Source organism: Burkholderia sp. HI2714 (assembly GCF_002223085.1).
In the GTDB taxonomy this organism is placed as follows: Bacteria; Pseudomonadota; Gammaproteobacteria; order Burkholderiales; family Burkholderiaceae; genus Burkholderia; species Burkholderia lata_D.
Map to the genome: position 1 here is coordinate 1 of NZ_NKFM01000006.1, position 54202 is coordinate 54202.

General features: G+C 67.1%; 59 protein-coding genes, 1 tRNA gene, 2 pseudogenes and 2 riboswitches (1 of these 64 cut by a window edge). Of the genes and pseudogenes, 13 read left to right on the forward strand and 49 right to left on the reverse strand.

Features of this window, described 5'->3' with window-relative positions; translation table 11 throughout:
- Nucleotides 1-318: 318 nt before the first annotated feature.
- Nucleotides 319-1002, forward strand: a complete 684-nt coding sequence (locus tag CFB82_RS00740; protein WP_089483199.1) for a hypothetical protein — start codon at nt 319-321, stop codon at nt 1000-1002.
- Nucleotides 1003-1492: 490 nt separating this feature from the next.
- On the opposite strand, the gene CFB82_RS00745 is transcribed toward CFB82_RS00740, so the two are convergent.
- A complete protein-coding gene (locus CFB82_RS00745) occupies nt 1493-2377 on the reverse strand; it encodes a LysR family transcriptional regulator (RefSeq protein WP_069246801.1) in 885 nt (294 codons plus the stop codon).
- Nucleotides 2378-2531: 154 nt separating this feature from the next.
- On the opposite strand from CFB82_RS00745, the gene CFB82_RS00750 reads away from it, so the two are divergent.
- Nucleotides 2532-4145 carry an MFS transporter gene (locus CFB82_RS00750; RefSeq protein WP_069249194.1) on the forward strand — a complete coding sequence of 538 codons (1614 nt, stop codon included), beginning with the start codon at nt 2532-2534 and terminating at the stop codon, nt 4143-4145.
- Nucleotides 4146-4244: 99 nt separating this feature from the next.
- Here CFB82_RS00750 and CFB82_RS00755 read toward each other — a convergent pair whose 3' ends face one another.
- Nucleotides 4245-4721 (reverse strand): pyridoxamine 5'-phosphate oxidase family protein, encoded by a 477-nt coding sequence (locus CFB82_RS00755; protein ID WP_089444742.1) that lies wholly within the window; start codon nt 4719-4721, stop codon nt 4245-4247.
- Nucleotides 4722-4995: 274 nt separating this feature from the next.
- On the opposite strand from CFB82_RS00755, the gene exaC reads away from it, so the two are divergent.
- The 3 genes from exaC to CFB82_RS00770 all read left to right on the forward strand — a co-directional run bounded on the left by exaC (nt 4996) and on the right by CFB82_RS00770 (nt 8647).
- The gene (gene exaC / locus CFB82_RS00760) at nt 4996-6522 is read left to right on the forward strand and encodes an acetaldehyde dehydrogenase ExaC (protein WP_069246803.1); all 1527 of its coding nucleotides are present in this window, start codon (nt 4996-4998) and stop codon (nt 6520-6522) included.
- A 316-nt stretch (nt 6523-6838) separates the two neighbouring features.
- Nucleotides 6839-7393: a hypothetical protein gene (locus tag CFB82_RS00765; protein WP_069246804.1), complete on the forward strand. Its 555-nt coding sequence runs from the start codon at nt 6839-6841 to the stop codon at nt 7391-7393.
- A 219-nt stretch (nt 7394-7612) separates the two neighbouring features.
- On the forward strand, nt 7613-8647 hold the full coding sequence (locus CFB82_RS00770; protein ID WP_069249195.1) for a helix-turn-helix domain-containing protein: 1035 nt from the start codon (nt 7613-7615) through the stop codon (nt 8645-8647).
- A 157-nt stretch (nt 8648-8804) separates the two neighbouring features.
- On the opposite strand, the gene CFB82_RS00775 is transcribed toward CFB82_RS00770, so the two are convergent.
- Nucleotides 8805-9902 carry an ADP-heptose--LPS heptosyltransferase gene (locus tag CFB82_RS00775; RefSeq protein WP_069246805.1) on the reverse strand — a complete coding sequence of 366 codons (1098 nt, stop codon included), beginning with the start codon at nt 9900-9902 and terminating at the stop codon, nt 8805-8807.
- Nucleotides 9899-11602 (reverse strand): thiamine pyrophosphate-binding protein, encoded by a 1704-nt coding sequence (locus CFB82_RS00780; protein ID WP_069246806.1) that lies wholly within the window; start codon nt 11600-11602, stop codon nt 9899-9901. Before CFB82_RS00780 ends, CFB82_RS00775 begins: the two co-directional genes overlap by 4 nt.
- A gap of 283 nt (nt 11603-11885) precedes the next feature.
- Between CFB82_RS00780 and CFB82_RS00785 the strand changes: the two genes are divergently transcribed.
- The 3 genes from CFB82_RS00785 (at nt 11886) to CFB82_RS00795 (ending at nt 13051) form a co-directional block, all read left to right on the forward strand.
- Nucleotides 11886-12347 (forward strand): hypothetical protein, encoded by a 462-nt coding sequence (locus CFB82_RS00785; protein WP_069246807.1) that lies wholly within the window; start codon nt 11886-11888, stop codon nt 12345-12347.
- The gene (locus CFB82_RS00790) at nt 12344-12628 is read left to right on the forward strand and encodes a type II toxin-antitoxin system RelE/ParE family toxin (RefSeq protein WP_069246808.1); all 285 of its coding nucleotides are present in this window, start codon (nt 12344-12346) and stop codon (nt 12626-12628) included. The genes CFB82_RS00785 and CFB82_RS00790 overlap by 4 nt, the downstream gene beginning before the upstream one ends.
- A gap of 186 nt (nt 12629-12814) precedes the next feature.
- The gene (locus tag CFB82_RS00795) at nt 12815-13051 is read left to right on the forward strand and encodes an antitoxin (protein ID WP_069249196.1); all 237 of its coding nucleotides are present in this window, start codon (nt 12815-12817) and stop codon (nt 13049-13051) included.
- Nucleotides 13052-13109: 58 nt separating this feature from the next.
- Here the strand turns inward: CFB82_RS00795 and CFB82_RS00800 are convergent, their stop codons facing one another.
- The 8 genes from CFB82_RS00800 to CFB82_RS00835 form a co-directional block, all read right to left on the reverse strand.
- Entirely contained in the window at nt 13110-14498 is a 1389-nt protein-coding gene (locus tag CFB82_RS00800) for an L-serine ammonia-lyase (RefSeq protein ID WP_047851476.1), read from the reverse strand.
- Between the two features lie 30 nt (nt 14499-14528).
- Entirely contained in the window at nt 14529-15665 is a 1137-nt protein-coding gene (locus tag CFB82_RS00805) for an alginate lyase family protein (protein WP_071335544.1), read from the reverse strand.
- A gap of 150 nt (nt 15666-15815) precedes the next feature.
- On the reverse strand, nt 15816-18743 hold the full coding sequence (gene gcvP, locus CFB82_RS00810; RefSeq protein ID WP_089483200.1) for an aminomethyl-transferring glycine dehydrogenase: 2928 nt from the start codon (nt 18741-18743) through the stop codon (nt 15816-15818).
- A gap of 144 nt (nt 18744-18887) precedes the next feature.
- A complete protein-coding gene (gene gcvH, locus CFB82_RS00815; protein ID WP_069246810.1) occupies nt 18888-19268 on the reverse strand; it encodes a glycine cleavage system protein GcvH in 381 nt (126 codons plus the stop codon).
- Between the two features lie 117 nt (nt 19269-19385).
- Nucleotides 19386-20504 carry a glycine cleavage system aminomethyltransferase GcvT gene (gcvT, locus tag CFB82_RS00820; RefSeq protein ID WP_069246811.1) on the reverse strand — a complete coding sequence of 373 codons (1119 nt, stop codon included), beginning with the start codon at nt 20502-20504 and terminating at the stop codon, nt 19386-19388.
- A gap of 84 nt (nt 20505-20588) precedes the next feature.
- A riboswitch (glycine riboswitch) is annotated at nt 20589-20722 on the reverse strand.
- A 34-nt stretch (nt 20723-20756) separates the two neighbouring features.
- A riboswitch (glycine riboswitch) is annotated at nt 20757-20857 on the reverse strand.
- A gap of 112 nt (nt 20858-20969) precedes the next feature.
- Nucleotides 20970-21332 (reverse strand): hypothetical protein, encoded by a 363-nt coding sequence (locus CFB82_RS00825; protein ID WP_069249198.1) that lies wholly within the window; start codon nt 21330-21332, stop codon nt 20970-20972.
- Between the two features lie 157 nt (nt 21333-21489).
- Nucleotides 21490-22548, reverse strand: coding sequence for an oxidoreductase (locus CFB82_RS00830; RefSeq protein WP_069246812.1), 1059 nt, complete (start codon nt 22546-22548; stop codon nt 21490-21492).
- A 234-nt stretch (nt 22549-22782) separates the two neighbouring features.
- Nucleotides 22783-23490, reverse strand: coding sequence for an SGNH/GDSL hydrolase family protein (locus tag CFB82_RS00835; RefSeq protein WP_069246813.1), 708 nt, complete (start codon nt 23488-23490; stop codon nt 22783-22785).
- A gap of 286 nt (nt 23491-23776) precedes the next feature.
- On the opposite strand from CFB82_RS00835, the gene CFB82_RS00840 reads away from it, so the two are divergent.
- On the forward strand, nt 23777-25864 hold the full coding sequence (locus CFB82_RS00840; RefSeq protein WP_069246814.1) for a UvrD-helicase domain-containing protein: 2088 nt from the start codon (nt 23777-23779) through the stop codon (nt 25862-25864).
- Between the two features lie 117 nt (nt 25865-25981).
- Here CFB82_RS00840 and CFB82_RS00845 read toward each other — a convergent pair whose 3' ends face one another.
- Nucleotides 25982-26872: a c-type cytochrome gene (locus CFB82_RS00845; protein WP_069246815.1), complete on the reverse strand. Its 891-nt coding sequence runs from the start codon at nt 26870-26872 to the stop codon at nt 25982-25984.
- A 251-nt stretch (nt 26873-27123) separates the two neighbouring features.
- Here CFB82_RS00845 and CFB82_RS00850 point away from each other — a divergent pair.
- A tRNA-Arg gene (locus CFB82_RS00850) sits at nt 27124-27199 on the forward strand.
- Nucleotides 27200-27264: 65 nt separating this feature from the next.
- Here CFB82_RS00850 and CFB82_RS00855 read toward each other — a convergent pair.
- The 12 genes and pseudogenes from CFB82_RS00855 to CFB82_RS00915 form a co-directional block, all read right to left on the reverse strand.
- On the reverse strand, nt 27265-28341 hold the full coding sequence (locus CFB82_RS00855; protein ID WP_089483201.1) for a tyrosine-type recombinase/integrase: 1077 nt from the start codon (nt 28339-28341) through the stop codon (nt 27265-27267).
- A gap of 65 nt (nt 28342-28406) precedes the next feature.
- A pseudogene (locus tag CFB82_RS43860) lies at nt 28407-28661 on the reverse strand (helix-turn-helix domain-containing protein); the annotation flags it as partial.
- Nucleotides 28662-29229: 568 nt separating this feature from the next.
- Nucleotides 29230-32022, reverse strand: a complete 2793-nt coding sequence (locus tag CFB82_RS00870; RefSeq protein ID WP_089483203.1) for a toprim domain-containing protein — start codon at nt 32020-32022, stop codon at nt 29230-29232.
- Nucleotides 32023-32024: 2 nt separating this feature from the next.
- Nucleotides 32025-32273, reverse strand: a complete 249-nt coding sequence (locus CFB82_RS00875) for a hypothetical protein (protein WP_089483204.1) — start codon at nt 32271-32273, stop codon at nt 32025-32027.
- Nucleotides 32270-32632 carry a hypothetical protein gene (locus tag CFB82_RS00880; RefSeq protein ID WP_089483205.1) on the reverse strand — a complete coding sequence of 121 codons (363 nt, stop codon included), beginning with the start codon at nt 32630-32632 and terminating at the stop codon, nt 32270-32272. The genes CFB82_RS00875 and CFB82_RS00880 overlap by 4 nt, the downstream gene beginning before the upstream one ends.
- A gap of 4 nt (nt 32633-32636) precedes the next feature.
- The gene (locus CFB82_RS00885; RefSeq protein ID WP_089483206.1) at nt 32637-32831 is read right to left on the reverse strand and encodes a hypothetical protein; all 195 of its coding nucleotides are present in this window, start codon (nt 32829-32831) and stop codon (nt 32637-32639) included.
- A 43-nt stretch (nt 32832-32874) separates the two neighbouring features.
- Nucleotides 32875-33069, reverse strand: a complete 195-nt coding sequence (locus CFB82_RS00890) for a hypothetical protein (protein ID WP_089483207.1) — start codon at nt 33067-33069, stop codon at nt 32875-32877.
- 4 nt (nt 33070-33073) lie between these two features.
- Entirely contained in the window at nt 33074-33286 is a 213-nt protein-coding gene (locus tag CFB82_RS00895; RefSeq protein ID WP_089483208.1) for a hypothetical protein, read from the reverse strand.
- Between the two features lie 86 nt (nt 33287-33372).
- Nucleotides 33373-33621 carry an ogr/Delta-like zinc finger family protein gene (locus tag CFB82_RS00900; protein WP_059882251.1) on the reverse strand — a complete coding sequence of 83 codons (249 nt, stop codon included), beginning with the start codon at nt 33619-33621 and terminating at the stop codon, nt 33373-33375.
- On the reverse strand, nt 33609-33812 hold the full coding sequence (locus CFB82_RS00905) for a hypothetical protein (RefSeq protein ID WP_059882249.1): 204 nt from the start codon (nt 33810-33812) through the stop codon (nt 33609-33611). The genes CFB82_RS00900 and CFB82_RS00905 overlap by 13 nt, the downstream gene beginning before the upstream one ends.
- A 39-nt stretch (nt 33813-33851) precedes the next feature.
- Nucleotides 33852-34049: a hypothetical protein gene (locus CFB82_RS00910; RefSeq protein ID WP_059882247.1), complete on the reverse strand. Its 198-nt coding sequence runs from the start codon at nt 34047-34049 to the stop codon at nt 33852-33854.
- Between the two features lie 14 nt (nt 34050-34063).
- On the reverse strand, nt 34064-34273 hold the full coding sequence (locus tag CFB82_RS00915) for a hypothetical protein (RefSeq protein ID WP_089483209.1): 210 nt from the start codon (nt 34271-34273) through the stop codon (nt 34064-34066).
- A gap of 89 nt (nt 34274-34362) precedes the next feature.
- Here CFB82_RS00915 and CFB82_RS00920 point away from each other — a divergent pair, with 89 nt between their 5' ends.
- Together CFB82_RS00920 and CFB82_RS00925 are read left to right on the forward strand one after the other, a co-directional pair.
- Nucleotides 34363-34851 carry a helix-turn-helix domain-containing protein gene (locus CFB82_RS00920; protein WP_089483210.1) on the forward strand — a complete coding sequence of 163 codons (489 nt, stop codon included), beginning with the start codon at nt 34363-34365 and terminating at the stop codon, nt 34849-34851.
- 172 nt (nt 34852-35023) lie between these two features.
- On the forward strand, nt 35024-35317 hold the full coding sequence (locus tag CFB82_RS00925; protein ID WP_089483211.1) for a hypothetical protein: 294 nt from the start codon (nt 35024-35026) through the stop codon (nt 35315-35317).
- Between the two features lie 50 nt (nt 35318-35367).
- On the opposite strand, the gene CFB82_RS00930 is transcribed toward CFB82_RS00925, so the two are convergent.
- Genes CFB82_RS00930 through CFB82_RS00990 form a run of 13 tightly spaced genes read right to left on the reverse strand, consistent with a single transcriptional unit; the run spans nt 35368 to nt 48205 of the window.
- Nucleotides 35368-36459, reverse strand: a complete 1092-nt coding sequence (locus tag CFB82_RS00930; protein ID WP_089483212.1) for a phage late control D family protein — start codon at nt 36457-36459, stop codon at nt 35368-35370.
- On the reverse strand, nt 36456-36914 hold the full coding sequence (locus tag CFB82_RS00935) for a phage tail protein (RefSeq protein ID WP_089483213.1): 459 nt from the start codon (nt 36912-36914) through the stop codon (nt 36456-36458). Before CFB82_RS00935 ends, CFB82_RS00930 begins: the two co-directional genes overlap by 4 nt.
- Nucleotides 36915-36935: 21 nt before the next feature.
- The gene (locus CFB82_RS00940) at nt 36936-40163 is read right to left on the reverse strand and encodes a hypothetical protein (protein WP_089483214.1); all 3228 of its coding nucleotides are present in this window, start codon (nt 40161-40163) and stop codon (nt 36936-36938) included.
- Nucleotides 40164-40165: 2 nt separating this feature from the next.
- Nucleotides 40166-40279 carry a GpE family phage tail protein gene (locus CFB82_RS00945; protein WP_089483215.1) on the reverse strand — a complete coding sequence of 38 codons (114 nt, stop codon included), beginning with the start codon at nt 40277-40279 and terminating at the stop codon, nt 40166-40168.
- A gap of 8 nt (nt 40280-40287) precedes the next feature.
- A complete protein-coding gene (locus CFB82_RS00950; RefSeq protein WP_089483216.1) occupies nt 40288-40638 on the reverse strand; it encodes a phage tail assembly protein in 351 nt (116 codons plus the stop codon).
- Between the two features lie 56 nt (nt 40639-40694).
- Nucleotides 40695-41204 carry a phage major tail tube protein gene (locus tag CFB82_RS00955; RefSeq protein ID WP_016038198.1) on the reverse strand — a complete coding sequence of 170 codons (510 nt, stop codon included), beginning with the start codon at nt 41202-41204 and terminating at the stop codon, nt 40695-40697.
- Nucleotides 41205-41219: 15 nt separating this feature from the next.
- On the reverse strand, nt 41220-42392 hold the full coding sequence (locus tag CFB82_RS00960; RefSeq protein ID WP_089483217.1) for a phage tail sheath protein: 1173 nt from the start codon (nt 42390-42392) through the stop codon (nt 41220-41222).
- A gap of 50 nt (nt 42393-42442) precedes the next feature.
- Nucleotides 42443-43066 carry a tail fiber assembly protein gene (locus tag CFB82_RS00965; RefSeq protein WP_089483218.1) on the reverse strand — a complete coding sequence of 208 codons (624 nt, stop codon included), beginning with the start codon at nt 43064-43066 and terminating at the stop codon, nt 42443-42445.
- A gap of 17 nt (nt 43067-43083) precedes the next feature.
- Nucleotides 43084-45708 (reverse strand): phage tail protein, encoded by a 2625-nt coding sequence (locus CFB82_RS00970; RefSeq protein WP_089483219.1) that lies wholly within the window; start codon nt 45706-45708, stop codon nt 43084-43086.
- A gap of 2 nt (nt 45709-45710) precedes the next feature.
- Nucleotides 45711-46265 carry a phage tail protein I gene (locus CFB82_RS00975; protein ID WP_089483220.1) on the reverse strand — a complete coding sequence of 185 codons (555 nt, stop codon included), beginning with the start codon at nt 46263-46265 and terminating at the stop codon, nt 45711-45713.
- On the reverse strand, nt 46258-47163 hold the full coding sequence (locus tag CFB82_RS00980; protein WP_089483221.1) for a baseplate J/gp47 family protein: 906 nt from the start codon (nt 47161-47163) through the stop codon (nt 46258-46260). The genes CFB82_RS00975 and CFB82_RS00980 overlap by 8 nt, the downstream gene beginning before the upstream one ends.
- Nucleotides 47160-47522, reverse strand: a complete 363-nt coding sequence (locus CFB82_RS00985; RefSeq protein ID WP_089483222.1) for a GPW/gp25 family protein — start codon at nt 47520-47522, stop codon at nt 47160-47162. Before CFB82_RS00985 ends, CFB82_RS00980 begins: the two co-directional genes overlap by 4 nt.
- Nucleotides 47519-48205, reverse strand: a complete 687-nt coding sequence (locus CFB82_RS00990; protein WP_089483235.1) for a phage baseplate assembly protein V — start codon at nt 48203-48205, stop codon at nt 47519-47521. The genes CFB82_RS00985 and CFB82_RS00990 overlap by 4 nt, the downstream gene beginning before the upstream one ends.
- 174 nt (nt 48206-48379) lie before the next feature.
- Between CFB82_RS00990 and CFB82_RS01000 the strand changes: the two genes are divergently transcribed.
- The gene (locus tag CFB82_RS01000; RefSeq protein ID WP_089483223.1) at nt 48380-49156 is read left to right on the forward strand and encodes a DNA-methyltransferase; all 777 of its coding nucleotides are present in this window, start codon (nt 48380-48382) and stop codon (nt 49154-49156) included.
- Here CFB82_RS01000 and CFB82_RS01005 read toward each other — a convergent pair.
- The 11 genes and pseudogenes from CFB82_RS01005 to CFB82_RS01050 form a co-directional block, all read right to left on the reverse strand.
- Nucleotides 49136-49603 (reverse strand): phage virion morphogenesis protein, encoded by a 468-nt coding sequence (locus tag CFB82_RS01005; RefSeq protein WP_089483224.1) that lies wholly within the window; start codon nt 49601-49603, stop codon nt 49136-49138. The genes CFB82_RS01000 and CFB82_RS01005 overlap by 21 nt on opposite strands.
- A complete protein-coding gene (locus CFB82_RS01010) occupies nt 49603-50019 on the reverse strand; it encodes a phage tail protein (RefSeq protein WP_089483225.1) in 417 nt (138 codons plus the stop codon). The genes CFB82_RS01005 and CFB82_RS01010 overlap by 1 nt, the downstream gene beginning before the upstream one ends.
- Nucleotides 50012-50296 carry an Rz1-like lysis system protein LysC gene (lysC, locus tag CFB82_RS43695; protein WP_218829057.1) on the reverse strand — a complete coding sequence of 95 codons (285 nt, stop codon included), beginning with the start codon at nt 50294-50296 and terminating at the stop codon, nt 50012-50014. The genes CFB82_RS01010 and lysC overlap by 8 nt, the downstream gene beginning before the upstream one ends.
- Nucleotides 50217-50681 (reverse strand): annotated as a pseudogene (lysB, locus tag CFB82_RS01015) (Rz-like lysis system protein LysB); the annotation flags it as partial. The gene lysC and the pseudogene lysB, both read right to left, overlap by 80 nt.
- Nucleotides 50570-51379 (reverse strand): N-acetylmuramidase domain-containing protein, encoded by an 810-nt coding sequence (locus tag CFB82_RS01020; RefSeq protein ID WP_089483227.1) that lies wholly within the window; start codon nt 51377-51379, stop codon nt 50570-50572. The gene CFB82_RS01020 and the pseudogene lysB, both read right to left, overlap by 112 nt.
- Nucleotides 51376-51648 (reverse strand): phage holin family protein, encoded by a 273-nt coding sequence (locus tag CFB82_RS01025; protein ID WP_016038212.1) that lies wholly within the window; start codon nt 51646-51648, stop codon nt 51376-51378. The genes CFB82_RS01020 and CFB82_RS01025 overlap by 4 nt, the downstream gene beginning before the upstream one ends.
- 1 nt (nt 51649) lies before the next feature.
- Nucleotides 51650-51994: a putative holin gene (locus CFB82_RS01030; protein WP_089483228.1), complete on the reverse strand. Its 345-nt coding sequence runs from the start codon at nt 51992-51994 to the stop codon at nt 51650-51652.
- Between the two features lie 15 nt (nt 51995-52009).
- On the reverse strand, nt 52010-52216 hold the full coding sequence (locus CFB82_RS01035; RefSeq protein ID WP_017922402.1) for a tail protein X: 207 nt from the start codon (nt 52214-52216) through the stop codon (nt 52010-52012).
- Nucleotides 52216-52695: a head completion/stabilization protein gene (locus tag CFB82_RS01040; RefSeq protein ID WP_089483229.1), complete on the reverse strand. Its 480-nt coding sequence runs from the start codon at nt 52693-52695 to the stop codon at nt 52216-52218. Before CFB82_RS01040 ends, CFB82_RS01035 begins: the two co-directional genes overlap by 1 nt.
- 99 nt (nt 52696-52794) lie before the next feature.
- Entirely contained in the window at nt 52795-53484 is a 690-nt protein-coding gene (locus CFB82_RS01045; RefSeq protein WP_089483230.1) for a terminase endonuclease subunit, read from the reverse strand.
- Nucleotides 53481-54202: the 3' portion of a phage major capsid protein, P2 family gene (locus CFB82_RS01050; RefSeq protein WP_089483231.1), read on the reverse strand. The gene runs 292 nt beyond the window's last position; the window shows 722 of its 1014 coding nt (coding positions 293-1014); the start codon falls outside the window, past its right edge; the stop codon is at nt 53481-53483. Before CFB82_RS01050 ends, CFB82_RS01045 begins: the two co-directional genes overlap by 4 nt.

Here is a 54202-nt window from a genome sequence, read left to right on the forward strand (position 1 = left end):
GGATGGTAGGACCGGGGCGTGGTGACGATGGCGCGAAGATGCTGTTCGAGCGTGAGAAACGAATGTACGATCCGAAGCATAGGCCGGGCTGTTCTGCGTTCGTGGACTGGTGTGGAAACCGTCTCACGATAACAGAGGAGTACCGGCCTATCTCATAGGTGCCGTGTCTCGCGATGTTCGCGGCGATGTTCGTAAAATCGTGCTCGACGTACGCGAGACAAAAACCCCCTGTTCCGCCTCAAATTGATCGAGACGTAACACTCTAGCCACTATGCAGTTGACGGAACACCGAGGTATCGCCTTGTTGTCGCATGGCATTTGAATGATGACGCCCCCGGCATTGCGCCGGCGACATCGGAAGCAGCGGTTGCGCTTCTGCTCGGTTCGCGCGCGCTCATACAGGAAAAACCTGAGCTAAAGCGGCAGGCTTGGCTACTTCGTCAGGTCGTCGGGGAAGCCGATCAGGTCGACAGGTCGCTAGCGTTGCTGCTCAACGCGGCGCAGGCGCCACGCGAGCGAATCCGTCACTTCTGGCATAGCCGGCTCAAGGGACTCGCGCAGCATGCGACGCTGGGCGCGGTCAGGGATGCCGATCTGAAGATTGAAGCACATGCGCTTGATCCGGCGATTGGTCCGCAGGCTCCGGTCGCGCGCTGGGTTCTTCAGGCGCTGGCCGGCAAGATGGCGTTATATGGTCAGGGGGCGCAGCTTGTCGCACTGCCTCACGCGGAGGGCGTCGCGCTCAATCTTGTCGTCAAGGAGCTGCCGAGCGTGGACGCGCCGTGGAAGACAGACTATGAGTACAACCTGTTCCCAGCCGTCGAACTCGTCGCGTGTGTGGCGATGTGGGTATTCGGGATGCTGCTGTCCCCCGACAATGCGTGGGGCACGTTCGAAACGGTGTTCACCAGTGTCATGGTTGTCGTCGTGATCGTGTGCGGTGGCTGGCGCATCCTCGCACAGCGGCTCTATGCCGACGACGTGTGGCGCCAATACGGGTAAGCAGCGATGAACGCATTTCGGCAATTCAGCATTCCCCGGTTCGTGGCGTTGTGGTGGCTCTCGCTGCTGGCGTGTGCCGTCTGGATGACTGCGAGTTACTGGTATGTGTCGGAAGTACTGGGTACGGCAACCCCCCCTGCAATATGCGTTGATCTTTCTAAGCTTCACGGTGGGGCTGATCGCGGACGAACTGTGTGATCGATGGCGACGGCATCTCGCATGTTTCCTTCATATAGAGGATGTCGTCGACGGCGTGTGTCCTGACCGGGAACACGAGATTGCGCAGGCGGCGGTGTGGCGCTGGTATGAGCATCGAGGCAAGCCGTGGTGGATCAGTTCACATCGGGAACGGCCCCATGTGCGCACAGCGGATGCGTGGCAGCGTTTTGAGGCGTACGACCGTGCGATGAAGCGGCAGATACGCGCGGCCCGAAGCGACGAGGTATGACGTCGCATCGGCGTTCCTGGTTCACTGGCGCCGGACTGAATGCTACCTGAACAACCGCTCGCACAGAAAATCGACGAACACGCGCAGCTTCGGCGACAACTGCCGGCTCGACGGCCACACGATCGAGAACTGCCCCGGCGCGATCCGGTAGTCGTCGAGCACGGTAACGAGCGCGCCCTGTTCGAGCGCGTCGCGCGCGAGGAAGTCGGGCATGTAGCCGATGCCGAGCCCCGCGAGCACGGTGCCGCGCAGCGCCTCCATGTTGTTGCAGGTCAGCGCGGTGCGCAGCTTCAGCGGCGTGCCGTCGTCGGCCGCGAGCGCCCAGTCCTGCAGCTTGCCGGTGGTCGGGAAGCAGTAGCGCACGCAGTCGTGCGCTTCGAGATCGCGCGGCGTGCGCGGCGTGCCGGCCTGCGCGAGATACGCGGGCGTCGCGCACAGCACGAACGCGAACGGGCCGAGCCGCCGCGACATCAGGCTCGAATCCGACAGCGGGCCGCTGCGGATCACCGCGTCGAAGCCGCCTTCGACGACATCCACCATCCGGTCGTTGAAATCGAGATCGAGCTCGACGTCCGGGTAGCGCTGCCGGAATTCGGGCAGCACCGGCAGCAGGAACCGGTAGCCGATCACCGGCAGGCTCACGCGCAGCTTGCCGCGCGGGCGCTGCGCGGATGCCGTCACGGTCGCTTCCGCGTCGCGGAAATCCTCGAGGATCCGCTGGCAGCGTTCGTAGAAGTGCCGCCCTTCTTCGGTGAGCGTGACGCGCCGCGTCGTGCGGTTGAACAGGCGCACGCCGAGCGACTGTTCGAGTTTCGCGATCGTCTTGCCGACCGCCGACGCCGAGATGCCGAGCGCGCGGCCGGCCGCGACGAAGCTCAAGGCTTCGGCGGTGCGGACGAAGGCGACGATGCCGGTCAGGTTGTCCATCGAATCGAAGGCGTGCGTCGACGCACGTGGCCAAGTGAATTGCGGAATTCTAGTCCGTTATATGCGGAGCTTCGCGTGGTTTTTCGCCGATTGAATCGGATTTATCTTCTGTCGCTCTGACGGCGCATCCGCGCCGGCTTTTCGAGGAGCGATGATGGATCACCCTTTTTCAGCCGCTTCGGACCCGTCGGCACGCCGGCGCGCGTGGGTGCTGGCGGCCGTCTGCATGGCCGCCGTCGCGCTGCCGCTGTCGTTTTCGGGCGGCGCCGTCGCGACGCCCGCGATCGGCCGCGACCTGCACGGCGGGACGGTCGCGATGAACTGGATCACCAACGCGTTCATGCTCGCGTTCGGCAGTTTCCTGATGGCGGCCGGTGCGCTGGCCGACCAGTTCGGCCGCAAGCGCCTGTTCGCGATCGGCGTCGGCGGCTTCACGCTGATGTCGATCGCGCTCGCGTTCGCGCCGTCGATGCTCGCGGTCGACCTGCTGCGCGCCGCCCAAGGGCTCGCGGCGGCCGCGGCGCTGGCGGGCGGCACGGCCGCGCTTGCGCAGGAGTTCGACGGCGCGGCGCGCACGCGCGCCTTCAGCCTGCTCGGCACCACCTTCGGCATCGGGCTCGCGTTCGGGCCGGTGCTCGCCGGCGCGCTGATCGGGCATGTCGGCTGGCGCGCGATCTTCGTGGCGAGCGCGGTGGCCGGCGGGCTGTCGCTCGTATTCGGGCTGCCGCGCATGCACGAGTCGCGCGACCCGCACGCGACGGGGCTCGACTGGCCCGGCACGGCCGCGTTCACCACCGCGCTGACGCTGTTCACGTTCGGCGTGATCGAGGCGCCCGCGCGCGGCTGGTCGAGCCCGCTGGTGATCGCGCTGCTGGCCGGCGCGGCGCTCGGCGCGTGTGCGTTCGTCGCGATCGAGACGCGCGTCGCGCGGCCGATGCTCGACCTGTCGCTGTTCCGGATCGCGCGCTTCGTCGGCGTGCAGGTGCTGCCGGTGTCGACCTGCTGCTGCTACATCGTGCTGCTCGTCGTGTTGCCGCTGCGCTTCATCGGCATCGACGGCTTCAGCGAGATCGACGCCGGCTGGCTGATGCTCGCGATTTCCGCGCCGATGCTGGTCGTGCCGTTCATCGCGGCGACGCTCACGCGCTGGCTGTCGGCGGGCGTGATCTCGGGGCTCGGGCTCCTGATCGCGGCGGCCGGGCTCGTGTGGCTGGGCATCGTGCTGCGCAGCGGCGCAGGGCTCGCGGCGATCACGCCGATGGTGACGATCGGCGTCGGGGCCGGGATGCCGTGGGGGCTGATGGACGGGCTGTCGGTGAGCGTCGTGCCGAAGGAGCGCGCGGGGATGGCGACGGGGATTTTCAGCACGACGCGCGTGGCCGGCGAGGGGATCGCGCTCGCGATCGTCGGTGCGGTGCTGGCCGGGCTCGCGCGGACCGGGCTGACGCAGGCGGCGGGTGCCGCCGGCACGCCTGACGCGACGCTGCGTGCGGCGGCGCGGCTCGCGACCGGCGATCTCGCGGGCGCGGCGGCCGTGTTGCCGGGTGTCGGGCATGCGGCGCTGCTCGCGAGCTACACGCATGCGTTCGATCGATTGTTGATCGGGCTGGCGGTCGTGACGGTGCTGTGTGCAGGGGTGGTGTTCGCGTTTCTCGGCGGGCGGCGGGTGGCTGCCGAAACGGGCGACGATACCGACGGGCACGCGCATGCCGACGTGCCGGTGCACAGCCGGATCGAAGCAGCGTGTGCGGAGACGCACGGGCGTTGAGCGTCGCGTCATCGCGCACAGGGCGCGTCGGGCTGGACGGCCGGCGCGTCGTTTCCATTACGTCAGCTGCATTCGCACGCTGACGATCCGCCACGCCCATCACGCCAGCACCAGCGGCGGCAGTGCCGCATCCGCCCGTGCCTGCGCATGTTCCACTTCAACCACCACATGGCGCCGCGCATCGGGCCACAGATGCGCGCGGCTTGCCGCATCCTCGTCGATCGTAGCGCGCCCCTGCACGAGCCAGGTCGTCTGCCGCACGAAGTCGACGAACAGCAGCGCGATGACCGGATTCACGAGCAGGTTGCCGATCGTGTTGAACAGATTGTTGCCCGCGAAGTCGGGCAGCACGAGCGTACGGCGGTCGGGCAGGTCGACGAGCGGCTCGAACGAGCCGTCCGCGCGTGGCTGGCGGCCGCGATACGAGCAGTCGCTGTTGCCGGCCGCGTCGGCGGTCGCGACGATCAGGAACGCCTGCTCGCGGATGAACGCGATGGCGTCGTCGGTCAGGGGGCCGCGGTCGTTCATGGTGTCGGTCGGCGCACACGCCGTTGCGTGGGAATGCGCAGGGCGCATGCAAGCGACATGCCACGCGGCGCGGCCTGCCTCCGCGCGCAGATGCGCTCGCGCACTGTGGAAATTTCGAACACCGTCCCGGCGCGCTGCGCAACCGTGCTGTTCAGAATCGGCACACCCGCCATGCTGCGTCGGTGAACACGGCACGGTGCGCACGCGGGCCGGCCGGGGTTACCGTGTTTCCGTCCTGTTTGGCACGCATGTTGCGTAAACGAGGGCAGCGCAATGCCAACCGGCGCTGTACTCACACAAGCACGATGAACAGGAGACATGTATGAACCCGTTTGACCTGAAGCAACTGGGCCTCGACGTCGAATACCCGTACCGTCAGCAATACGACAACTACATCGGCGGCAAGTGGGTTCCGCCGGTGAAAGGTGAGTACTTCGAGAACGTGTCGCCGATCAACGGCCAGCCGTTCTGTCACATACCGCGCTCGGGCGCCGACGACATCGAGCTCGCGCTCGACGCCGCGCACGCCGCGCGCCGCAAGTGGGGCAAGACGTCGGTCGCCGAGCGCGCGAACCTGCTGCTCGCCGCCGCCGACCGGATGGAAAAGAACCTGAAGCTGCTGGCGGTGGCCGAGACGATCGACAACGGCAAGCCGCTGCGCGAGACGATGGCGGCCGACCTGCCGCTCGCGATCGACCACTTCCGCTACTTCGCGGGCTGCATCCGCGCGCAGGAAGGCGGCATCTCCGAAATCGACGACAACACCGTCGCGTATCACTTCCACGAACCGCTCGGCGTCGTCGGCCAGATCATCCCGTGGAACTTCCCGCTGCTGATGGCCGCATGGAAGCTCGCGCCGGCGCTCGCGGCCGGCTGCTGCGTGGTGATGAAGCCGGCCGAGCAGACGCCCGCGTCGGTGCTGGTGCTGATGGAGCTGATCGGCGACCTGTTCCCGGCCGGCACGATCAACATCGTGAACGGCTTCGGCAAGGAAGCGGGCGAAGCGCTCGCGACCAGCAAGCGCATCGCGAAGATCGCGTTCACGGGCTCGACGCCGGTCGGCAAGCACATCCTGCGCGCCGCGGCCGACAGCCTGATCCCGTCGACGGTCGAACTGGGCGGCAAGAGCCCGAACATCTTCTTCGCCGACGTGCTCGACCAGGACGACGCGTTCCTCGACAAGGCGCTCGAAGGGCTCGCGATGTTCGCGCTGAACCAGGGCGAAGTGTGCACGTGCCCGTCGCGGATCCTGATCCAGGAATCGATCTACGAGAAGTTCATCGAGAAGGCGGTTGCGCGGGTCGAGCGCATCAAGGCCGGCCACCCGCTCGACCTGCAGACGATGATCGGCGCGCAGGCCTCGCAGCAGCAGCTCGACAAGATCCTGTCGTACATCGACATCGGCCGCGGCGAAGGCGCGCAATGCCTGACGGGCGGCGAGCGCACGGCGCCGGCGGCGGAACTCGGCACGGGCTACTACGTGAAACCGACGATGCTGCTCGGCAACAACAAGATGCGCGTGTTCCAGGAAGAGATCTTCGGGCCGGTCGCGTCGGTGATGACGTTCAAGGACGAGCAGGACGCGATCGAACTCGCGAACGACACGTTCTACGGGCTCGGCGCGGGCGTGTGGACGCGCAACGGCACGCGTGCGTACCGGATGGGCCGCGAGGTCGAGGCCGGCCGCGTGTGGACCAACTGCTATCACCTTTATCCCGCGCATGCGGCGTTCGGTGGCTACAAGCAGTCGGGGATCGGCCGCGAGACGCACAAGATGGCGCTGTCGAACTATCAGCAGACGAAGTGCCTGCTGGTGAGCTACCAGGCCGAGGCGCTCGGGTTCTTCTGATCCCGCGTGCGCGTCCTGACCGGCTGGCGGCGCGGTATGCGTCGGCCGGTCGGGGCGCCGTCTTGAGCGGAAAAGCTTCGGACACCGGAGGGTCGTCGAGTGCGTGTCGTGTCGGGCGACGGTGGTTGCCTGGCCGACCACGGGTGCGCGGATGCGTGCCGCGCGGCCGACCGGTGATCCGGAGATTGACCGTTTCCGCCCATTCGCATTTGCAACCTGGTACCGGCGCGCATTGTCGCGGCCTTCGCCGGAAACGATACCGATGGTCGTTCGTTTTCCGCGGCAAGTCGAGCCGGCGCGCCGGCCGTAAAACCCCATGTCAGAACCGCCCCGATCCTATCCGCGCCATCCCGTGTTCCACGCAGGTGAACTCGACGCGCAACACCGTTTCGGCGTCGCCGACGAGGCCGAGCGGATGAGCGACGTCGTGACGACGCGGCTGAGCATCGGCGTGCGGCAGTTCATCGAGACCCAGCCATTCATGTTCGTCGGCACGGCGTGCGGCGGCCAGGCGGGCGTGACCTGCGACATCGTGCAGAGCCGGCGCGACGCGAACGGCGACCTGCTGCCGGTCGTGCGCGTGATCGATACGAAGACGCTGCGCTTCGTGCTGCCGGTGTACGGCGAGGGCGACGGTGGCCGGATCGATGCGGCGCGGTGTAATGGCAGCGGCGTCGGGTTGCTGTTCGTCGACTTCATGCGCGGTATCCGTTACCGGATCAACGGGCGCGCGACGCTGCGGACGGATCTGTCCGAGGCGGACGCGGCGCCGTGGCCGGCCGGCTGCGCGATCGTCGAGCTGGCGGTCGCGCAGGTGTACGGCAATTGCGGCACGCGGGTCGTGCGGCTGCGGCCCGCGAACGGTGGCTAGCCGGCCGCCGTGTATCGCGCCGGATGGGCGGCGCGCACCGGGTGCGCCGGCGTGGCGCGTGCCGCACTGGCGGAGTGCGTACGGCTGGGCGTTTGGATGTGCCTACATGGCGCGCGCAGGCCGCGCGGGCGCCGAATGACGGGCTTTGCGCAGGTCGCGCACGGTTCGGCACGGGACTTGCGTGACAGGTGCGGTTCCGGGCAGGTGAAGGAGGACACGATGGATCAATACGTGGCGTGCAGCAAAGAACCGACGGCCGAAGACACGCGGCGCAACGCGCAGGGCGACGATGCGCTGGCCGGGCAGGCGGTCGTCAGCGTCGCGCATGACGCCGACGAGCAGGCGCGCAACCTGATCGGCTGGCGGCAGACCTACGACCAGCTCGCGGCCGGCCGCTTCGTCGGCACGCTGACCGAGCTGCCGCTCGACACGATGAAGCTGTTTCGCGAATCGACGAGCCACCTGCTGCGCCAGGCGTGCGAGGTGCGCGGCGACGCGTACTGGTTCGGCATCCCGCTCGTGAGCGACGGCACCGCGCGCGTCGATGCGTGCCGCATCGGGCCGGGTGCGCTCGCGTTCCGGCCCGGCAACGTCGAGTTCGAACTGGTGACGCCCGCGCAGTTCTCGATCTACGGCGTCGTCGTGCGCGGCGACGTGCTGCGTCACTACGCGGAAGAGGTCGAGCACTGCGCGCTCGACGAGCGGCTGTTCACGCAGCGCGTGATGCAGGTCGGCGATGCGCGGCTCGCGCGCCTGTGCGCACTGCTCGGCCGACGGCTCGACGGTGCGGTGGCGATGGCCGGCCCGCTGGCCGATGCGCAGCGTGACGACCTGCAGGGCGAGGTGCTGGCCGCGCTGTTCGACGTGTGCGCGCAACCGGCCGACGACGACGCCGGCCGTGCGCCGTCGACGCGCCGCTGGATCGTCGAGCAGGCACGCGACTACGTGCTTGCGCACCGCACGCGCCCGGTCGGCGTGCCCGAGCTGTGCGAGCAGTTGCACGTGAGCCGGCGCACGCTGCAGTACTGCTTCCAGGACGTGCTCGGCATGGCGCCCGCGACCTATCTGCGCACGTTGCGGCTGAACGGCGCGCGGCGCGACCTGTGCGGCCGCGCGGCCGGTTCGGTGCAGGACGTGGCGGAGGCGTGGGGCTTCTGGCATCTCAGCCAGTTCGCGACGGATTACCGGCGGCTGTTCGGCAAGCGGCCGTCGGAGACGCTGCGCGATCGCGCGGTGATGGTGGCGGTGGGGTGAGCGCGGGGCGGTAGTCGAAGCGGTTCTTGGTTCGGCTTAGGCACCGGCACTGACATCGACTCAGGCTCAGGCTCAGGCTCAGGCTCAGGCTCAGGCGGCGCGTACACGCAGCAGCGACGCTTTCGGCCTCGCAACCGGCCGCCGCCGCCCTGTTTCCCTATTCGGCCGTAGCCGCCGCTTCGCGCGGCGCGGGCCACGCCAGCGCATCCCAGTCGATCGCGCGATAGGCGGCCTCGACCGCCGCGAGATCGGCCGGCCGCTCGCTGCGATGCATCCCGCGCAATTCGGCGGGCACGTCGAGCGCGACCGGCACGCAATGCGGATAGTCGCGCACGCGCAGCGCCGGCCCGATCGTCGTGAAGCACGCGAGCGTCGGCACGTCGAAACCGTCGGCGAGATGCAGCGCTGCCGTGTCGGGCGCGAACAGCAGGCTGGCACCCTTGACCCATGCCATGAACCGGGCCGTACCGCCGGCCGCATCGGCGCTCACGTCGACATACGCGGGATGCGCGACGGGCCAGAACCCGGCGACCGGCAACCCGTAGCGCTGCACGAGCTGCTCGACGATCGTTGCCTGCAGTGCCGGCGGCACGCTGCGCAACGCGGTGCTCGCGGTCGCGCAGAACAGCACGTACGGGCGCTGCCATTGCGCAGGCAACGCAGGCAGCGGCAACTGCGCGAGCCAGCGGTTGCGCTTGGCCGACGCCGGCACCGACGCGGGTTCCACGCCGAGCGCGTCGAGGAAGAAATCGATCATCGGCAGCCGCGCGAACGCGGGCCAGTACAGGTGATTGCCGACGTCGATGCACGGCGCGTCCGCCGGCAGCGCGCCGGCGGGGTACGGCAGTGCGCGCGACGGCGCGACGCTGTCGGCAGCGAGCGCATACAGCGCCTCGACATAACCCGGCGCGCAGGCCGGTCGATACAGCGTGAAGTGCAGGCCCGGGTGCGCGGCGCGCAGCGCGGCGAGGGCCGTGAGCCCGATCACTGAATCGCCGAGCGTGACACCCATCCCGTTGATCACGTGTACGTGCCGTGCGCTGTCGTAGTCGAGCCTGAACGGCCGGTGCGCGGCGTGCAGCAGGCCGCGTGCGGGCGCGGCCGGCACGTTGCCGCCGGCACGCGCGCCGCCGTGCTCCAGGTCATAAGGCGCGACGAGCGTGCCATCCGGCGCGAGCAGCGTGCCAGGGAACGTGAGTGCGTCGTCGTGCGACAGCGCGACGCCGGGCGGCGCGGCGTACGTGTCCACCGTCATCCGCCGCGCGCGCGGCGGCCCTGCTCGCGGATCTGTTCGAGCGTCGCGGCCGGCGTGCTGGCGTCCTGCGGGATGCGGATCTCGATCAGTGCAGGCAGCCCGCTGGTCAGCGCGCGCTCGAGCGCGGGCGCGAAATCGGCGGTGCGCTCGACGGTCTCGCCATGCGCGCCGAACGCGCGCGCATACGCGGCGAAATCGGGATTCGTGAGCCCCGTGCCATGCACGCGCCCCGGGTAGTTGCGCTCCTGATGCATGCGGATCGTGCCGAAATGCCCGTTGTTGACGACGATCACGACGATGTTCAGCCCGTACTGCATCGCGGTCGCGAGCTCGTTGCCGGCCATCATGAAGCAGCCGTCACCCGCGAGCGCGACGACGGCGCGCGACGGGTACAGCGACTTCGCGGCAAGCGCGGCCGGCACGCCGTAGCCCATCGCGCCGCTGGTCGGCGCGAGCTGCGAGCGGAAGTGCCGGTACGCGAAGTGGCGATGCAGCCAGATCGCATAGTTGCCGGCGCCGTTGGTGAGGATCGCGTCATGCGGCAGGCGCTCGCGCAGCTGCACCATCACGTCGCCGAGCTGGACGTCGCCGGGCATCGGCAGCGGCGCATGCCATTCGCGATACGCGCGATGCGCGTCGGCAGCGGTGCCGGCCCATGCGGGGTGTTCGAGCGGCTCGAGCGCGGCGAGCGGCGCGGCGATTTCGGGCATGCCCGACACGATCGGCAGGTCGGCCGCATACACGCGGCCAAGCTCGTCCGCACCCTGGTGCACGTGGATCAGCGTCTGGCGTGTCTTCGGGATGTCGAGCAGCGTGTAGCCGCCGGTCGTCGCTTCGCCGAGACGCGGCCCGATCACGAGCAGCAGGTCGGCGTCGCGGATGCGCTTCGCGAGCGCGGGGTTGATCCCGAGCCCGACGTCGCCCGCGTAGTTCGGGTGCGCGTTGTCGATCGTGTCCTGGTAGCGGAACGCGCAGGCCACCGGCAACTGCCAGCGCTCGACGAAGGTGCGCAGGTTCGCGCACGCGTCGGGTGTCCAGCCGCTGCCGCCGACGATCGCGAACGGCCGTTCCGCGCGCGCGAGCCGCTCGCGCAGTTCATCGAGCTGCGCGGCCGACGGCGCGGCCGCGACGCGTTTCGCGGCCGGCACGACCGGCTGCGGCGCGCACGCTTCGGACAGCACGTCTTCCGGCAGCGCGAGTACGACCGGGCCGGGACGGCCGGACGTCGCGACATGGAACGCGTGGCTCAGGTATTCGGGAATGCGGCGCGGGTCGTCGATCTGCGCGACCCATTTCGCCATCTGGCCGAACATCCGCCGATAGTCGATTTCCTGGAAGGCTTCGCGGTCGAGGTGCTCGCGGGCGCACTGGCCGACGAACAGGATCATCGGCGTCGAATCCTGGAACGCGGTGTGCACGCCGATCGACGCGTGGGTCGCGCCGGGCCCGCGTGTGACGAACGCGATGCCGGGCCGGCCGGTGAGCTTGCCGACGGCCTCGGCCATGTTCGCGGCGGCCGCCTCGTGGCGGCAGACGACCGTCTGGATGCGCGCGGTGTCGTCCGCCAGCGCATCGAGTACGGCGAGGAAACTCTCGCCCGGCACGCAGAACACGCGTTCGACGTGATTGGCGAGCAACGCATCGACGAGCAGTCGCGCGCCGGTGGTGGCGGGCTGCTCGAGATCCTTGGAATGCGACATGGGCTGCCGTCTCCCTGGGTAGCGGGACGTACAGCTTACGCCGGTTGGCCGGGCGTCGGTATGCCGGCCGGTGAAAAGTGTCGGAACGGTGAGCGGTTCGGCGTCGGCTGGCCGATTGGCCAGCTTGTGCACGCTTGCGTGACGGCGGAAAGTGAGCGCCAGGGACGTAGACCTGACGCTTGTCTCGATCCGGTACGCAGGCATCCCAAATAACAATAAAATGGGATGCCATTCAATAGTAAAATTTTAGAGAATGAGCGAAGAAAGGGGGGCGAGAATCGCCATGACGACCGAAACGATCGATCAAAAGACACTAACGGAGTTGGTCGAAGCCGGCGCGGTGTGCGCGGCCCGCGTGGTCGGTTGCGGCAACGGCTGGGCGCTGTCGGCCCGTTGCGGTGCGAACGAACGCTTCCTGTCGGCCAAGCGCGGCGACGTGCGGGTGTTTCGCCGTTTCGAAACGCTGGTCGGCTTTCTGCGAGACATCGGCATCAGCCGGTTCGACGTGGATGCATCGACGTTCGATCCGGATGCGGCCGGTCGGGCGGCCAGGCCCGATCGTTCAGCCGCGTTGAAGGCGGCGCACGAGGCCGCAGCCCACGACCGCTGGTTTCGCGAACAGGTTCAGCAGGCGCTGGACGATCCGCGTGCGTCGATTCTCGACGCCGAAGTCAGCGCCGACTTCGCGTCGCGCCGTGCGGCGCTGCGTGAGCGACTCGCGGGCAGGCGCGGGGATGCTTCTTGACCCTCGAGCTGCACTGGAATCCGAAGGCGTACGAGGATCGCGCCGCGATCATGGACTACATCGCCGAGAATGACCCGCTGGCCGCGCTCGAACTCGACGAACTGCTGGAACAAAGGGCGGCGGCGTTACCGGCTCACGCCGAGTTGTATCGGCAAGGGTGGGTGGCCGGCACGCGCGAGCTGGTGATCGCGCCGAACTATGTGGTCGTGTATCGCATCCGGCCGGCCGAGGGCGTCGTGGAGATCCTTCGTGTGTTGCATGCACGACGGCAGTGGCCGTGATGCGGTATCTGCACGGGCTGATTCACCAGGTGTGGGTGGGGCCACGCCCGGAACGGAGAAGACTGCCGGGGCGGCGTGTGTTTTCGAATCGATGCCGGGTGGATGACCATGCGCGCGCCTGGACGTACATCATCGACTGCATGATTTAACGGATATCTCCGGTACATCCGGATGTGGGAGAAAGACATGTACACCACAAAGGTATTTCGGAATGGCAACGCGCAGGCCGTGCAAATTCCTGCCGACCTCGCCTATGAACGCAGCGATATCGAGCTGGAAATCAAGCGCGTCGGCGACGAGATCCGTATTCGGCCGGTGCGACGGCCTTTGACCCATGTGCTCGAGAAATTCGCGAAATTCGGGCCGGATTTCATGGCCGATGGGCATCGCGACCAGAAGCAGGCCGAACGCAAGGATGGGTGATTTTGCACCCGATGGTCATGCGAGACGCGGAGTGTCCCCATGACCATCGGATCCCGCATCAGCACTCGACGATATTCACCGCGAGCCCGCCGCGCGACGTTTCCTTGTACTTCGTCTTCATGTCGGCGCCCGTTTCGCGCATCGTCTTGATCACGGAGTCGAGCGACACATAGTGCGAGCCGTCGCCGCGCAGCGCCATGCGCGCCGCGTTGACTGCCTTCACCGACGCCATCGCGTTGCGCTCGATGCAGGGGATCTGCACCATCCCGCCGACCGGGTCGCAGGTGAGGCCGAGGTTGTGTTCCATCCCGATTTCGGCCGCGTTCTCGACCTGCTGCGGCGTGCCGCCGAGCACGGCCGCCAGCGCGCCGGCCGCCATCGAGCACGCGACGCCCACTTCGCCCTGGCAACCGACTTCCGCACCCGAAATCGACGCGTTGAGCTTGTAAAGAATGCCGATCGCGGCGGCCGTCAACAGGAAGTCGATCACGCCCTGTTCGTTCGCACCGGGCGTGAAGCGCGTGTAGTAGTGCAGCACGGCCGGGATGATGCCGGCCGCGCCGTTGGTCGGCGCGGTGACGACGCGGCCGCCGGCCGCGTTTTCCTCGTTGACCGCGATCGCGTACAGGTTGATCCAGTCGATCATCGACAGCGGGTCCTGCAGCGCGCGCTCGGGGCTGCCCGTCAGCGTGCGGTACAACTGCGGCGCGCGGCGCTTGACCTGGAACGGGCCGGGCAGGTTGCCGTCGGCTTCCGGGTTGCCGATCCCGCAGCCGCGCGACACGCACGATTGCATCACGGCCCAGATCTTCAGCAGGCCGTCGCGCGTCTCTTCCTCGGTATGCCACGCGCGCTCGTTTTCCCACATCAGCTGCGCGATCGACTTGCCGGTCGACTCGGTCAGCGCGAGCAGCTCGGCGCCGGTGCGGAACGGGTGGGTCATCTGCTCGGCCGCGCTCAGCACCTTCGTGTTCGGTGCGCCGGCCGTCACGACGAAGCCGCCGCCGACCGACAGGTAGGTGCGCTCGACCAGCACGTTGCCGCTCGCGTCGGACGCGCGCAGTTTCATCCCGTTCGGGTGCTCGGGCAGCGCCTGGCGGTAGAACGCGATGTTCTCCTTCAGCACGAACGGCACCGGATGCGTGCCCAGCAGCGCGAGCTGCTTCGATTTGCGGACGTCTTCCAGCCGCGCGTCGATCGTGTCGGGATCGACGGTATCGGGCGCGTCGCCGAGCAGGCCGAGCATCACGCCGCGGTCGGTGCCGTGGCCCTTGCCGGTCGCGCCGAGCGAGCCGTACAGCTCGACCTTCACGTGGGCCGTGGCGTCGAGTTGCCCGTCACGCTCGAGTCCCTGGACGAACATCAGCGCCGCGCGCATTGGCCCGACCGTATGCGAGCTGGACGGACCGATGCCGATCTTGAAGAGGTCAAAGACGCTGACTGCCATATTGATTCCTGCCTTGCTTTAAGAATATTGCTAGCGCGCCTGCAACGGCAGGCACGCGGCGAGCCATGCGGGCGGCGTTGGGGAAAGCTGCTGCGCGACGCGGGCATAGCGCCCGTCGAGCCGCGCGGCCAGATGAAAGAGTTCGGTGGCGTTTTTCGGGTCCCACTGCCCCGTGTAGCCGGGCAAACCGGCCTCGCGGCGCTTCGCATCGAACGGCACCGGCGAATTCACGAATTCCTCGTGCGTTTTTTCGCCGAGCGCGTACGGCACGAGCCAGTCAAGCGCGGCCGCGAGCGTCGCGCCGTTCGCGCCCCGTTCGCGCAGCCAGTTGCGGTTGAAGCGGCGCGCGGCGAGCGCTGCCGTCACCAGCGGCTGCAGGTCGTAGACCGCGTAATGCAGCGCATCGCGTTCCTCGAAGTCCCAGGTCTTGCCGTCCGGGCCGATGTTGTCGGCGAGATGCTCGACGAACAGCCGCTGCGCGGCGTTCATCATCTTGCGGTCGCCGAGCGTGAACGCGGACAGCGCGATCAGCTTGATCCGGTGGCTCTGCCAGTTGTTGCGCCAGGTGCCCGTGAGCGGACGCTTCTGCGCGTCGATCTGCGCGACGTAGCCGGCGCCGAGCTTCGCGATGAACGCGGCCGTCGCGTTGCGGGTCTTCACCGGCAGCGCGCTCGCGGTCATGTCGTACGCGACGATCAGGCTTTCGAAACGCGTCTCGTCGATCGGGTTGAAGCTCGGCTGGTAGGTCGCGACCCACGCGGACAGGAAGCGGTCGACGAGCTGCAGGTAGCGCGGCGCGTTCGTCACGCGCCACGCGAGCGCGGCATCGCGCATCAGGTCGAGATCCTTCAGCGCGGCGGCACTCTGGTCGTAGATGCCTTCGTGCGGCAGCGTGCCCTCGGTGTGCACGCGCGCCATCGCCTTCGGCTGCTCGCCGATGCGCGCGTCGACGCTGCGGATCAGCGCCTGGATGCCCGGCTCGGCCTGTGTCGTCTCGCTCGCCTGCAGTGCCGGCGCCGCGCAGAAATTCATCGCCGCGCGCGCGCTGCCGGACGCGCCGAGGCCGGCGGCGGCAAACGACAGCGACGCGACGAGCATCGGCACGACACGGCGCGCGCGCGGCCGCCCTTGCATTGCACCATGGCCCGGAAACATCGGACGCACCATGCGGAACTCCTTCATTGGCTGGATCGCGTGTGATGTTAGCCGGATTGGCGGACGAACGTGAACCGGTTCGAGCGGCGAACAAAAAAACCGCACGCAACCCGGGTTGCGTGCGGTGCGGTCACCATCGGGCGGCTCCTGGCCTGGCGCGCGTTACGCGTAATCCGACATCGGCACGCACGAGCAGAACAGGTTGCGGTCGCCGTAGACGTTGTCCGCGCGGCCGACCGGCGGCCAGTACTTGTTCGTGCCCAGCGAGGCGACCGGGTACGCAGCCTGCTCGCGCGAGTACGCGTGCGGCCATTCGTTCGCGGTGACGACGGCCGCCGTGTGCGGTGCGTGACGCAGCGGGTTGTCCTCGCGGTCGGCACGGCCTTCCTCGACTGCGCGGATTTCGTCGCGGATCGCGATCATCGCGGCAATGAAGCGGTCGAGTTCTTCCTGCGATTCCGATTCGGTCGGCTCGACCATCAGCGTGCCCGGGACCGGGAAGCTCATCGTCGGCGCGTGGAACCCGTAGTCCATCAGGCGCTTCGCGACGTCGTCGACGGTGATGCCGCTCGATTCCTTGATCGGACGCAGGTCGAGAATGCATTCGTGCGCGACCAGCCCGCCCGGGCCCGAATACAGCACCGGGTAGTGCGGCGCGAGGCGCTTCGCGATGTAGTTCGCGTTGAGGATCGCGGTTTCCGTCGCGGCGGTCAGGTTCTTCGCGCCCATCATCGCGATGTACATCCACGAGATCGGCAGGATCGACGCCGAGCCGTACGGCGCGGCCGATACCGCACCGATGCCGTCTTCTTCACGCGTGTAGCCGGTCGAACGCTGGTTCGGCAGGAACTTCGCGAGGTGCGCGCCGACCGCGACCGGACCGACGCCCGGGCCGCCACCGCCGTGCGGGATGCAGAAGGTCTTGTGCAGGTTCAGGTGCGACACGTCGCCGCCGAACTGGCCCGGCGCGGTCAGGCCGACCATCGCGTTCATGTTCGCGCCGTCGACGTACACCTGGCCGCCGTGCGCATGGACGATCTCGCAGATCTCGCGGACGTTCTGCTCGAACACGCCGTGCGTCGACGGATACGTGATCATGATTGCCGCGAGGTCCTTCGCGTGCGCGTCGGCCTTCGCCTTCAGATCGGCGATGTCGACGTTGCCCTGCGCGTCGCATGCAACGACCACGACCTTCATGCCGGCCATGTGCGCCGATGCCGGGTTCGTGCCGTGGGCGGACGCCGGGATCAGGCACACGTCGCGATGGGCTTCGCCGCGCGACGCGTGGTAAGCGTGGATGATCAGCAGGCCCGCGTACTCGCCCTGCGAGCCCGCGTTCGGCTGCAGCGACACGGCCGCGTAGCCGGTGGCCGCGACGAGCATCTGCTCGAGCTGGTCGATCATCTCGCGGTAGCCGACGGTCTGGTCGGCCGGCGCGAACGGGTGGATGCCGCCGAATTCGGGCCACGTGACGGGCAGCATTTCCGACGTCGCGTTCAGCTTCATCGTGCACGAGCCGAGCGGGATCATCGAGCGGTCGAGCGCGAGATCCTTGTCCGACAGGCTGCGCAGGTAGCGCAGCATTTCGGTTTCGGAATGGTGGCGGTTGAACACGTGGTGCGTCAGGTACGCGCTCGTGCGCTCGAGGCCGGCCGGCAGCGCGGGGACGCCGGCGAGGCCCGCGTCCAGCGCGTCGACGGCCGGTGCGGTGCCGCCCGCGGCTTGCGCGAACACGGCGAGGAGATCGGCGAGGTCGTCGCGCGTCGTCGTTTCGTCGACCGACACGCCGACTTGCGTGTCGCTCACGCGGCGCAGGTTGATGCGCTTCGCCTTCGCGTATTCGTGAACCTGCGCGGTGCGCGCACCGGTGTCGATCGTCAGCGTGTCGAAGAACGTGTCGTTGACGGTCGCGAAGCCGAGCTGCTTCACGCCGGCGGCGAGCAGCGCCGCGATGCGGTTCACGCGCAGCGCGATCGTCTTCAGGCCGTGCGGGCCGTGGTAGACCGCGTACATGCTGGCCATGATCGCGAGCAGCGCCTGCGCGGTACACACGTTCGACGTGGCCTTCTCGCGGCGGATGTGCTGTTCGCGCGTCTGCAGCGCGAGGCGCAGCGCGGGCTTGCCCTGCGCGTCGACCGTCACGCCGACGAGGCGGCCCGGCATCTGGCGCTTGAATTCGTCACGCACCGCGAGATAGGCGGCGTGCGGGCCGCCGAAGCCCATCGGCACGCCGAAGCGCTGCGTGTTGCCGATCGCGACGTCCGCGCCCCAGTCGCCCGGCGGCGTGAGCACGGTCAGCGCGAGCAGGTCGGCCGCGACGACCACGTGGCCGCCGGCCGCGTGGATCGCTTCGGTGAGCGCGCGGTAGTCGCGCACGTCGCCGTTCACGCCCGGGTACTGCAGCAGCACGCCGAATGCATTCGCTTGCGCGGCGTCGGCGGCCGGGCCGGTCTTGACCTCGATGCCGACCGGCAGCGCGCGCGTGCGGATCACTTCGAGCGTTTGCGGCAGCACGTCGTCGGCGACGTAGAACACGTTCGACGTCGGCTTGCCGGTGCGCTGCAGCAGCGTCATCGCTTCGGCGGCGGCGGTGGCTTCGTCGAGCAGCGACGCGTTCGAGATCGCGAGGCCCGTCAGGTCGGCGACCATCTGCTGGAAGTTCAGGAGCGCCTCGAGGCGACCCTGGGAAATTTCGGGCTGGTACGGCGTGTAGGCCGTGTACCACGCCGGGTTTTCGAGCACGTTGCGCAGGATGACGGCCGGCGTGTGCGTGTCGTGGTAACCCTGACCGATATACGAGCGGAACACCTGGTTCTTGTCTGCGAGCGCACGCAGTGCGGCGAGGGCTTCGGCTTCGCTCTTCGGCTGCGCGAACGGGCCGAGCGGCAGCGTTTCGGCGCGGCGGATCGAGGCCGGGATCACGGCGTCGATCAGGGCGGCGCGCGACGGGAAGCCGAGCGTGTCGAGCATGGCCTGCTGGCTGGCGGCGTCGGGGCCGATGTGGCGTTCGGCGAACGCGTCGTGCGTTTCGAGCGCGGCGAGCGAGAGGGGCGTGCGGTTCATCAGGCGGTCCAGGTGTTCGAGCTTCATGGCGTTCCTTGGTCGGCCCAGGCTGGCGCTTCAGCGCCGACTCGGGCCCCATGCTTTGCGGTCGACCCGGAGCGGCGCCTTGACGCCGGCCCGGGTTCCGCGCGGGGCAGGGTGGCTGACCCGTCCCGCGCGATTCAGGGAGGGTTAGTCGATCAGCTTGCTGTAGGCGGCAGCGTCGAGCAGGTTGTCGGTCGACGCGCCGGCCGCGAGCTTGATCTTGAACAGCCATGCGTCATACGCATCGCCATTCACGTCTTCCGGGCTGTCGGCCACGTCCGTGTTGATCGCGACGACTTCGCCGGTCACGGGCGAGTAGATGTCCGACGCGGCTTTCACCGATTCGACGACGCCGATCGCGTCGCCTGCCTTCACTTGCGTGCCGACTTTCGGCAACTCGAGGAACACGATGTCACCAAGCGTGTTCTGCGCGTGATCGGTGATGCCGATCGTCAGCGTGCCGTCCGCCTCGGTGCGGATCCATTCGTGTTCGTCGGTATATTTCAGATCGGCCGGGACGTTGCTCATCGGATGCTCCTGATAAAAGGGTGTGTTCGTTTTGCTGGCGCGCCGCCGGGGCGCGCCGGGTGTGGTGTTGCGCCGGGCGCCATCTCCCGGCTTCCCGGGAGGCGGGCCTCCCGGCCGTTACGCAGCGAGGACCTTGCCGTTGCGCACGAACGGCAGTTTTACCACGCGCGCGGGAAGATTCTTGTCTCGAATTTGAACCTGGACCAGGTCGCCGATCTGGACGGCGGCCGGCACACGCGCGAACGCGATCGATTCCTGCATCGACGGCGAGAACGTGCCGCTCGTGATCTCGCCTTCGCCGTGCGGCGTGACGACTTTCTGGTGCGCGCGCAGCACGCCGCCTGCCTTGCCGTTTTCCTTCTGCAGGATCAGGCCGACGAACGCGGCGCGGGTGCCGTTGGCTTCCAGTGCGGCGCGGCCGACGAAGTCGCGCGGCGTGGAGAGATCGACCGTCCACGCGAGGCCCGCGTCGAGCGGCGAGACGGTGTCGTCCATGTCCTGGCCGTACAGGTTCATGCCGGCCTCGAGGCGCAGCGTGTCACGCGCGCCGAGCCCGCACGGGCGCACGCCGTTTTGCTGCAGCGCGTTCCACAGCGCTTCGACGTGCACGGCCGGGACGATCACTTCGAAACCGTCTTCACCGGTGTAGCCGGTGCGCGCGACGGTGAGATCGCCGAACGGCGTGCCGGCGACCTGCGCGGCGTTGAACGGCTTCAGTTCGCTGGTGGCGGCACGCGCGGCGGGCACCGTCGTCCAGGCCTTTTCGCGGGCGTTCGGGCCCTGAACGGCGATGATCGCGAAATCGCGGCGCGGCGCGATCGTGACGCCGAAGCCGCCTTGCTCGTTCAGCTGGTTGAACCACGCGATGTCTTTCTCGGCCGTGCCGGCGTTGACGACGACGCGGAAGAATTCTTCGGTGAAGTAGTAGACGATCAGGTCGTCGATGACGCCGCCCTGCGGATTGAGCAGGCACGAGTAGAGGGCCTTGCCGGGCGTCTTGAGCTTGCCGACGTTGTTCGCGATCGCATGCTCGAAGAATGCGCGCACGCGGCTGCCGGTGAAATCGACGACGCACATGTGCGACACGTCGAACATGCCGGCGTCGGTGCGCACGGCTTCATGTTCTTCGATCTGCGAGCCGTAGTTGACGGGCATGTCCCAGCCGCCGAAGTCGACCATGCGGGCATTGAGCGCGCGGTGCGCGGCGTTGAGCGGGGTGTGATTCAGTGCAGTCATCGAGGCCTCAGGCAAGGCGCTTGCGCGCGGATCAGAACGGCCATGTGCCGACCACCGCGGCCGATGGCCTGCGAGCGATCCGGTACATGCCCCTCTGTCCTCGATACCTGAGAGATTGCGCTGCCGGCCAGGCCTGGCGAACGCGCGCCCCTTCGGTGGGCAGCTTGCCCGCGCAGCGGATGCGCTGCGGGCTACTGCCGCTCTCCAGAGTGCGGGGAGAGTGTGGCCCGCGCAATGCGCGGACGGGATTCCCCGACGCGGTCGGTCCTTTTGCCTGAGAGTTTGCGGGTGTGCCCCTTCGGCGGCGCAACCGGCTGAAACAGCCCGGTTACACGCTCTCCCGACGCGTGCGGGCGACTGTACGCGAGCGGGTGGGCCTTGTCAATTTGAGCAAAAGAATGTCGCTTCGCGACAAGCGGCGGCAGCCGGTGCCGCCGCTTTTCCGCTCCGGCGGGCGCCGGTGCGTTACTCGCCGATCGCGCGCGCGGCCGTGTCGAGTTCCTGGTTCAGCACGCGCTGCTCGTCGCCGGACAGGCCGCCGCTGTGCTGCGCGGACATGTCGTTCGATTCCTGGCGGATCACGTCGAGGCGATGATGAAGCTGCGCGCCGTACGGCGGCGGGTAGTAGCCGCCGTTCACGCGTGCATCGATGCGGCGGTGCAGGTTGTCGATCCGGCCCTGGATCTGCTGCATCCGCTCGTTCGCGACGACCTGCGGATTCGGCCGCGGCGGGGGCGCCGGGCGGACCGGCTGCTGCGGCTGCACGATACAGGCCGCAAGCGAGGAAACCAGCACGCAGCACACTGCTGCGCGAATCAACCGTTGCATCAACATTCTCCTGACGGATTGGTGTCGGATCGACTTTTTCGAGAAACGCATCAGACCAGTCTGCCGCTGACTTTCGTTCCCCCGGCATTTGTAACCGAATGTTCCGGTTGATCCCCTGCACCGGCGCTGGCCGGATGCCACCGGCCGCCGCGCGGTGTCAGATCGTGCGGCGCACGAACGGCAGCCGGCGGCCGTCGTGCTCGCTCTGCGCGGCGAGCTCGATGATCGTCATCACGTCGACGGCGTCCTGCGCGGTGACGGGGAACGGCGCGCCGTCGCGGATCGATGCGGCGAGCGCGCGGTAGAACTCCGCGTACTGGCCATCGAGCGTCGGCACCGGGCGCTCGACCTCGACGTCGACTTCGCCGTCGAGCACGCGCAGCAGGCCGGGCGGGTTGCCGCCGCCGAATTCGACGTCGTCGGCGGTGAGGCCGGCCTTGAGCTGGTCTTCCTGCGTGTCGAGCCCGAACTTCTGGTAGCTGCCGCGCGTGCCGTGCAGCGTGAAGCGCGCGGGTTCGATCGCCGACAGCGCGCTCGCATGCAGCGCGACGTCCTTGTCCGGATAGCCGAGCTGCAGGTGCACGAAATCGGGCGCCGTGCCGTTGTCGCGGCGCGTCTTGACGGTCGCGCTCACCGTTTCCGGCAGGCCGAACAGCGCGAGCGCCTGATCGATCAGGTGCGGGCCGAGGTCGAGCAGCAGGCCGCCGCCGCGGGCCGGCTCCTCGCGCCAGCGCGTGCGTGGCGTCGGGCGGAAGCGGTCGAAGTGCGACTCGAAAAAGGTCAGCCGGCCGAGCTCGCCCGATTCGACGATGCGACGCACGGTGAGGAAATCGCCGTCCCAGCGGCGGTTGTGGAACGGCGCGAACAGCCGGCTGCGCGCATTCGCGAGCCGCGCGAGCGCGAGCGCCTCGTCGGCGGTGAGCGTGACGGGCTTGTCGACGACCACGTGGCGGCCGGCTTCGAGCACCTGGCGCGCGAGCGCGAAGTGCGTGTCGTTCGGCGTGGCGATCACCACGCACTCGATGTCGTCGAGGCCGAGCAGCGCGTCGAGGTCGGGGACGACGCGCGCGCCCGGATACGCAGCCTGCGCGCGATCGGGCTGACCCGTCGCAATCGCGGCGACTTCAGTGCGGCCGCTCGTGGCGATCACGGGCGCGTGGAACGTCGCGCCGGCGAAACCGAAACCCATCAAACCAATCCTGAGCAATGACGACATGGCAATTCCTGGCTGCGAAGGAAACTAAAGGATGGCGCGCCGAGACGGCGCGAAGACGACCGGCTATTTTGGCATGGCGCCGCCGCTTGCATCGGCGCGTCCGGGCGAAATGCGCGGTGCGATGCGGCGCTTGCGCAAGGAAAGCCGGCATTTTGCGCGGTTCCGTGTGCCGTGCGGGCGGGGTTGCCTGTCTGCCCGTGCGGTGAACGGCTGCCGCCGGGGCGCCGCCCGGCGTCATACGGTTGCGCGCTGCCGCATGGCGGCGGCGACCTGCTCGGCCCACACCGCGCAGGCGGTCGCGCCGGGGTGGAAGCCGTCGGTGGCCATCAGGTGGCGCTCGAGCGGCAGCGCGACGCGCAGGAACGTGCAGTGCGGCTGCGTGGCGGCCCACCCGGCGAGCGCCGTGTTGAGCCGCTTCGCGCGCAGCCCGAGATACCACGCGAGCGGCTGCGGCAGCGCCGGAAAGCGCTCCATCGGCGGCACCGCCGACAGGATCGCGTGCCCGACCCGGAAGCGCGCGGCGAGCAACCGGACGAGCTCGGCCTGCTGCGCCTGCCAGCGGGCCGGCGGCACGCCGCCCGTCACGTCGTTGACGCCGAGCGACGTGACGGCCACGTCGAACGGCTCGGCCGGCTCGGCGGCGAGCCAGTCGACGAGCTCCCGCGTGGTCAGGCCGGTGCGCGCGAGCAGTTTCCAGCTCACGCGATGGGTGGCCGCGAGCGCGCTCGCCAGTTGCCCGGACAGCGCGTCGCGCTGCGTCGCGACGCCGACGCCCGCGGCGGCCGAATCTCCGACTACCAGCACGCGCAGCGGCGGGCCGTCGCCCGCCACGCCGTCGCGCGGGCCGGCGGCCTCGGGCAGCCGCGGCGTGACGCGGCGCACGTAGCGCCCCTGCGCGAACAGCAGCGGGCCGAGGGCGGCGGTGGCGAACGGGTATCCCATGATGTCGATCCGGTGGCGATTCAGGTGACGCAAACGGGCCGGCGCGGGGCGGCGCCGGAGTGGGCATATTGTGGCCGATCGGTGCGCGAAAGGGGCCGGATTGGCCGGACGGACAGGGGGCGGCCGGCCGGTCGGCCCGCGCAGCCCCGTCCGGCGGCGCTCCCGAAAAGCGCGCCGCCGACGTGTTAACATGCGCGTCCTGCCCGCGTGTCCGCTTGCTTCGCCAGCCCGCCGCGCACGGCATCCTCCCGGCGTTCCGCCGTCAACCGCAACACCATCCGCCATCATGTCCGCAGGCCTGAATCCCGCCCAGAACGAAGCGGTGCGCTACCTCGACGGTCCCTGTCTCGTGCTCGCCGGCGCGGGCAGCGGCAAGACCCGCGTGATCACGCAGAAGATCGCGCACCTGATCGAAGCGAAAGGCTTCGAGCCGCGCCACATCGCTGCCGTCACGTTCACGAACAAGGCGGCCGCCGAAATGCGCGAGCGCGTGTCGAAGCTGCTCGAGGGCAAGACGCTCACCACGCCCGGCAAGGAAGGCCGCAAGGTGCCCGTCAACCAGCTCACCGTCTGCACGTTCCACTCGCTGGGCGTGCAGATCCTGCGCCAGGAGGCCGAGCACGTCGGCCTGAAGCCGCAGTTCTCGATCATGGATTCGGACGACTGCTTCGGGATGATCCAGGAGCAGATCGGCACGACCGACAAGGGCCTGATCCGCAAGATCCAGAGCACCATCTCGCTGTGGAAGAACGGCCTGATCATGCCCGACGAGGCGATGACGATCGCGGCCAACGAGGACGAGCACCAGGCCGCGCTGGTCTACCGCAACTACGTCGCGACGCTGCATGCGTACCAGGCGGTCGACTTCGACGATCTGATCCGCCTGCCCGCCGAGCTGTTCGCGAAGAACGAGCCCGTGCGCGACCGCTGGCAGAACAAGCTGCGCTACCTGCTGATCGACGAATACCAGGACACCAACGCGTGCCAGTACGAGCTGCTGAAGCAGCTCGCCGGCCCGCGCGCGGCGTTCACGGCGGTGGGCGACGACGATCAGGCGATCTACGGCTGGCGCGGCGCGACGCTCGAGAACCTCGCGCAGCTCGGCAAGGATTTCCCGAAGCTGCACGTGATCAAGCTCGAGCAGAACTACCGGTCGACGGTGCGCATCCTGACCGCCGCGAACAACGTGATCGCGAACAACCCGAAACTGTTCGAGAAGAAGCTGTGGTCCGAGCACGGGATGGGCGATTCGATCACCGTCACGCCGTGCAACGACGAGGAGCATGAAGCCGAATCGGTCGTGTTCCGGCTGTCCGCGCACAAGTTCGAGCGGCGCGCGCAGTTCCGCGACTACGCGATCCTGTATCGCGGCAACTTCCAGGCGCGGATCTTCGAGCAGGTGCTGCGCCGCGAGCGGATTCCGTACGTGCTGTCGGGCGGCCAGTCGTTCTTCGACAAGGCCGAGATCAAGGATCTGTGCGCGTACCTGCGGCTGATCGCGAACGCCGACGACGATCCCGCGTTCATCCGCGCGGTCACCACGCCGCGCCGCGGGATCGGCAACACGACGCTCGAAGCGCTCGGCTCGTTCGCGGGCCAGGCGAAGGTGTCGCTGTTCGAGGCCGTGTACATGGGCGGGATCGAGGCGCGGCTGTCCGCGCGCCAGGTCGAGCCGCTGCGGATGTTCTGCGACTTCATCCAGCGCCTGACCGAGCGTGCGGACAAGGATCCCGCCACCGCTGTGCTCGACGACATGATGGAGGCGATCCACTACGAGGCGTACCTGTACGACGCGTTCGACGAACGGCAGGCGCAGTCGAAGTGGCAGAACGTGCTCGAATTCCTCGAATGGCTGAAGCGCAAGGGCACCAAGCCCGAGAAGGAGGCCGTCGACGGCGAGGCGGAAGGCTTCCACAACGCGGACGGCCTGGCCGATACGGGCAAGAACCTGCTCGGCCTGATCCAGACCGTCGCGCTGATGTCGATGCTCGAGGGCAAGGATGAAGATCCGGACGCCGTGCGGCTGTCGACCGTCCACGCGTCGAAGGGGCTCGAGTATCCGCACGTGTTCCTGGTCGGCGTCGAGGAAGGCATCATGCCGCACCGCGGCAGCTCCGAGGATGACGGCCCGATCGACAACGAGCGGATCGAGGAGGAGCGCCGGCTGATGTACGTCGCGATCACGCGCGCGCAGCGCAGCCTGCACCTGAACTGGTGCAAGAAACGCAAGCGGGCGCGCGAGACGGTCGTGTGCGAACCGTCGCGCTTCATCCCGGAGATGGGGCTCGACGATGCGCCGCCGCCCACACCGGAAGAGGCGCCGATGTCGCCGAAGGACCGGCTCGCGAGCCTGAAGGCGTTGCTGCAGAAGTGACCTGGCGGTGCCGCCGCCGCGCGCACGGCGGTCCGGCGATCCGGCGGTCCGCCGACAAAACAAAACCCCCGCGATGCGTATGCGTCGCGGGGGTTTTTTACTGACGGCCGGGCGGGGTTACTTCGACGCGTTGACCATGTAGTCGACGGCGGCCTTCACGTCGGCGTCCGACGCGTTCGACCCGCCCTTCGGCGGCATCGCGCCCTTGCCGTGCAACGCGTAGTTGTAGACCGTGTCCATCGAGTCCTTCAGGCGCGGCGCCCAGTCTTCCTTGCTGCCGAACTTCGGCGCGCCGAGCACGCCCGCCGCGTGGCAGGCCTGGCAGGTCGACGTGTACAGCGCCTTGCCGGCGTCGGCGCCGGCCGGGGCGGCTGCTGCCGCGGGCGCTTCGCCGGCCTTCGGGATCGCGGCGATCGCAGCCTGGGCCGCGGCGACCTGCGCGCTGGCGGCGTCCGCCGCGCCCGACGCGGCTGCGGCGCCGCTGGCGGGTTGCGCCGCGTTGGCGGCCGGCGCGGCCGGTTCGGGGAAGTTCGCGCCGTCGTTGTTCGCCATGTAGACGATCGCACGGGCGATTTCATAGTCGCTGACGTCGTCGGGGCTCGTGCCGCCGCGCGGCGGCATCGCGCCCTTGCCGGCCAGCGCCGTCTTCAGCAGCGTGTCGAAGCCTTGCGAGATGCGCGGCGCCCAGTCGTCCTTGTTGCCGAACTTCGGCGCGCCGGCGGCGCCCGTGCCGTGGCAGGTCACGCAGACGGCCTTGTAGACTTCCTCGCCGGTCTTGTACGTGCGGGGCGCGTTAGCGTCCTTCACGTCGACCTTGGCGAGCGGGGCGACACGTGCGGCGACCTGTTCGTCGGATAGCGCGTCCGTGCCGGCGCCGGCACGGAACGCATGGTTCGCATAATTGGCGAACAGGACGATCAGGATGATCGGAATCGCGAACGACGCGATGATGACGGCAATCAGTTGCCCGGGGGTTTTGACGGGAGATTCGTGGGGTGCTTCGCTCATGCTTGCCTCGTCTCCGTGATTAGGAATTGTGAGCGCGGTGCAACGGCAAATGGCAGTCCAATGAAGCCCGGTCGATTATAGACGGAACGTTTACATCACGGCGAGCGGTGCGATGGCGCGTGTTTACCCGCACGCGGCCCGGCCCGGCGGGGATTCGTCGGGCAAGGTGGACGCGTCATGGGAAACCGGGTATCCTTGCCGTCTTGCCAATCGTGGGTGGCCTGTATATTGGGGTCGCTTCACTGTCACAGGCGCCCGTAGCTCAATGGATAGAGTACTGCCCTCCGAAGGCAGGGGTTGCTGGTTCGATCCCAGCCGGGCGCGCCAAGCCTGATAAGGCTTCCAGCGGTTTCGCTACTTCATCGTTTTCTCCCACTTCAGTGAAATTACAGTCAGCCGGCGGCGACGTGCAGCTCGGCGGCCTGCGTGTGCGACTGGACCCACTGCGTCAGGTGGTCCGCTGACAGGTGTGCGTAGCGCTGCACCATTTCCAGCGTCTCCCAGCCGCCCAGCTCCTTCAACACTTGCAGCGGCGTGCCGCGCTGCACATGCCAGCTCGCCCAGGTGTGGCGCAGGTCGTGCCAGCGGAAGTCGCGGATGCCGGCGCGCTTCAGTGCTTTGCGCCAGGCTTCGGTCACGGTCTGATAGACCGGCCGGCCGTGATACACAAACACGCTGTCGACGAACTCGGGCGCGCGCTTCTTCGCGCGCTGGCGCAGCAGCACGGCGATCGCCGTATCTGAGAGCGGCACCGTGATCGCCTTCTTCGCCTTCGCCTGGTCCGGATGAATCCAGGCGACGCGCCGCACGATGTCGACCTGCGACCACTGCAGCCCGGTCACGTTCGAGCGGCGCAAGCCAGTCTCGAGCGCGAAGCGCGCCATGTCGGCCAGATGATCCGGCAACTCGGCGAGCAACCGTTCGGCCTCGGCCGGCGTGAGCCAGCGAATCCGCTTCTGCACGATCTTCGCGCGCTTCGTGACCGGCACGCGGTCCAACCATTCCCACTCGACGGCCGCGTTCAGCACGGCCTTCAGCACGCCGATGACGCGCGTCACGGTGCCGGCGCTGACACACTGATCGGTGGTCACGATCCCGCCCTTCGTGCGGATCACCTTCGGTTCCCTCCGTTTGGCGAGCGCGATCGCGTCGATGCGGTTGCGGTCGATGTCGGCCAACTCGACGCCGGACAGGTGTTGGTCAAGCCAGCGCAGGTGCGTTTTCGACGTTTCCAGGCTCGGCAGCCCTTCGCGATCGCTGACATATCGGACAACCGCATCGTTCCAGGTGTAGCGGGGCCTGTGGCCGAGCTTCGCCTGGTTCCACAGCTCGACCTTCAGGCGGTCGTAGAACTCCCGGGCCTGCGCTTTGTTGCTGGTGCCAGTGCTGCCTTGTACGACCGGACCGCCACCAGGCGGGGTGAGCCGGTAATACCAGTTGGGACTGCTACTGCGTTTATAGAGCGACATTTTTTAACTTCCTCCTGCTGATCGCCCTGCACAACTCGCGGGATCCATTCTCCGGCGAGGTAGCGCTGCAGGGCAACCGTCGAAAACATCCAGCGCTTGCCGACCTTGCGGCCTGGCAGCTCGCCGGCCTTCGCTTTCAGGCGCACCGTCTCGGGATGCGCGCCGAGTATCACCGCCGCGCCGAGCAGGTCGACCGTGCTCGGCGAGGCCGCGCCCGTGTCTCGCGTGGGGGGAGCACACGCAGCGCAACTAGGGGATTGGGGGATAACGCCGAATCTGCTCATAACTGATTGAATTCGTTGAGTATTACCTGCCCCCATTTGCCCCGAATGAAGCGGGGCGCGCGTTTTGATTCGGGGCACAAAAAATAGGCAGCGTCCGCAACTGAGGGCAAAACGGGCATGACTCGGGGCATTGCGTCCGAGTCGATTCCTTGCCTCTCTTCGTATTCTTTCTTCTTCTTTTTCAATGAATTAGAGAGAGAAGAGAAAGGGGCGACGGCGGCCGACGCCAAAATCGGACTAGGGGCAAAACTGGCATGAGTGGGGGCAAAATCGCCATGCCTCGGGGCAGCACTCGCTTCAAGAATCAATGACTTACGAGCGGTCACCCTCGAAATCCCCGAGTTTTCTGCGCTGCCCGCCCGTTCCCTGTGGAAACAGCGGTCCCGGCGGCCCCCCTCCCTCAAGGGCGGCGTAGTTGCCCGGCCGTTTCGACTTGCGGGGGGGATGGGGGGAAGCGGACAGCACGGCGGCCGTGTGACGACGTGCGCCGATTGCTGCGCGCATCGACGCACGCACCGAAAACCCGAATACAGGGCCGCTACGCGGCCAGAAAGCATGAGGGAAGGGGTACGGCCGCACGGCGGCCGCATCGGCTGAGAGGGCGTCACGCTGTTGCCCCTTGCAGTGCGTCGGTGGCCAGGTCTTCACGGATCGATACGTGCAGGCCGAACGCCGCGAGGCGTTCGAGCGAGATCGGCGTGAGGTAGCGTACGCGGCGCGTGTAGATGCGGCGCTCGACCTCCTTGTCGCCGACGATGACGCCGGCGTGCTTGAGCTGCGCCTTGAACACGCGGTCGGATTTCACGGGCAGGCCGTTCCACTTGTCGCGCAGCGCGCTTGTGTGGGCGATGTGGTCCATCACGTGGCCGGTGTTGATGAGCAGGCAGAACTCGCCGTCGACCGTATCGAAGGTGTACGGGTGCTTGTAGTTGCTGCAGTCCATTTCCGACAGCGCGGTTTCCATGATCCAGACCCACGGTTCGCGATCGGCGCTCGTCTCGGCGATGTGCCCGTTCATTTCGGCGAGCAGGTCGCGCGGGAAGTCCCCTTCGCTCGGGTCCATGCCGGCGAACTCGCACAGGTAGCGCCAGGCGAGCGCGACGGCCGCATAGTTGCCCGCCATCCGCTTCGCGCCGTCGTCCTCGCCGCTCGCGCGGCAGTTGGCCAGCGCCTTGTCGCGCAGCGTCGCGTACTGGTCGGACACGGCGCGCTTGTCCAGGCCGGCGAGGAATTCGAGCCACTGGCGAACCGGGAAGCGCGGCAGGTCGTCCGGCATCAGCGGGCCGCGCTTGCCGGTCAGCGTCGTGCGCACGAGCTTGCCGAGCAGGCTGCGCACGGGCACGTCTTCGCCGGCCAGCATCACGGGCGCACACAACAGGTATTCCGTCATGTCCGTGCCTCGACGCGTCACGGTGTACTGGTAGTTCTCCTGCAACAGCCCGACCGCCTTGTCGATCACGTCCTGCCGGCGGGCGGACAGCTCTTCCCATCCGACCGGGTGGCTCGTGTGGCTGATGCTGGTCACCAGGCGGAACTCGGTCTGCAGCGACTGCCCGGAGAACATCGTGAACGCGAGCGAGCGTTCAAGCCGCTTGATGAGCGTCGACTTACCGGCGCCCTTGTTCGCCTGGATCGTGATGTGCGGCCAGAAGCCGAGCAACGCCTTCAGGTGGCCGCCGAGTGCCCACACGAGCGGGATCGTCGCCGCGTTCTGCTTGAACGTCGCCTGGTACGCGGTAATGACGCGGCGCGCGTCGCTGGCCGGGCCGGTCGGGAAGGTCAGGTTGTGATAGGGGCACTGCTTGTCGGCTTCGGTGAAGTAGCAGTCCGGTCCCTCGTTGACGATCAGACGGCCATCGCGCCAGGCGAGCCCGACGAAGTTCGCCGCCTGGCGTGCGCCGAGGTCGGCGCCGCGCTCCAGGATGTTGACCATGCGCTTGAACGGCGCCGGCGCCCAGATCGGGCCGAACTTGCCCCACTGGTCGACGTTGTGGAGCTGGTCGTCGAGCATCACGCGGCGCACGAGCTGCGCGCCGTGGCGCGGCGCCTGGACCGATACGGCGAAATAGACGGTGGGTGCCTGATCAGCGTCGCCCGTCATCGTCGACGTCGCGCTCGCCACGGACACGCGGCTAATGCCGGCGATGCGGAAGCCGCACAGGTCCGTCATGACGGGCGTTTCGACGCCGCTTTCCTCGTTCTTGTCCATCTTCGTGATGTAGCTGGTGAAGTCCGGCCGCACGCGGAAACGCCAGTACTGCGCGAAGTCGTGCGACGGCAAGAAGATGCGCGGCCGGCCGCGACGCGTGGCGTCGCCGGCGAGGCCGGCGATGAGCCACGGCTCGAGCTGGTCGAGTGCGCGCTGCAGATCGGCCGGGCCGCGCAGTTGCAGGTAGTCGTTCACGTCGTTGATCGGCTTGACGGCTTTCTCGCCGTCCGCGAGGTCGGCGAACCAATTCGCCTGGTCGACGAGCACGGCGCTGATGTTCAGTGCCGTCAACCGTTCGTAGAGCGCCCAGGCAGCTTCTGGCCCGGGCCGGCGGCCGGCGCGCGGGTGGCCGTCCGCGAACGGCTCGTCATTGTCCAGGCAGATCACGACCTGTTTGCCGCGCAGGAACGCGAAGTCGATGCCGTCGACGTTCGCCAGGCCGCGCAGCGCGAGCGCGGCCGCGCCAGGGGTCGCGCAGGTGTCGATCGACAGCGCATTGATCGCGCTTTCGACGATGAACACGCGCTTCGCCTTGTCGAGCCGGCGAGGGTCGGCGGTCCAGCCGTAGCCCGCTTTGTCGCCCTGGGTCTGCGTCTTGACGCCGCCGTTGAGCGCGGGATCGACGTAGCGCATGTCGACGGCGACGACGCGCGCGTCGCCCGGTGCGCGCACGATGAACGCCGCGGCCGGGCCGGCGTGGCCGACTTCGCCGGCGGCGACCTTCGAGCTGGTCCAGGTGTTGAAACCGAGCGAGCGCGCTGCGATCGCCGCGTCGATCGCAGCGGCGGAAATGCCGCGGCCGCCGAGGTATTCGCGCACCTGGTCACGCTCGGCGAAGCACCGATCGGCGATGTATTCGACCGTCGTTTTCTCGCGGCGCTCTGCGGGCGCCTGGCGATCGAGCGGGATGCCGTATGCATCGTGCAGGTAGCGCACCGCGTCGGCGACCGTGCCGCCGCGCGCGTGAATGACCAGGTCGATGCACGAGCCGCCGACGTCGGCGCTATGGTCGCGCCAGCCGGTGCCGTGTTTCGGGTGATTCACGTAGATCGACAGTGACGGGCTTTTGTCGTCGTGCTGCGGCGAGTGGTATAGCGCGCGGTCGCCGCCGCGGCCGCGCTTCAAGCCGAGGCGATCGGCGAGGTCGTGCAGGTCGATGCGTTGTTTCAGTTCGTCGATCGAGGCCATCGTTATTGCTGTTGGTGCAGGGAAAGGGCGGCAGGGTTGCCGGGTGTCGCGGGGCTGTCGACGAGCGCGCGGAGCGCGCCGGCCGACGCGGGGAAGGCAAGCGCAAGGCGATCGCCGAGGACGCTGACGAACAGGGCGAGCGCGGCGATGCGTTGCATGCCGCCGGGTTCATGGTCGAAGCGAAGCACGTCGGCGGCTGCCGCGATGGAAGCCGCGAGCGCGGCATCGTGAGGGATAGTCGTGTGCTTCATGCGGCGGCGCCTCCGAGGATGTCGTGATGGTTCTGTTGCAGGCGCTGAACGGCGTGCTGCAGCTCGTAGCGCGAGGTGATCGCCTGGTCGAGCATGGTGCGCAGGCGCTTGCGGTTGCGTTCGAGATTCGACGTCGCGTTCGCGAGGGCTGCGGTACGCGTCGCGCCGTGGCCGATGCGCATGCCCGATATCAGGTGCGTGACGACGCACTTTTCGGGGTGGCCGTCGTGCAGGTGCGACTCGGTGTGAATACCGAATGCGGCGCCGGCATCGTTCGGGATGACGACGTGATCGCCGGCGACGGTGCGCAGGCCGGCCGAAGTCAGCAGTTCGTAGCGGATGGTGGGCTCGTTCGTCATCGTGTCAGCTCCGCGGCGGCACAGACCAGGCCAGCGCTGCGACCAGGACGACCATTGCGATGACGCCGATCACGAAAGCGATCGGCCGGGCGAGCCGAACGTCGAACAGGCGCAGCACGTCGGCGGCTAGGTAGTAGACGCCGGTGAGAGAAAGGGAAAGCATCAGCAGCACGCCGATGCTGAAAACGTAGGGCTTCATGATGTGGTTCCAGGTGAGTGCGCCGGCGGCCGGCGCGGATGGTTCAGTCGAAGTCGTTCGCGGCGCGGCGCTTCCCGTCGATGGCTGGCAATTCGGACGCGGGTTCTCGATCGCGCCACACGTTCGCCGTGCATTTGAAGGCGTGGCGGGCAGCCGGGCACAAGGCGTCGAAATTCCCGACCATGCGCAGGCGGCGCCACATCGCGCGCAGGTCGAGGTCGGTGAGGGGCGCGCGCATCGGATCAGTGCAGAACGATGGGCGTCAGGACAGGCATGCCGGCGTCGGCGTCCCAATGACAGCCCAACACGTAGCCGAGCCGGCGGGCGGTGCCGACGAACACGAGCGGATCGATGTCGGCGCGCCACAGTGCGCGCAGGTATTCGCGGCGCTTGTCGAGCGACAGGCAAGTCGGATCGAACTGCATCACGACGGCGGTAGAGGCGAGGGTGGCCATGCGATCTCCTTTTTTTGGGCAAAAAAAGCCCCTCGCGCCGGTTAGGCACGATGCGAGGGGAAAACAGGGGAAAGGGGTTTAGGTCGCTAGACGGGCAGTTCGAGCTGCTCGACGAGACGCTCGCGCACGTTTGGTGAGAGCGGCAGGTGTAGCGACAGATTCGGGGTCGCGGACGGCGACAAGGTGCGCGCGAACTCCATGTTCACGATGTAGGTGTGGCCGCACTCGACGTTGTTGCACTGGAAGGTGACTTCCCGGAAGGTCTGGGACATTTCGCGGCTGCTGCGCGCGGTCGCGCGCGTGCGGCAGTGCGGGCAGCGGTTCAGGATTCGCATGTCGGCTTACTCCGGACGAGGTACAAGGCGCGGCCGCGGCCGTTCATCTGCTTGGCAGTGCGGCGAAGGCGGCGCTTGGCGAGCCACTCGACTGTCGCTTCTAGGGAGGGCAGGTCGTGCAAGGTGCGCACGCGTTCCAGCACGTCGCGGTCGGCGTCCGAGAGGGCAATTTCCGTGCTGGTTTCGGGCATCGGTGGAGCTACTCATTGTTGGCGGTTCGGTGCCTTCGCTCAGGCGCCGGCGCGGTCCAGAATCGAGGTGTTGCGTTCGGCGAGTACAGCGGTCGCTTCGCGCATCACGATGTCGCGGATTAGCACGGCGAGTTGCTCGCCCTGGTAGTTCGCGAGCGCCGTGAGAACGGCCTGCTCGTAGTCGTCGAAGCGGACGGTGTGCTTGTTGTTGCGGATGCGCTTGGGATCGGGATACATGCAGGCTCCTCAATTCACGAGCGGGCGGAACGGGAACGTGGGATGGCGCGCAGCTCGCTCGCGCCGATGCGGATCAGCTCGCGCGCCATGCTCGAAATCGAGCGATTGCGCTGCTCAGCGAGCTGTTCGAGCTCGTCGCGTTCCGTGGAAGTGAGCCGGACGTACACGGGCTTGTCCGACAGGGTGCCGCGTGGCGATCGGCGCGGGCCTTTGGCGGTAGTCATGGTCGGTATACTTTGATAGTTAGCCTTGCGTTACGGTTAGGCTAGTGTAATGAGCTCAAACGAGCACGTCAATTAAATTATAGGTTCATATGAACACGATAGGCACGCGTTTGAGGGAAGAGCGCTTGCGGCTCGGACTGAGCCAAGACGAATTTGCAGCGGTAGGGGGCGTGTTACGCCGTGCGCAATCGAATTACGAAGCGGACGAGCGGTCGCCCGACGCGAAGTACCTGAGCGCGGTCGCCGAACTCGGCGTTGACGTGGTTTATGTATTGCGCGGTAGGAGGTCCGCCTCTAGTGAACAAGGCGTCGATGTGGACCCGGGGGACGACGAGCGCTATTTCATCGATTGCTTCCGACAACTCAACGAGACAGGCAAAGCAACCCTGCAGTCGTTTATTGGCAGCGTTCTAAATCAAGCCGTCATGCTCAAGACGGGCACGCCGCAGCGAGCAAAACGCCTGCCGGAAAATCGCCGCGCAGCGCTGGACCAGCGGGCAGCGGAAAACGTGGATCGTGCGATGGCGGAAATCGAGCGTTTGCGCGCCGAGCGGGCTGCGAAGGACGGAAAGAAGTAGTCCGGGCGCGTCGTCGCGCGCGGGCCATTCTTCACACAAACACTGTATATCCATCCAGTATTGGGTTAGCATCCTGAAAGCCGGCGATGCTGGCGACGTGGACGGATTCCGAGGCAACCACGTCGTGTTGAGTGCCGCCGGTCCGTGAACGTGTTTGTGAGGGACCAGAAGAATGAGCATCGACATGAAGCACAACAACGGCTCGGTCGGCGTGTTGACGGCTGCCGATCGTCACGCGGACGCACGCGCCGGAGCAACGGGCGGGATACGATTCCGTTCGGACCTGACTGGAAGCGAGCGCGATGTTGCGCGCGCTGCGATCGACGATGCCATGCAGTCTGTCGGCCAGGTGCTCGAAGTTGCGCTTCAGGCGATGGGAAATCTTCGTGTTGCACGCGCGGCGCTTGGGCGGTGCGACGACGGGCCGCCAATCCGTGCGAATATGAATGATCGCTACAATTCGTAGCTGACCGTCTCCCATAGCAAGCAACCTGAAGCCCGCCGTGTGCGGGCTTTTTACTTTCCGCCTTTCTTGAAATGCGACCGGTGCCGCTCGGTCGTCGGATCGTCGCGCATTTCGAGGTCGAGCCCGGTCGTGAATCCGCCGTCACTGTCGATGGTGTGCGTTGCCTTCTTCACGAGCCACGCGGTTTCGTCGATTTCGGGCTTGAAGCCCGACAGCGTGACCGGCATTTCGGGGAACAGATCGGCGCGGCCGCGCGCGAGCGAATAGCGCATCGTCGCCTGGCTGCGCTGCATTCGCTTGAACTCGGCCTGCGCCGCGGCTCGCGCTTCGGCCTCCGTCGCGTAGTCCTCCGGCAGCACCTTCACATTCTTGTTGTTCTCCCCGCCAACGATGACCGACTTCCGCTTCGCCTTGCCGTTCGAATGGTAGTGCGCGCGCACGGCCGAGTAATTTTCCCGTTCGGACACGTGGTACGCATGCTGGTCGCCGCTCGCGCGCGTCAGATTCAACACCTCGAACGATTTCCCGCTGACGGTCTTGCCGGTGCCGATCGGCGTGAAGAGCAGCCGCAAATCCTTGACGTTCATCACTGCGTCGTAGCGCTTCGCCAGGCGCGTCAGAAACGACATATCGCTTTCGTGCGTCTGGTCGATATGCGCGATCACGATCTTCGCCAACGCGTCGGCGACGGCCGGCGTGAGCTTGTAGCGGGCGGCGATCGCGCGCACGATCGAGCCGATCGTTTGCTTATGCCAGCTCTTCTCACGACGCTCCTGCATACCATTCGACATCGAGGCCGAGCGCGCGCGTACGACGAGCGTATCCGGCGCGCCGTTGTGCTCGAACTCGGTCACGACGAACGTGCCCTTGTCGACGAGCTGCTCGCCGGCCCAGCCGATCGACACCTTGATTTCGTCGCCGCGCTTCGGCAGCGCCAGATCGCCGCGCGAGTCGTCGAGCACCAGGTCGACCGTATCCGCATCATCAGAGCGCGATTCCGTGAGGGTCAGCGATTCGAGCCGCGGCAGGAACCGCCGCGAGATGTCGCGGCCGCCGAGCGTGATGCGGTAGTCGGCCATCGGCTCAACACGTTCGAGCCGATACACGGCTGCGTTCGAGTGTTCGGTCGCGCGCGTCGTCATGCGTTCGGCTCCGCGTTCGCTGCGTCATCGGCATCCGCATCATCGACAAGCGCTGCATCCTGGTCGATGCGCAGCGCATCGTCGTCGACGCATTCGAGCGTCAACGTGAATTCGATCCTGCGCGCTGTGCCTTCGCGGGTGAAGTAACGACGCGTTTCGTCGAGCCCCACGATGAGGTACGCGCCATAGACGGTCCCAAGACCGTCGACCAACACGTACGCTTCGCCGACGTTCGCCATCTGGACGAGCTGGTCGATCGACGCGCTCGTGCCGATTTGATCCGGCGCAATGAGGCCGTCGAGCGTGATGACATCGTCGCCCTGGCCGGTGTACTGGCGAGCATCGCGTGCGCCGATACGCGACTTCTTCGGATGCTTCCAGTTCCGGCGCCGCTTCAGTTCGTGGAAGGGGGCGGTAGTCAGGCTGAACACGAATTGATCCAGCGACAGCAACATGGGACAGATCCTCCGTGAATGTCAGTCGGACAGGCGCGAGCCGGCGCGCGCACGTTGTGCGCGTTCGCGACGATCCAGCTCGGCGGCTACGGCGCGTGCGATCGCGCGCGGATCGTCGCCGGCCTGCGGGTAGATGTTGATGACGATCGGCGCGGGAGCGACGGCCGATGCAGACGACGCTGCAGCCGGACCCGACGCCGCGATCGGCGGCCGCCGGTCGATTGGCACGAGCGGCGCGGCCGTCGACAGCGCGGGCGTACCGAATCCGGTCACGGCGGCCGTCGCGAGCCCGAGCGCCGCGCGCGCGACGCTGCGCTGCTCGCCAGCCATGCCGAGCGCCGCCCCCTCACCGACGAACCCGCCCAGCTCGGCGAACACGCGGCTCGGGCTGTGAATGCCGAGCTTTTCCTTGAACCACGTGACGGTCGAGTTGGCGACGTTCGTGATGGCTTCCTTCACGGCGCCGAGGCCGTTCGTGATGCCGTTGACCAGGCCGGATATCAGGTTGGCCCCGAATTCGGCCATTTTCTCGGCGACCCTGGCGGCCACCACGATGATGTTCGCGAGCCATTCGCCAAAGCCCCGGCCCGCGTTGCTGGCCTTGTCGAGGCTTTCCTTACTGGCGTCGACCGGCCCCAGCAGGCGGGTAATCCAATCCCACACGCCCTTGACGGCATCCATCAGCCAATTGAACGCAGGTTTGAGCGGCTCGAACATCGCGCCGAGCACGCCGAATACGCGGGTGAAAATCGGCGCGAGCGGTTGCAGACCTTCGGTCAACCCCTGCCAGAAGCCCGAGAAAAATGCCTTGATCGGCTCCCAGTATCGAACGATCAGCAGCGCAGCCAGTGCGATACCGGTAATGATGAGGCCGACCGGATTCATGAGCGCGACGCGACCGACGAACATCAGCGTCTGCGCGAGCCCGCCGAGTGCGGCGCCGACGCCGTTGATTGCGCCGACCGCACCGCTTTTGATGAGGCCGCCTGCACCCTTGAGCGCGTCGACCGACATCCCGGCGACGCCGCGGCTGCCGGCATACTGCCTGGCGGCAGTCCAGCGCGAGGCCATTGCCGCGCGCGACGCAGCGGCCTGGGCGGCGACGGCGCGCCATACCTGCGCCGTGTATTGCCGTGCGGCGAGCAGTCCGCTTTTCATCGACGAGGTAGCCGAGCGCCCCCATTGCGCGACGGTCGACACGGCCGCGCGGCCGGCGGCCGGAATGCCTTCGCGCAGCGTCCGCGCGTAGCCGCGCAACGTTGTCCAGGCCGCGCGCGGGGACGACGCCGACCAGGCGGCGGCCAGGGCGGTGCGCATGCGGGCGGCAGTTCCGCGCGCGGCGTTTCCGACAACCGAGAATCGGGACGCGGCCCCCGACAACCGCCCGAAGCCTGCGGCGCTCGCGCTGAGCGTGCGCGCGAGGAAACCGCCCTGGATGCCGAGCGTTGCCATGCTGAAGCGCACGATCGCGAGCGGCCCGAGGATGCCCGCGAGCACGATCGTGAACGTACCCATCACCACGAGCAGCGCGGCGAACGCGGCGAGCACGGACAAAATGACCTTTGCCGCGGCCCCGTGACGCTGGATCAGGCCGATGAGGCCGCCGAGTATTTCGCGCGTCTTGTCCAACGCCGCGTTGTACAGCGGCGCGATGCGCTCGCCGATCTCGCGGCGCAGGTCGCGGGCTTTCGCGAGAAGGTCGTTTTCCTTGCCCTGGGTTTGCAGCGCGCCGAGCTTCGCCGCTTCGTCGATACCGTATGCGCCGCGGTTCAGTTTTTCGTTCTTGTGAATCTGGTCTCGTTGCATATACATGGTCGAGAACAGGTTCGCGGCCGTCCGGTTGGTGAAGATCGTCGAAATCATGTCTTTCACCTTGTCCGGATCGGTGATGCCCTTCTTCGCCATCTGCGGGAGCAACACCTTTTCCAGCCATTCGAGCGGCGACGCCTTGAACAGATCGCCGCCCAGCAGCGCGCCGGGTTTGATCCGTTTGATCATCCCGATCTTGTTGTATTCGACGTTCTTCTTGTCGACCAGGCCGAGATTCATCATCTCCTGCGCCGCGCGCACGGTCGTCTTGCCCTGGTAGACGTTGCTGTACGCGGACATGAGGCCCGTGCCGACGCCGTGGCCGCCCATTTCCTGAATCAGCGGTTCCATCTGGTAATAGAACGCGTCCTGACGCATCTGCTTCGCGGCGACGCCGCCCGTCTGGATGAAGTTGCGCCACTCGTCGCCGCCGACGCGGCCGCCCGTCGCCGACAGCACCTTCTGGACCATGTTCGCTTCGTTCTTGAACGTTGCTTCGTCTTTCGTGCCGCCGCGCAGCTCGATCACCTTCAGCATGTTCATGAATTTCTCTTCGTTCGCGTGTGCGTCTTCCGCCCCGAACAACGCTTCGTTGGCGAACTTCATCTTCGCGAGCGTTGGCATCACCATCTGCGCGTGATGCTCGTCCGCGAAGATCGACAGTGCGTCGCGCATCAGCGTCATGTTGTCGGACGTGCTGACGCCCATCATGTTCATCGCGCGCACGTACTTCTCGGCGTCCTGTGTCGCGTGGTCGCCGAGGCCGAGCGCCGTGATGCGCGCACGCTCGTTCGTCATCTTCTTCGCTTCGTCGAGCGTGCTGCCGAGACCGCCGAGCATGCGCATGCCGGTCGAGCGGGCGGCATATCCGCCGATCGCCATTCCGCCGGCGACGCCCTGCATCGCCTGCATCTTGCCGCGCGCCGCGGCGAGCTTTCTGTCTCGCTCCGTCAGCGCTTCGAGCTGGCGCGTCTGTGCCTGCATCGCGGCCGTCGTCGACGCGATGTTCGAGCGCAGGGTGCGCTCGTGCTGCGCAAGGTTGCGCGTCTCGATACCGGCCTGCGCGAGTCGACCGCGCATCTCGTCGACGGCGGCCGTCTGTTTCTTCTGCTCAGCGCGAAGCCGCGAGGCCGCCTGGCGGGCACGCGCCATGTTGTCGACCATCTGCCGAGTCGGCGGGCCGAACGCGTGCAGTGAGCCGGCGAGCGCCCTCACGTTGGATTGCGCCGCGCCGAGCTTCTTCGTTGTGTCGGCGAGCCCGGCGCGCATCTCGCGGAACGAGGCGACGGCCTTCTGCTGCTTGCCGAGTTCGGCAAGCTCGCCGCGCGTTGCCTTCAACGACTGCGCGAGCCCCTTGTTGCTGTTCAGCATGTTCCGCAGGGGCTTCGTCCAGTTGTCGACCATGTCGAACATGACGCGCAGTTTCAGGGCGTTGTCCATCGTTACTCGTGTCCGCTTCGTATCCGGGCGCGCTCGCGCCAATCCATCAGCTCAGAAAGGGAAAAGTCGTCCATGTCGTGCGGTGTCCAGCCGAACACCGTCGCGACATCGGCCATCGCGTCCTCTACGCGCTCTGGGATTCCATGCTCGCTTTCAGCGCCTTCGGCATCAAAAAACCCGCGAAGATACCCCCCAACGCAACGAGGTCGGCCGGGTCCATCAACGTGACATCCATCTCGGTCAGCGTCGGTGTGCTGATGCGCGGCAGCACTTTGCGCAGCGCGTCCACGTCGAGGTTCACGAGTGCCGCGAGCGACGTGCCGCGCAGCGCACCGGATGACGGCTTCGCGAGGGTCACGTGCGTGATGGTCTGTTCGCCGCGCACGATCGGCGTGTCGAACGTGTGCGTGTTGGCGGTGATCGCGTTGAGTACGGCGCCGCCGGTAGGGGTGTCGTTGGTGTCGAGGGTCGTCATGTTGTGTGTCCTGATGATGATCTATAGGTATGCCCGCGGCAGACGCGGGCGAAGTGTTACAGGCCGATCGCCTGGCGCAGACCTGCGAGCAAGTCGTTGCCGTTGATCTTCTCGATCATGTTGATGAAATCCATCTCGATCAGCTCCTGGCCGTTGATGGACAGCTTGTAGTAGCTGGCGGCGGTCGTGACCTTGAAATCGGTGTCTTCCTTCGGCTTGCCGGAACCCATGTCGATTTCCTTGTGTCGGCCGCGCACGACGATTTCGACCGAATCGTAGGTCTTCGAATCCTCGCGCTGGTAGCCGCCCGAGAAACGGAGCTGCACGCCGTCGTGCGTGGTGATGCCGTACATGCGAACGACATCCTCCATGAAGCCGCCGCACGTCCATTCGAGCTGGATCGCCTCCTGGCCGAAGTCGATCGGGATCGGGCCGCTCATGCCGCCGCCCTGGTAATCCTCCATCTTTCGCGACAGCTTCGGGAGCTGGATTTCCTTCGTCTCGCCGACGAAGTTGGTGCCGTTGTGAAACAGGTTGAAGCCTTTCAGCTTGCGGGGCATGCCCATGTGTGTGACTCCTGGTTAGGCCGACACGCGCGAGGCGAAATCGGCGAGATAGCGATCGGTGATGCGCTGGCGCAGCTTCAGGTTTTCGAGCGGCGGGACCGGCGTGTAGTCGTAGTCGATCCACGTGCCGCCCGACGTCAGCTCGTCGGTCGTGTTCGGTTCCGGGTCGTACCAGGCGCCGCCGCCGATCAGTTCGCCGACCGAGACTTCGCGGCGGAACCACGCGTTGATGTTCTCGATGATGTCGCGCGCGAGCGACGGATTAAGCGGCCCGTCGACGACGCCCATTTGCGCTTCGGCAATCGTGTCGGCGATCACCTGTGCCGAACGCGTGTAGTTTTCGAAGAAGAACTTGCCGTCCGCGTCGCAGGTGCGCGAGCCCCAGAATCGGAAGCCGTTCCGGTTGACGAGCGTAGTGACCTGGTTCTCGTTCAGATAGCCAGCGTCCGTCGCCGGGTCTTGCAAATCCCACGACACGTCCGCGCTGATGCCGGTCACGCCGTTGACGACGACGTTCGACAGCGTCTTGTGCCAGCCGATGTCGTTGTCGAGCTTCGCGCGCAGGCCCGCCGCGATCGCCGGCGCCGGGATGGCGACGGCCGAGTTCGTCACGTCGTCCCAGCCGAGCCAATCCGGCCAGATCACCATGATTTCGCGCTGACCGAACTGCTTGCGGTACGCGACCGCCTCTTCCTTCGTCTTGCAGCCGTGCGCGGCGACGTACACCATCGCGCGCAGCGATTGCGCAATCGTCGCGAATGCCGCGGCGACGGGCTGCGTATCGAGGCCCGGCGCGACCAGGATGCGCGGCTTCACGGCGAGCTTCCCCTGCGCGGCCAGCAGCGCCTTCATGCCGGTGTATTTGCCGTCCGGCGTGACGGTGCCGATGACGTTCGAGGTCGTCTCGGCTTCGTCCTTTCCGTCCGCGACGCGCACAACGATGGTGACGGGCTTCGTCTGCTTGCCGATCGCGTCGAGCGTGCGGCGCAGCGTGCCCTTAGTGCCGGCTTTGCCGAGTGCGGCGATGACGTTCGTCAGTAGCACCGGCGTGTCGAGCGGGAACGTCGTCGGGTCGGCGTCGGCACCAGTGCAGACGATGCCGAGCACGGCCGTGGAGACGGTGCGGATCGGCCGGCCGCCTTCATTGATTTCGATGACGCGTACGCCGTGGTGGTAATCCTGCGGCATGGTGTGCAGCTCCTATAGATACAGGTGAGGGAAAACGGGAGAGCCCGTTGTCAGGTCGATGCGACGGGGGCCGGCTCTTTCGGGTCAGCCGGCGCGGTCGGCGCAACGTATGGCGCGGGCGTCGCGGGCCACGCCACGGCGTTCGGAAACGTGTCGCCGTTGATCGCGGACACGAGCGCCATCTGGTACGCGGACCAAGCTTTGAAGTAGTAGGTGCCTTCGTCGTCGAGCAGGCCGGCGGCATACGCGTCGGCTTTGCCCGCGTTCGCACGGCGAGCGATTTCCATCAGCCGTTCGAACTCGGCCATCGCGGCGTCGCGCTTCTCGCGCTCGATCAGCTCGGGCGGGACCGTCCACGCGCCGTCGATCCATGCATGGCGCGGCGACGGTCGCGGCTCGGTCGTCAGCTCCAGATCGTCGGGCGTCTTGCCTGCGATCGCGATTTCGACGGGCTCGCCGGTGTCGGTGCGGTAGCAGACGCGCCCACGGAAGTCCGGCAGCAGGAACCACGCGCCGTCACGATAGAACGGCCAGGTCGTCGGCGTGCGCGGCGGCGGTGCGTCGAGCGTGGCGGACGATGGAATGAGCCAGCGGCCGTCGTTGCGTGGATCGGCGTCGGGCTGGCTGCTGCTCAGGTATTCGCCGGTCGACGGGCTGTAGTGGTGAATCAGCATGTTTCGAGGTCCGTAAGTTAGTAGGCGCGGATCATGGCGAGCATCGCGACGTTGCGCGGCCGCGCTTCGTTGCCGCCGTCCGCGTTGACGGTGATGCCGTGGCTGTGCCGGCCGGCGCCGCCGATCCCGACGTTGTGACCGTGCTCGCCCGTGGCGTCGATCCAGATACCGGTCCCGGAACCTTCGGTGCCGTGCATGTCCTGGCGGTCCCAGTTGTACGGCCCCCAGCCCTGGCCGTAGGAGGTTGCGACCACGCCGACGCGGCCCATGCGCACGCTGTGAGCGTGGCCGGGATCGTGAAGTGGGTGATTGTGATGTCCCTGTACATCGGTCCAGGCCGAATGCGAGTGGTCGCCGACTTCGCTGGCGCTTGCGCCGTGCGCGTGCGAGCGGTTCTGGTCGCTCTGAAACGAGCCGATTGCTCGCTTCGAGTCGATGTCATCGCGACCGTCGGCCCAGCACCGCAGGAACTCGCCGCGCATCTCGGGCAGGCGGAATGTCGTCGCACCGTCACCGGTCGAGAAACAACCCCAGCGACCGTTATTCCATTCGGCTTCGGACACGAGCGCGCCGCTCGCCTGGGCGTATGCCCACAGTGCCGGATAGTCGGCGCGATTCACGACGACGCCGTTGGCTTTCAGGAATCCAGCCCGCGCCAGCGTGCGGGGTTCGAAGACAATCTGGCCGACCGTCACTGTAGAAATGGCGGACAGAACCCATTCCGTCGTCGCGAAGCGTGTCGAGCGATCGCCCTGTGGGGGCGTTGGGCCTTGGACCGGTTTTTCGAAATTCGTTCCGTTCGGAGTAAACGTCACCTGGGGGAGCGAGTTGCACGTGATCCCGAACGAGCCATCGGCGATGTGATACAAGCCCGTGTCCGGCGCTCCGTCGTTTTGGAACGTGAGAGAAGGCGACCCGGCGCTACCTTCTGACAGAAAAATGCGCTTGCCTGGATCGAACCACACGTCCGCAGCCATCGTTCCGCCTTTCAGGCGATCGAGCGGCGTCACGTTTCCGGTGTGCCAGACCGGCTTGCCGTTGATGCGGAAGGTGTGGTCGTCAAAGAAATACTGGAACGCGTCGGCTTTGCCCCACCAACCAATCGACTGGGCGTTGCAGTAGAAGTACCCATCGGTGGGGCCGAGGCGCAACCGTGCTTCCTCGGCGGAGCGCCCGACCGAAAGCTCGCCGCGCACGGCTGTGTCTCCCCCGAGCAACGTACCCGAACCCGTGTCGTCGATCGTGACGCGACCAGTGGCGAAATTCAGTGTGAACGGGCGGAATCCGTTGAACATGCCTTCCGGATCGCCCTTCACCGTCGACAGCAGATAGAAATTTGTGCCGTCGTTGCGCAGGAACGCGCCGAAATCGCCGCAAGTTGTCCGGAAATTCGCACCACCGGCATCAAGTTCACGCGAGGTCACGCCACCCTTGACGGCGACATTTCCACCCGCCTGAATGACATTTCGACCGTCATCGGACACGTCGCCGACGAGCAGGCGCTTCGTGAGCGAAAACACAAGCGTGCTGCGATTGACGCGAAACACCGAGAACTGGGTGACGCCGTCGTCAGCGAACGCGTTCAATCCGAAATCGTTGCCCGCATTGCCGCCCGTCGCGGCACCTTCCCGCTTGAACAGCGACCACCGCACCTTGCCGCCATCGGCAAAGAACAGCGTCGAGAAGCTGCCGGCCCCGCCGTCAATCGAAACGGCCTTCGAATAGCTGGTGCCTTCGGTGACGGTGTTGCCGCCGACGAGCAGCCGCGAGCTGCCGTCGTCGTTCTTGACGTCGCCGACGAATACGCGGCCGCCGTACGTGATGCGCACGGCCCGCGCCTGGTTGGCGTCGGTCTGTGCGTCGTTGCCGGTCTTGTTGAGCCAGATATCGAGGTACTCGCGCCCCCACGCACCACCGTCGAATCCCGAACGAAGGGTCGCGATCAGACGCGTGCCGGTGTCGACGTTGTTGCCGCCGAACGTGCCGTACAGGCGAACGCGGCCCTCGCGGCCAGTCTTACCTGACGGTGGACGAACGGTGACGTGCGCGGTGTCCGGACCCGCGTCGAACTCCGCGACGACGGGGCCGGTGAATTTCGCGCCAGTCAGCGCGGCATACCGAGCCGCGGCCGTTTTCGGCGTGACGATGCGCGTATCGTCCGCGCCTGCGTCGACTTCGGCCTGCGTCGCGAGTTCGGCAACGCCCTTGCGCTCGGTCGTGGCCGGCGGGTTCAGGAACGTGGCCGGGCCGAATTGAAGCTGCGCCGCATCGATCGACGTGAACACGATGTCGCTCGCGAGCAGCAACATGGCGGCCGGCGACTTTTCGAGGATCGGCGTGTTCTGCACGTAGACGCCGAACAGCACGCCGTTGTCCAGGTACAGGCCGTACGCGTACAGCGAATACTGGTCGTTCGTATCGTCCTGGATGACGACGTGTACGGTGTCCGGCGCGACGTTTTCGCCGCCGAACGTCGTCACGCGCTTGCGCTCGCTCGGCAGGGTCTTCATGCCCTTGTCGAATGCGAACGCCGCGGTGCCGAGGCCGATTTCGACGACTCGGCGTGCGACGGTGCCGGTGTTGCCCGTTGCGACGAGTGCTGCGCGGCCGGCGTCGGTAATTTGGATCAGGTTCCCAGCCATGTTCAGGTATCCGAGAGGGACAGACGGCAATAGACCGCGACGCGCGCGCCGGCGCCGACGCGCTGCGTGCCGGTCGCGCCAAAGCCCTGCTTGAAGGTGTAGTGCGCGGTACCGCGCTTCGCGCGATCGACTTCCGCGCGGATGTCGGCGACGTATTCAGCGGTCGCGGGCACGCCGTCACGGCTGCCGACTGTCAGCACGATGTCGAACGTTCCGGGCCGGCCGCGCGGAGTCATCTCGAACCATTCGCGCATCGCAACGTTCGCGCCGAACGATGCGCAGACCTGGCGCACGGCTTCGGCCGTGCCCTTGATGCGAGCGATGCGGATCGCGGTTTTCACGCGCGCGCGCTTGACCTGCTCGGGCCAGTAGTCTTTCCAGGTCTCGACGCCGACGTGCCAGGCGAGCCACGGCAGGAACGCCAGCGGGATCGCGTCCGGGTCCATCAGCGTGCCGATGTCGACCGGGATGCCGCTGATTCGCGCGTTGGTCTCGGCCAAGCGCCGCTCGAGCGCGGTCGCGTTCGGGGGCAGCAACGAGGGCATCGGCTTATTCATCCGCGACCCCGCCGTCGATCAGCTCGATTCCTGTGCAGTAGGGCGCCTGCTCGCCCGTCACGGCGACGCCGCCGGCCGGCGAGTCGAGCAATACCTTCTGCACGCCCGCCACGCGCATTGCCGCGTGCAGGCCGTCGACCGTCACTTCCATGCCGATGCGGTGCATGTCGGCGGCAAACTTCGCCGTGCGCTTGTTCGCTTCCGCGAGCGCGACCGCGCGATCCGGGCCGGAGAAGAATCGCAGCGTCGAGCGGATCGCGTAGCGCACGATTTTTGCGCTTTGCACGATCACTTCATCGGTCTGCGGCCGCTTGCCTTCCAGATTCTTCTTCACGATCCCGATCAGCTCGGCGCTCGCGGTGCCGTCACCTTCGCGCGACAGGATCGTGACGACCATCACGCACGGTTCCGGGCTGAACGCGGCGGCGGACAGCACGCGGCCATCGGCCGAACGCGCATGGAACACGTACGCTTCTTCAGGACCGGCGACGGAGAAGCCGCGCGGCGCGAGCTGCACGCGCTCGCGCAGGCTGTCGTCGTCTTCGTAGACCGGATCTACGCCGTTTTCAGGATCGCCGGCCGAGATGACCAGACGCTCTACCTCGAAGAGAGCGGCGATGTGTTCGAGCGTCGTGCCGCGTGCATATGCGAGCAGGATGCCGCGGGCCTTGTCGTTGATGAGCTGACGCAGCAGCACTTCGCGATAGGCGTTTTCCTGCAACGATCGCGTCAACGGTTCGGATTCGAGCGCGAGCGTCGCGGCGATCTCGGCGCGTTGGTCGGCCGGGTATAAGGAAATGAGCCGCGCCTTGCGTTCAGCAAAGACCGTTTCGAAGTCGAGCGGGTCGACGATATCGGGCGCCGGCAGTTGCGACAGGTCGATCGGGGTCGTTCTCATGCGCCGACTCCGTTCGACACGGGCACGCGCAGCGATACGGGCTCGTCGCGCTCGTCGGTCCATCCTTCGATGTCGACGAGCTGCTGGCCGGCGACCGCCTCGTCGGTATCCGCCACGAGCTGCACGCGGGTGACGGTCAGACGCGGCTCCCAGCGCATCAGCGCAGTCGCGGCGGCCGCATACAGACGAATGCGTGTCGCGCCATTGGTCGGCGCGTCGATCAGGTCGGGCAATTCCGAGCCGAACGAACGGCGCTGGATGCACGAGCCGAGCGGGGTCGTCAGAATCCGGCCGACCGACTGCGACAGGTGGTCGATGCCCGAAATCGCGCGACCGGTAACGGCGTTCATGCCCTTCATGCGCCACCCCGGATCGGCTTCGACGTAACGGCGAACTCGCCCTGTGCCTGGTGCGGGTGATTAATGAGGCTGACGCCGCCGGCGCGCACGTCGCCGGTGAGGTCTGCACTGCCGTCGATCTTCATCACGGCGCCGCCGTCGCCGCCCTTGCCAGTCATACCGGCTTCGAACGTCAGCGGGCCTTTCACGGTCAGCGATTTCGTCACGGTCGCGTCACCGTCGAGCAGGATGCTTTCGGCTTGTACCGTCGCGTCCTTCGTCTGCACGACGACGGCGCCCGGTGCGACAACGCGCACGATCGCGCCCGCTGGCAGCTCGGCCGTCAGCGCGTGCGCCGCATGGTCGTAGCTGACGCGCGCGCCGTCCGCGTAGATGCGGGTGTGGGTGTTCGGGGAGTTGTCCGGTGCCGGCGCGGCGTCCGAGTAGATGCCGCGCAGGGCGACGGCCTGCGCGAAGTCGCCCATCGGACCGAGCAGCACGACCTGTTCACCCTTCGTCGGCGGAAGCCATTCGCGCGTGTTGCCGGCCGCTGGCGTGAGCCAGGGAATCCAGTTGGTTTGCAGGCCGTCGTCGGCGGATTCGCCGACCGCGACGCGACAGAGGCCTGTGCCGTAGTCGACATCGAGAATCGAGCCCTTGCGCACGGCGTTGCGTGCCTGCCGTTGAATTTCGTTCGCATCCATGCCGACCATGTTGCCGGCCGTCCTCGCGTGACGCGAGCGAATGCAAATGTCGTGCTCGCGGGTACAGCATGCTCGTCGCGCGCGCGAGCAAACGTGCGTCGACAATCGTTATTGCTCGCTCGATGACGTGCCTCGCACACGTCGCGAGCGTCCCTTTCACGCTGCCTCTGACCCATGACGATTCACATTTCCGACGCCGCGCCCGCGGCCGACATTGCCCCAATGCTCAACCAGCTTCATCGTGTCGATGCACTCGCATTGGCGCGCACACTGCGGGATCAGTCCGTCGACCTGGTGTTCACCGATCCCCCGTACGCATCGGGCGGCCTGCACCTGTCCGCACGAACGCGCGCGCCGAGCCAGAAGTACATCAACAGCGACACGAAGGCGATCTATACCGACTTCGAAGGCGACAACATGGATCAACGCGCCTGGGCGTTCTGGTGCCACGCCTGGCTGACCGAATGCCGCCGTGCGATGAAACCCGGCGCGCTGCTCGTTTGCTTCATCGACTGGCGCCAGCTCGCGACGTTGACGGATGTAGTGCAGGCGGCTGGCCTGACGCTGCGCGGCATCGCCGTATGGGACAAAACGCCTGGTCGTACGCGGCCGCGTCGAGGTGGGTTCGCGCAACAGGCCGAATTCATCGTATGGGCGAGTCGCGGGCCGATGAACGATAGCGACGTGTACCTGCCTGGCGTGTTTCCGACGCGCTTGGCGCTGCCGAAGCAACACGTCACTGAAAAGCCGATCGAGCTGGCGCGCGACGTGGTGCGCCTGGTGCCCGATGGCGGCGTTGTGTGCGACCTGTTCGCCGGTTCCGGGACGTTCCTGGTCGCCGCGCGCGAAGCTGGCCTGCAGTGGGTCGGATGTGAGACGAGCCAGGCGTATCACGCGATCGCGTCGACGCGCCTGGCTGCTGTGAGCGATTCAGCGGTTGAGGTAGCGTAGCAGCCGGTCGCGCACCAGTTCGCGGTCGGCCGAGCTGAAGCCGAGCACGACGCGAACCGGATACTGTACGAGCGGGCCGCCGGGTTCCACGGGGGCCTTCTGGCCCTCCTGATGAACGCGCACGATGCGCGACAGGCGGTCGTCGAACCCGATCGTGAGCCCCGTGTCGTCGACATCGATCCGCAGATAGCGGGCGGTGCGCAGCTTGCGAAACATCGCCTGCCGCTTGATGCGGCCCACCTTGGTGCGCAAGCCCTTGCCGCCTTTCTTGATCTTGCGCGGTACGTACGCGCTACCGTCTGGATTTTGCTGCGCGGCGACGCGCGACTGCTGCGCGCGGCGCATATCGCGCCCCAGCTCGCGGAATAGTCGCCGACGAGCTGCCGGCGCCAGCTTCGCGAGCAGCCCGCCGGCCCACTTCTCAAGTGCACGTAGATCGTCGTCCATCACACCACCCAATGTTCGTCCGCGTCGTCGACGTGTTCGACCGTGCGGCGGCCGTCGTCGTCCGTACCGACCACAACGCTTTCCGTGAGTTTCAGCTTGATCGCGAGGTCGACGGCATCGTTGGCGAGGATGTCGGCGATGAACGTCATCCCATCGCGGCGCTGGTCGGCGTTGGTCACGAGGTCGGGCTGGTTTGCGCGCGCCCATTCGACGACGGCGATCATCACGTCGTCGGCGCTGCCGATGAAGTCGCGGATGAGAATCTCGCACTCGTACCGGTATTCGAACGACGGCGTGCGTGTGCCCGTCGCGACAATGTGGCCGTCGTTGATGAAGACGACGAGCAGGTCGGGCGCAGCGGCGAGCTGCGGAAGCGCCGCGACGAGCGCGGCGCGCAGGCTGTTCGGTTTAATCATGGGCGGCCGCCTGCGGATTCGTCTGACTGCGCGCCTGGCACGCGGCCACCATGTCGACTTCGGCCGCACAGCGCGCCCATGCCGCCCGCGCGACGGTCAGCGCTTCGCTCAGATCACCGTTCGTCTGCGGGTGAGCTGCCGGCAGCGTGCACCGGGTCACCGTCGCGCACGCGTTGAGCGTAATCGTCGGCGCCGGTGAGGGCGGGGCTGCTGTGCAGGCGCATAACGTCGTCAGGCAGGCGAGCAGCAGCCCACGCGCGAACGGCTTCATTCTCATCGATGAGTCTCCGGAGTTGCGATTGATACGCGGCGAGCGTCGCGTCGACCGCGCCGCGTGTGCGGTCGAGCTGTGCGCGCTGCTGGTCTTTCTCGCGGGCATCCGTGAGCAGCCGGCCGATGATCGCGTCACGCGCGCCTACGTCCTGTTTCGCCTGGCGGGCGGCATCCTGCGCCGTGGCGAGGCGTCCCTGCAGCGCGCGCACATACTGCGCGCTGGCGACCGCCACGACGAGCGCCGCGAGCGCCAGCCAGAAGCGAAGGCCCGGCACGCTCACGCGGCCGCCTTCGCGCCGGCGTAGCGCTCGTACGCCTGGGCGAGCTTCGCGTCGTAGAGGTTGCGGGCGTAGTCCGGGCCGTTGTAGCCCTTCGCGAACGCCGCCCACTTCCGGTTCTTCAGGGCGGACAGCAGCGACGAGTCGGCCGCGACGAAGCGCACGAACCCGTCGAGCTGGTCGCCCTCGCTCGTCTCCATCCGCGCGACGAACTCGTCGATGCTCGCGTAGCCGAGGCGCTTCCAGTGGTAGCCCATCACCTGGAACGCGCCCCAACTCGCCGATTCGTATGCCGATGCCGCGTGGATGCGCGCGGCGGTGTCGAGCCGGACATATTCGGCGCTGCCGCCCTGGTAGCCGCCCGCCTTCTGGCTGACGACGTTCGGAGACTGCGCCGCATACCGTGCGGCATCGTCCGCGCCGATGCTGTCGACGAGCTGCCGATACATGACGTGCCGCTCGAACAGGATCACGGGCCGTCCGTCCGCCAGAAAGCCAGAGCCGCGCGACTCCACTTCGTTGACGGCGCGCACGCATGCGGGCGACACGCCGAGCTTGTCCGCGGCGCGCGCGATGTCCGCTTCGGTCAGGTGTTTGCGGTCGCGCTGGCCGGCCGACAGTACGGCATACGTGTTCGGGCCGGCGATGCCGTCGACGACGATCCCGGCGGCGACCTGGAGCGCCTTCACGGCCTGCTCGGTCGCTTCGTCGTACAGGTGGGACACATCGAGCGCGTAGCCGGCGCGTACGAGACGTTGCTGCAGCAGGCCGACTTCGGCGCCGCGGTCGTTGAAGCGGAGAATATTCATGATTCGGTGCTCCGGAGAAGGCGCGCGACGTTCCCGCGCGCGAGGTAGACGAACAGGGCCAGCATCACGGCCTGCACGGCCTGGAAGAAGCCGACCGGCTTCGGGTGGATGAGTAGCTCGATTGCCGATCCGCCGGAAATCGCGACGATCAGCCAGGCCGTCCAGGCAACGTGCGAACGGTGCCGCGCGCCGTTCTTCCGGTAGGTCAGCACGCGCAGGATGACGGCGAGGTGCGCGGCGAGTGCGACCAGGGCAAACGACAGGTGCATGTCATTTCCCCCTGCGGATCAGCGCGCCGAAGTCGATGTCCTTCACGCGCTCCATCAGCGTCAGCGTGACCGTGATGACGAGCGCAGCGGCGAAGAACGCGGCGACGCCCGACGAGCGGACCGGCGCGAGGTGGGTGATTTCCGGCGCGGCCAGATAGCCCATCACGAGCGAGATGAGCATGTATGCGGCGCGCCGGCCGATGCCGAGGTCTTTCGACGTGACGACGACGAGCGCGGCGCCCGCGAACGCGCCGATCAGCGCGTCGCCGTCGATGCCCGGCGCGATGCCGGCCAGGCCGATCGCGGCGGCCAGCGCTGCGGCGGTAGTGGTGTTCGGTTCTGCCATTCGGACAATTCCAGGTCAGTCAAACAGTTGCAGGAGGGGCTTCGTCTGCTCGATCGTGTCCAGCTCAGGCATGTCGACGACGGTTCCCATCGGCAACACGACGCCCAGCTCGGCGAGGCCGGGATTCGCTTCCAGGACCGCTTCGACGGTGCCGGCAGTGCTGGCGTAGTGGCGCCAGCAAAGGGCGTCGAGCGTTTCACCCTGAAGCGTGGAGACTTTCATCAGATCAGCTCAACCGTCGAGCGCGCGACGCCCAGGATGTCGCTGATGGCCCATCGCGCGTTGCGGCGCGACTCGTCGACGGTCGCGGCCAGCTCGGCCGCCACCTGGCCGCCGCTCTTCGTCGAGTCGAAGCCGCGGTATTTCTCGGTCACATCCGCATGCGCCAGGTGGTAGACGGCGCGCCGGTAACGGAACACGTGCACGGATTCGCCGTCGACGCGCTCGGCCGGCACGTCGGCGAGTGATGCGGCGCCCGCTGCCCGCTGCCGGGTGCGCCATGCGGCCAGCTCGTCGTTGACGGTCAGCATGGCGTCGCGCGCGGCGTGGTGCAGGCGCTCGCGTGTCACGGTGCCGTCCAGGCGCATCGCGTCGCGCAGCGCCGACGGGTCGATGTCCGGGAAGAAACCGTCGTTCGTCAGCGTGCCGTCGATCGGCGACGCGGCGACGGAAGGCGCAGCAGTGGCAACGAAACTGTTCATGGTTGATTCGGGGTGTGATGGCGGTGGACCGAAGGTCAGGGCCTGTGTCCGTCAGGCGTTGGGCCTTGCCTTCGGTGCCGCCATGCCGGGGTGGGCTCTTTACGTGCCTTCGGTGCCGTCGCCCGGACGGCCCGTGGCTTCGATCAGCTTTGAGAGCCGATCGATGTCTTTTTTCACGCCGACGCGATCGTTCAACGACAGCGCGCGGCGCAGATAGTCGAGGGCGCGCGGCGGATCGGCTTCCTGTACGGCATAGCCGAGCGCCTTGCACAGCTTCGCGCGCACCTGGTCGTGCATGTCCGCGTCGGCCGTCAGCTCGTCGACCAGTTCGAGGCTGGCAGCGTCGAATGTGCTGCGTTCCAGGAACGCGGCCAGCGCGGCATCGGCGAACTGCTCGGCGACGACTGACGCGAGCGACCGTTCGAACTGGTCGGGTAGCGCGAGGCCGTGCGTGAGCGCGTACGCGGCGATCGCGAGCGCACCGTCGTAGTCGCCGGCGTCGATGCGCCAGACCATGACCGTCACGAGCACGTCGTCCTGTGCGCCACGGCCGCCATTCAACACGCCCGCCACATAGTCGGCGTACTCCGGCAGCAGCTTTCGCTTCAGTTCGACCTTGCGGGCGACCGACTGCACGCCCTTCAGGGCGCGGCGGTCGGCCGCGAGCTTCGCGAGCATCAGCTCGTATGGCGTCGCACCGGCCATCGTCTGACCGGGCGCCGTCGCGGCCGCCGCGCGGGCGGCCGACACGCGCGCGAAGTGCGCGCGAGCGGGCGTGTTGATCGTCATGCCGGCACCAGTTCGATGTTTTCCGCGACGCAGCCGCAACCGAAGTCTTCGACGACATACGCGTCGTTCGACGATTCGTAGTTCTCGATTTGGTCGCGCTTCGGGTTGTCGATCAGCGAGCGACGGCGTGCACCTTCCTGGAAGTAGATCGACAGGTTTTCCAGCTTCGTCACCATCATCGCGCGCTTCGGGAAGAACGGCACCCGCACGGCCGGCAGGTTGCCGATGCGCTTCTGGCTGACGATCAGGTCGGCCGCGAGCTGCTCGGTCGGTGCCTGCGTCGTGTTGACGATCGGGAAATACTTGTCGTGCAGCAGCTCGCGGCCGCAGATCACGACGAGGCCCGTATCTTCCTGGAACCACGGGTCGATCATCGACGACACGATGTCCATCACGAGCGCGTCGAGGTTCACATAGTCGCCGCCCTTACCGACGAGCACCTTGCCGGCTTCCTTCGCACCTTCATGCAGCACGCGGTGCCCTGCGCGGTCGCGATACTGTTGCAGCCAGCCGATGTTCACATCCTGCAACAGCGGGTTCGCTGCTTTGTCCGTCGACAGTGCCGCCTTAACGCCGTTCCAGCCGATCATGATCCGGTCGAGCGCGGACTGGTTGAGGATCACATTGCGGATGCGTTGCTGGAAGTCGGGGAATTTCGCCCAGGCGTCGAGCTTGCGGTACGTAATGGCCGTGTCGTAGTCGGTCTTCTCGCAGCGGT

Bases quoted from the DNA above. Each gene is read 5' to 3' on its own strand.
- CFB82_RS00745 (WP_069246801.1), bottom strand. From the start codon at position 2,377: ATGGACAACCTGACCGGCATCGTCGCCTTCGTCCGCACCGCCGAAGCC.
- CFB82_RS00750 (WP_069249194.1), top strand. From the start codon at position 2,532: ATGGATCACCCTTTTTCAGCCGCTTCGGACCCGTCGGCACGCCGGCGC.
- CFB82_RS00755 (WP_089444742.1), bottom strand. From the start codon at position 4,721: ATGCGCCCTGCGCATTCCCACGCAACGGCGTGTGCGCCGACCGACACC.
- exaC (WP_069246803.1), top strand. From the start codon at position 4,996: ATGAACCCGTTTGACCTGAAGCAACTGGGCCTCGACGTCGAATACCCG.
- CFB82_RS00765 (WP_069246804.1), top strand. From the start codon at position 6,839: ATGTCAGAACCGCCCCGATCCTATCCGCGCCATCCCGTGTTCCACGCA.
- CFB82_RS00770 (WP_069249195.1), top strand. From the start codon at position 7,613: ATGGATCAATACGTGGCGTGCAGCAAAGAACCGACGGCCGAAGACACG.
- CFB82_RS00775 (WP_069246805.1), bottom strand. From the start codon at position 9,902: ATGACGGTGGACACGTACGCCGCGCCGCCCGGCGTCGCGCTGTCGCAC.
- CFB82_RS00780 (WP_069246806.1), bottom strand. From the start codon at position 11,602: ATGTCGCATTCCAAGGATCTCGAGCAGCCCGCCACCACCGGCGCGCGA.
- CFB82_RS00785 (WP_069246807.1), top strand. From the start codon at position 11,886: ATGACGACCGAAACGATCGATCAAAAGACACTAACGGAGTTGGTCGAA.
- CFB82_RS00795 (WP_069249196.1), top strand. From the start codon at position 12,815: ATGTACACCACAAAGGTATTTCGGAATGGCAACGCGCAGGCCGTGCAA.
- CFB82_RS00800 (WP_047851476.1), bottom strand. From the start codon at position 14,498: ATGGCAGTCAGCGTCTTTGACCTCTTCAAGATCGGCATCGGTCCGTCC.
- CFB82_RS00805 (WP_071335544.1), bottom strand. From the start codon at position 15,665: ATGGTGCGTCCGATGTTTCCGGGCCATGGTGCAATGCAAGGGCGGCCG.
- gcvP (WP_089483200.1), bottom strand. From the start codon at position 18,743: ATGAAGCTCGAACACCTGGACCGCCTGATGAACCGCACGCCCCTCTCG.
- gcvH (WP_069246810.1), bottom strand. From the start codon at position 19,268: ATGAGCAACGTCCCGGCCGATCTGAAATATACCGACGAACACGAATGG.
- gcvT (WP_069246811.1), bottom strand. From the start codon at position 20,504: ATGACTGCACTGAATCACACCCCGCTCAACGCCGCGCACCGCGCGCTC.
- CFB82_RS00825 (WP_069249198.1), bottom strand. From the start codon at position 21,332: ATGCAACGGTTGATTCGCGCAGCAGTGTGCTGCGTGCTGGTTTCCTCG.
- CFB82_RS00830 (WP_069246812.1), bottom strand. From the start codon at position 22,548: ATGTCGTCATTGCTCAGGATTGGTTTGATGGGTTTCGGTTTCGCCGGC.
- CFB82_RS00835 (WP_069246813.1), bottom strand. From the start codon at position 23,490: ATGGGATACCCGTTCGCCACCGCCGCCCTCGGCCCGCTGCTGTTCGCG.
- CFB82_RS00840 (WP_069246814.1), top strand. From the start codon at position 23,777: ATGTCCGCAGGCCTGAATCCCGCCCAGAACGAAGCGGTGCGCTACCTC.
- CFB82_RS00845 (WP_069246815.1), bottom strand. From the start codon at position 26,872: ATGAGCGAAGCACCCCACGAATCTCCCGTCAAAACCCCCGGGCAACTG.
- CFB82_RS00855 (WP_089483201.1), bottom strand. From the start codon at position 28,341: ATGTCGCTCTATAAACGCAGTAGCAGTCCCAACTGGTATTACCGGCTC.
- CFB82_RS00870 (WP_089483203.1), bottom strand. From the start codon at position 32,022: ATGGCCTCGATCGACGAACTGAAACAACGCATCGACCTGCACGACCTC.
- CFB82_RS00875 (WP_089483204.1), bottom strand. From the start codon at position 32,273: ATGAAGCACACGACTATCCCTCACGATGCCGCGCTCGCGGCTTCCATC.
- CFB82_RS00880 (WP_089483205.1), bottom strand. From the start codon at position 32,632: ATGACGAACGAGCCCACCATCCGCTACGAACTGCTGACTTCGGCCGGC.
- CFB82_RS00885 (WP_089483206.1), bottom strand. From the start codon at position 32,831: ATGAAGCCCTACGTTTTCAGCATCGGCGTGCTGCTGATGCTTTCCCTT.
- CFB82_RS00890 (WP_089483207.1), bottom strand. From the start codon at position 33,069: ATGCGCGCGCCCCTCACCGACCTCGACCTGCGCGCGATGTGGCGCCGC.
- CFB82_RS00895 (WP_089483208.1), bottom strand. From the start codon at position 33,286: ATGGCCACCCTCGCCTCTACCGCCGTCGTGATGCAGTTCGATCCGACT.
- CFB82_RS00900 (WP_059882251.1), bottom strand. From the start codon at position 33,621: ATGCGAATCCTGAACCGCTGCCCGCACTGCCGCACGCGCGCGACCGCG.
- CFB82_RS00905 (WP_059882249.1), bottom strand. From the start codon at position 33,812: ATGCCCGAAACCAGCACGGAAATTGCCCTCTCGGACGCCGACCGCGAC.
- CFB82_RS00910 (WP_059882247.1), bottom strand. From the start codon at position 34,049: ATGTATCCCGATCCCAAGCGCATCCGCAACAACAAGCACACCGTCCGC.
- CFB82_RS00915 (WP_089483209.1), bottom strand. From the start codon at position 34,273: ATGACTACCGCCAAAGGCCCGCGCCGATCGCCACGCGGCACCCTGTCG.
- CFB82_RS00920 (WP_089483210.1), top strand. From the start codon at position 34,363: ATGAACACGATAGGCACGCGTTTGAGGGAAGAGCGCTTGCGGCTCGGA.
- CFB82_RS00925 (WP_089483211.1), top strand. From the start codon at position 35,024: ATGAGCATCGACATGAAGCACAACAACGGCTCGGTCGGCGTGTTGACG.
- CFB82_RS00930 (WP_089483212.1), bottom strand. From the start codon at position 36,459: ATGACGACGCGCGCGACCGAACACTCGAACGCAGCCGTGTATCGGCTC.
- CFB82_RS00935 (WP_089483213.1), bottom strand. From the start codon at position 36,914: ATGTTGCTGTCGCTGGATCAATTCGTGTTCAGCCTGACTACCGCCCCC.
- CFB82_RS00940 (WP_089483214.1), bottom strand. From the start codon at position 40,163: ATGGACAACGCCCTGAAACTGCGCGTCATGTTCGACATGGTCGACAAC.
- CFB82_RS00945 (WP_089483215.1), bottom strand. From the start codon at position 40,279: ATGGCCGATGTCGCGACGGTGTTCGGCTGGACACCGCACGACATGGAC.
- CFB82_RS00950 (WP_089483216.1), bottom strand. From the start codon at position 40,638: ATGACGACCCTCGACACCAACGACACCCCTACCGGCGGCGCCGTACTC.
- CFB82_RS00955 (WP_016038198.1), bottom strand. From the start codon at position 41,204: ATGGGCATGCCCCGCAAGCTGAAAGGCTTCAACCTGTTTCACAACGGC.
- CFB82_RS00960 (WP_089483217.1), bottom strand. From the start codon at position 42,392: ATGCCGCAGGATTACCACCACGGCGTACGCGTCATCGAAATCAATGAA.
- CFB82_RS00965 (WP_089483218.1), bottom strand. From the start codon at position 43,066: ATGCTGATTCACCACTACAGCCCGTCGACCGGCGAATACCTGAGCAGC.
- CFB82_RS00970 (WP_089483219.1), bottom strand. From the start codon at position 45,708: ATGGCTGGGAACCTGATCCAAATTACCGACGCCGGCCGCGCAGCACTC.
- CFB82_RS00975 (WP_089483220.1), bottom strand. From the start codon at position 46,265: ATGAATAAGCCGATGCCCTCGTTGCTGCCCCCGAACGCGACCGCGCTC.
- CFB82_RS00980 (WP_089483221.1), bottom strand. From the start codon at position 47,163: ATGAGAACGACCCCGATCGACCTGTCGCAACTGCCGGCGCCCGATATC.
- CFB82_RS00985 (WP_089483222.1), bottom strand. From the start codon at position 47,522: ATGAAGGGCATGAACGCCGTTACCGGTCGCGCGATTTCGGGCATCGAC.
- CFB82_RS00990 (WP_089483235.1), bottom strand. From the start codon at position 48,205: ATGGATGCGAACGAAATTCAACGGCAGGCACGCAACGCCGTGCGCAAG.
- CFB82_RS01000 (WP_089483223.1), top strand. From the start codon at position 48,380: ATGACGATTCACATTTCCGACGCCGCGCCCGCGGCCGACATTGCCCCA.
- CFB82_RS01005 (WP_089483224.1), bottom strand. From the start codon at position 49,603: ATGGACGACGATCTACGTGCACTTGAGAAGTGGGCCGGCGGGCTGCTC.
- CFB82_RS01010 (WP_089483225.1), bottom strand. From the start codon at position 50,019: ATGATTAAACCGAACAGCCTGCGCGCCGCGCTCGTCGCGGCGCTTCCG.
- lysC (WP_218829057.1), bottom strand. From the start codon at position 50,296: ATGAGAATGAAGCCGTTCGCGCGTGGGCTGCTGCTCGCCTGCCTGACG.
- CFB82_RS01020 (WP_089483227.1), bottom strand. From the start codon at position 51,379: ATGAATATTCTCCGCTTCAACGACCGCGGCGCCGAAGTCGGCCTGCTG.
- CFB82_RS01025 (WP_016038212.1), bottom strand. From the start codon at position 51,648: ATGCACCTGTCGTTTGCCCTGGTCGCACTCGCCGCGCACCTCGCCGTC.
- CFB82_RS01030 (WP_089483228.1), bottom strand. From the start codon at position 51,994: ATGGCAGAACCGAACACCACTACCGCCGCAGCGCTGGCCGCCGCGATC.
- CFB82_RS01035 (WP_017922402.1), bottom strand. From the start codon at position 52,216: ATGAAAGTCTCCACGCTTCAGGGTGAAACGCTCGACGCCCTTTGCTGG.
- CFB82_RS01040 (WP_089483229.1), bottom strand. From the start codon at position 52,695: ATGAACAGTTTCGTTGCCACTGCTGCGCCTTCCGTCGCCGCGTCGCCG.
- CFB82_RS01045 (WP_089483230.1), bottom strand. From the start codon at position 53,484: ATGACGATCAACACGCCCGCTCGCGCGCACTTCGCGCGCGTGTCGGCC.